The organism is Actinorugispora endophytica (genome assembly GCF_004363075.1).
Taxonomy (GTDB): domain Bacteria; phylum Actinomycetota; class Actinomycetes; order Streptosporangiales; family Streptosporangiaceae; genus Actinorugispora; species Actinorugispora endophytica.
Genome location: NZ_SNYN01000009.1, coordinates 1 through 56,911, shown reverse-complemented (window position 1 = coordinate 56,911; position 56,911 = coordinate 1). Strand labels below are relative to the sequence as shown.

47 protein-coding genes and 1 pseudogene are annotated in these 56,911 nt (G+C 72.6%); 24 read left to right on the top strand and 24 right to left on the bottom strand.

Annotated features, from left to right (window positions below):
- Positions 1–785, bottom strand: a pseudogene (locus EV190_RS23410) (hypothetical protein); the annotation flags it as partial.
- 225 nt (positions 786–1,010) lie between these two features.
- On the opposite strand from EV190_RS23410, the gene cofD reads away from it, so the two are divergent.
- From cofD to EV190_RS13275, 3 genes are all read left to right on the top strand, one after another.
- Positions 1,011–1,973, top strand: coding sequence for a 2-phospho-L-lactate transferase (cofD, locus tag EV190_RS13285; protein WP_133741864.1), 963 nt, complete (start codon positions 1,011–1,013; stop codon positions 1,971–1,973).
- 2 nt (positions 1,974–1,975) lie between these two features.
- Positions 1,976–3,247 (top strand): coenzyme F420-0:L-glutamate ligase, encoded by a 1,272-nt coding sequence (locus tag EV190_RS13280; RefSeq protein WP_133741863.1) that lies wholly within the window; start codon positions 1,976–1,978, stop codon positions 3,245–3,247.
- 901 nt (positions 3,248–4,148) lie between these two features.
- Complete coding sequence (locus EV190_RS13275; protein WP_133741931.1) at positions 4,149–5,339, top strand: glycosyl hydrolase family 18 protein; 1,191 nt, start codon at positions 4,149–4,151, stop codon at positions 5,337–5,339.
- Between the two features lie 139 nt (positions 5,340–5,478).
- Here EV190_RS13275 and EV190_RS13270 read toward each other — a convergent pair whose 3' ends face one another.
- Positions 5,479–8,097, bottom strand: coding sequence for a bifunctional FO biosynthesis protein CofGH (locus EV190_RS13270; RefSeq protein ID WP_133741862.1), 2,619 nt, complete (start codon positions 8,095–8,097; stop codon positions 5,479–5,481).
- Between the two features lie 96 nt (positions 8,098–8,193).
- On the opposite strand from EV190_RS13270, the gene EV190_RS13265 reads away from it, so the two are divergent.
- Positions 8,194–8,610 (top strand): TIGR03668 family PPOX class F420-dependent oxidoreductase, encoded by a 417-nt coding sequence (locus tag EV190_RS13265; protein ID WP_133741861.1) that lies wholly within the window; start codon positions 8,194–8,196, stop codon positions 8,608–8,610.
- 246 nt (positions 8,611–8,856) lie between these two features.
- A complete protein-coding gene (locus EV190_RS13260; protein ID WP_133741860.1) occupies positions 8,857–9,264 on the top strand; it encodes a winged helix-turn-helix transcriptional regulator in 408 nt (135 codons plus the stop codon).
- Between the two features lie 87 nt (positions 9,265–9,351).
- On the opposite strand, the gene EV190_RS13255 is transcribed toward EV190_RS13260, so the two are convergent.
- The gene (locus EV190_RS13255) at positions 9,352–10,056 is read right to left on the bottom strand and encodes a class I SAM-dependent methyltransferase (RefSeq protein WP_133741859.1); all 705 of its coding nucleotides are present in this window, start codon (positions 10,054–10,056) and stop codon (positions 9,352–9,354) included.
- 49 nt (positions 10,057–10,105) lie between these two features.
- Here EV190_RS13255 and EV190_RS13250 point away from each other — a divergent pair, with 49 nt between their 5' ends.
- Positions 10,106–11,047, top strand: coding sequence for a lysylphosphatidylglycerol synthase transmembrane domain-containing protein (locus EV190_RS13250; RefSeq protein ID WP_133741858.1), 942 nt, complete (start codon positions 10,106–10,108; stop codon positions 11,045–11,047).
- 11 nt (positions 11,048–11,058) lie between these two features.
- On the opposite strand, the gene EV190_RS13245 is transcribed toward EV190_RS13250, so the two are convergent.
- The 3 genes from EV190_RS13245 to EV190_RS13235 are packed head-to-tail and all read right to left on the bottom strand — an operon-like array spanning position 11,059 to position 15,171.
- Complete coding sequence (locus EV190_RS13245; RefSeq protein WP_133741857.1) at positions 11,059–12,150, bottom strand: glycosyltransferase family 4 protein; 1,092 nt, start codon at positions 12,148–12,150, stop codon at positions 11,059–11,061.
- Positions 12,151–12,175: 25 nt separating this feature from the next.
- Positions 12,176–13,096, bottom strand: coding sequence for a glycosyltransferase family 2 protein (locus tag EV190_RS13240; RefSeq protein ID WP_133741856.1), 921 nt, complete (start codon positions 13,094–13,096; stop codon positions 12,176–12,178).
- A 44-nt stretch (positions 13,097–13,140) separates the two neighbouring features.
- The gene (locus tag EV190_RS13235; protein ID WP_133741855.1) at positions 13,141–15,171 is read right to left on the bottom strand and encodes a hypothetical protein; all 2,031 of its coding nucleotides are present in this window, start codon (positions 15,169–15,171) and stop codon (positions 13,141–13,143) included.
- Positions 15,172–15,337: 166 nt separating this feature from the next.
- Here EV190_RS13235 and EV190_RS13230 point away from each other — a divergent pair, with 166 nt between their 5' ends.
- Together EV190_RS13230 and EV190_RS13225 are read left to right on the top strand one after the other, a co-directional pair.
- Complete coding sequence (locus EV190_RS13230; RefSeq protein ID WP_133741854.1) at positions 15,338–16,141, top strand: TIGR03089 family protein; 804 nt, start codon at positions 15,338–15,340, stop codon at positions 16,139–16,141.
- A 21-nt stretch (positions 16,142–16,162) separates the two neighbouring features.
- Positions 16,163–17,605, top strand: a complete 1,443-nt coding sequence (locus tag EV190_RS13225; RefSeq protein WP_133741853.1) for an LCP family protein — start codon at positions 16,163–16,165, stop codon at positions 17,603–17,605.
- Between the two features lie 96 nt (positions 17,606–17,701).
- On the opposite strand, the gene EV190_RS13220 is transcribed toward EV190_RS13225, so the two are convergent.
- A complete protein-coding gene (locus EV190_RS13220) occupies positions 17,702–19,861 on the bottom strand; it encodes a glycosyltransferase family 1 protein (protein WP_243742563.1) in 2,160 nt (719 codons plus the stop codon).
- Between the two features lie 259 nt (positions 19,862–20,120).
- Positions 20,121–21,833: a hypothetical protein gene (locus tag EV190_RS13215; protein WP_133741851.1), complete on the bottom strand. Its 1,713-nt coding sequence runs from the start codon at positions 21,831–21,833 to the stop codon at positions 20,121–20,123.
- Between the two features lie 609 nt (positions 21,834–22,442).
- On the opposite strand from EV190_RS13215, the gene EV190_RS13210 reads away from it, so the two are divergent.
- From EV190_RS13210 to EV190_RS13200, 3 genes are all read left to right on the top strand, one after another.
- Positions 22,443–23,765 (top strand): nucleotide sugar dehydrogenase, encoded by a 1,323-nt coding sequence (locus EV190_RS13210; protein ID WP_133741850.1) that lies wholly within the window; start codon positions 22,443–22,445, stop codon positions 23,763–23,765.
- 177 nt (positions 23,766–23,942) lie between these two features.
- Positions 23,943–25,151, top strand: coding sequence for a glycosyltransferase family 4 protein (locus EV190_RS13205; RefSeq protein ID WP_133741849.1), 1,209 nt, complete (start codon positions 23,943–23,945; stop codon positions 25,149–25,151).
- Between the two features lie 176 nt (positions 25,152–25,327).
- On the top strand, positions 25,328–25,939 hold the full coding sequence (locus EV190_RS13200; protein WP_133741848.1) for a malonic semialdehyde reductase: 612 nt from the start codon (positions 25,328–25,330) through the stop codon (positions 25,937–25,939).
- 64 nt (positions 25,940–26,003) lie between these two features.
- Here EV190_RS13200 and EV190_RS13195 read toward each other — a convergent pair whose 3' ends face one another.
- From EV190_RS13195 to EV190_RS13160, 8 genes are all read right to left on the bottom strand, one after another.
- Positions 26,004–26,834 carry a glycosyltransferase gene (locus tag EV190_RS13195; RefSeq protein ID WP_133741847.1) on the bottom strand — a complete coding sequence of 277 codons (831 nt, stop codon included), beginning with the start codon at positions 26,832–26,834 and terminating at the stop codon, positions 26,004–26,006.
- 294 nt (positions 26,835–27,128) lie between these two features.
- Positions 27,129–27,899, bottom strand: a complete 771-nt coding sequence (locus EV190_RS13190) for a CDP-alcohol phosphatidyltransferase family protein (protein WP_133741930.1) — start codon at positions 27,897–27,899, stop codon at positions 27,129–27,131.
- A complete protein-coding gene (locus EV190_RS13185; RefSeq protein WP_133741929.1) occupies positions 27,877–28,926 on the bottom strand; it encodes an iron-containing alcohol dehydrogenase family protein in 1,050 nt (349 codons plus the stop codon). Before EV190_RS13185 ends, EV190_RS13190 begins: the two co-directional genes overlap by 23 nt.
- A 5-nt stretch (positions 28,927–28,931) precedes the next feature.
- Positions 28,932–29,663 (bottom strand): phosphocholine cytidylyltransferase family protein, encoded by a 732-nt coding sequence (locus EV190_RS13180; protein WP_133741846.1) that lies wholly within the window; start codon positions 29,661–29,663, stop codon positions 28,932–28,934.
- A 16-nt stretch (positions 29,664–29,679) separates the two neighbouring features.
- Positions 29,680–30,342: a DUF5941 domain-containing protein gene (locus EV190_RS13175; RefSeq protein ID WP_133741845.1), complete on the bottom strand. Its 663-nt coding sequence runs from the start codon at positions 30,340–30,342 to the stop codon at positions 29,680–29,682.
- Positions 30,343–30,350: 8 nt separating this feature from the next.
- A complete protein-coding gene (locus EV190_RS13170) occupies positions 30,351–31,268 on the bottom strand; it encodes a hypothetical protein (RefSeq protein ID WP_133741844.1) in 918 nt (305 codons plus the stop codon).
- Between the two features lie 193 nt (positions 31,269–31,461).
- On the bottom strand, positions 31,462–32,250 hold the full coding sequence (locus tag EV190_RS13165) for an ABC transporter ATP-binding protein (RefSeq protein WP_133741843.1): 789 nt from the start codon (positions 32,248–32,250) through the stop codon (positions 31,462–31,464).
- A complete protein-coding gene (locus EV190_RS13160; RefSeq protein WP_133741842.1) occupies positions 32,250–33,080 on the bottom strand; it encodes an ABC transporter permease in 831 nt (276 codons plus the stop codon). The genes EV190_RS13165 and EV190_RS13160 overlap by 1 nt, the downstream gene beginning before the upstream one ends.
- Before the next feature lie 443 nt (positions 33,081–33,523).
- Between EV190_RS13160 and EV190_RS13155 the strand changes: the two genes are divergently transcribed.
- On the top strand, positions 33,524–34,276 hold the full coding sequence (locus EV190_RS13155; RefSeq protein WP_133741841.1) for an IspD/TarI family cytidylyltransferase: 753 nt from the start codon (positions 33,524–33,526) through the stop codon (positions 34,274–34,276).
- Positions 34,273–35,037: a glycerophosphodiester phosphodiesterase gene (locus EV190_RS13150; RefSeq protein WP_133741840.1), complete on the top strand. Its 765-nt coding sequence runs from the start codon at positions 34,273–34,275 to the stop codon at positions 35,035–35,037. The genes EV190_RS13155 and EV190_RS13150 overlap by 4 nt, the downstream gene beginning before the upstream one ends.
- Before the next feature lie 52 nt (positions 35,038–35,089).
- Here EV190_RS13150 and EV190_RS13145 read toward each other — a convergent pair whose 3' ends face one another.
- A complete protein-coding gene (locus tag EV190_RS13145; RefSeq protein ID WP_208113168.1) occupies positions 35,090–36,109 on the bottom strand; it encodes a glycosyltransferase family 2 protein in 1,020 nt (339 codons plus the stop codon).
- Between the two features lie 308 nt (positions 36,110–36,417).
- On the opposite strand from EV190_RS13145, the gene EV190_RS13140 reads away from it, so the two are divergent.
- The 5 genes from EV190_RS13140 to EV190_RS13120 all read left to right on the top strand — a co-directional run bounded on the left by EV190_RS13140 (position 36,418) and on the right by EV190_RS13120 (position 41,897).
- Entirely contained in the window at positions 36,418–37,974 is a 1,557-nt protein-coding gene (locus EV190_RS13140; protein ID WP_133741839.1) for an LCP family protein, read from the top strand.
- A gap of 119 nt (positions 37,975–38,093) precedes the next feature.
- Positions 38,094–38,705 carry a hypothetical protein gene (locus EV190_RS13135; protein ID WP_133741838.1) on the top strand — a complete coding sequence of 204 codons (612 nt, stop codon included), beginning with the start codon at positions 38,094–38,096 and terminating at the stop codon, positions 38,703–38,705.
- Between the two features lie 693 nt (positions 38,706–39,398).
- Positions 39,399–39,857, top strand: coding sequence for a hypothetical protein (locus EV190_RS13130; protein WP_133741837.1), 459 nt, complete (start codon positions 39,399–39,401; stop codon positions 39,855–39,857).
- A 326-nt stretch (positions 39,858–40,183) separates the two neighbouring features.
- Positions 40,184–41,443: a UDP-glucose dehydrogenase family protein gene (locus EV190_RS13125; RefSeq protein ID WP_394345528.1), complete on the top strand. Its 1,260-nt coding sequence runs from the start codon at positions 40,184–40,186 to the stop codon at positions 41,441–41,443.
- Positions 41,444–41,480: 37 nt separating this feature from the next.
- Complete coding sequence (locus tag EV190_RS13120) at positions 41,481–41,897, top strand: CoA-binding protein (RefSeq protein ID WP_133741835.1); 417 nt, start codon at positions 41,481–41,483, stop codon at positions 41,895–41,897.
- 194 nt (positions 41,898–42,091) lie between these two features.
- Here EV190_RS13120 and purE read toward each other — a convergent pair whose 3' ends face one another.
- Positions 42,092–42,628, bottom strand: a complete 537-nt coding sequence (gene purE, locus EV190_RS13115; RefSeq protein WP_243742550.1) for a 5-(carboxyamino)imidazole ribonucleotide mutase — start codon at positions 42,626–42,628, stop codon at positions 42,092–42,094.
- Entirely contained in the window at positions 42,628–43,746 is a 1,119-nt protein-coding gene (locus EV190_RS13110) for a 5-(carboxyamino)imidazole ribonucleotide synthase (RefSeq protein ID WP_243742562.1), read from the bottom strand. The genes purE and EV190_RS13110 overlap by 1 nt, the downstream gene beginning before the upstream one ends.
- A gap of 211 nt (positions 43,747–43,957) precedes the next feature.
- On the opposite strand from EV190_RS13110, the gene EV190_RS13105 reads away from it, so the two are divergent.
- The 3 genes from EV190_RS13105 to EV190_RS13095 all read left to right on the top strand — a co-directional run bounded on the left by EV190_RS13105 (position 43,958) and on the right by EV190_RS13095 (position 46,618).
- Positions 43,958–44,467 carry a GtrA family protein gene (locus EV190_RS13105; RefSeq protein ID WP_133741833.1) on the top strand — a complete coding sequence of 170 codons (510 nt, stop codon included), beginning with the start codon at positions 43,958–43,960 and terminating at the stop codon, positions 44,465–44,467.
- Between the two features lie 175 nt (positions 44,468–44,642).
- On the top strand, positions 44,643–45,311 hold the full coding sequence (locus EV190_RS13100; RefSeq protein WP_133741832.1) for a response regulator transcription factor: 669 nt from the start codon (positions 44,643–44,645) through the stop codon (positions 45,309–45,311).
- A 26-nt stretch (positions 45,312–45,337) separates the two neighbouring features.
- Positions 45,338–46,618, top strand: a complete 1,281-nt coding sequence (locus EV190_RS13095) for a sensor histidine kinase (RefSeq protein ID WP_133741831.1) — start codon at positions 45,338–45,340, stop codon at positions 46,616–46,618.
- A 108-nt stretch (positions 46,619–46,726) separates the two neighbouring features.
- On the opposite strand, the gene EV190_RS13090 is transcribed toward EV190_RS13095, so the two are convergent.
- The 5 genes from EV190_RS13090 to EV190_RS13070 all read right to left on the bottom strand — a co-directional run bounded on the left by EV190_RS13090 (position 46,727) and on the right by EV190_RS13070 (position 53,302).
- Positions 46,727–47,377 carry an MBL fold metallo-hydrolase gene (locus EV190_RS13090; protein ID WP_133741830.1) on the bottom strand — a complete coding sequence of 217 codons (651 nt, stop codon included), beginning with the start codon at positions 47,375–47,377 and terminating at the stop codon, positions 46,727–46,729.
- The gene (locus EV190_RS13085; RefSeq protein ID WP_133741829.1) at positions 47,378–48,463 is read right to left on the bottom strand and encodes an S-(hydroxymethyl)mycothiol dehydrogenase; all 1,086 of its coding nucleotides are present in this window, start codon (positions 48,461–48,463) and stop codon (positions 47,378–47,380) included.
- A gap of 97 nt (positions 48,464–48,560) precedes the next feature.
- On the bottom strand, positions 48,561–49,571 hold the full coding sequence (locus EV190_RS13080) for an adenylate/guanylate cyclase domain-containing protein (RefSeq protein WP_133741828.1): 1,011 nt from the start codon (positions 49,569–49,571) through the stop codon (positions 48,561–48,563).
- A 208-nt stretch (positions 49,572–49,779) separates the two neighbouring features.
- Positions 49,780–50,616 (bottom strand): biotin--[acetyl-CoA-carboxylase] ligase, encoded by an 837-nt coding sequence (locus tag EV190_RS13075; RefSeq protein ID WP_133741827.1) that lies wholly within the window; start codon positions 50,614–50,616, stop codon positions 49,780–49,782.
- A gap of 85 nt (positions 50,617–50,701) precedes the next feature.
- The gene (locus EV190_RS13070; RefSeq protein WP_279536619.1) at positions 50,702–53,302 is read right to left on the bottom strand and encodes a phosphoenolpyruvate carboxylase; all 2,601 of its coding nucleotides are present in this window, start codon (positions 53,300–53,302) and stop codon (positions 50,702–50,704) included.
- Between the two features lie 346 nt (positions 53,303–53,648).
- Between EV190_RS13070 and EV190_RS13065 the strand changes: the two genes are divergently transcribed.
- The 3 genes from EV190_RS13065 to EV190_RS13055 form a co-directional block, all read left to right on the top strand.
- Positions 53,649–55,253 carry an acyl-CoA carboxylase subunit beta gene (locus EV190_RS13065; protein ID WP_133741826.1) on the top strand — a complete coding sequence of 535 codons (1,605 nt, stop codon included), beginning with the start codon at positions 53,649–53,651 and terminating at the stop codon, positions 55,251–55,253.
- A complete protein-coding gene (locus EV190_RS13060) occupies positions 55,253–55,498 on the top strand; it encodes an acyl-CoA carboxylase subunit epsilon (RefSeq protein ID WP_133741825.1) in 246 nt (81 codons plus the stop codon). The genes EV190_RS13065 and EV190_RS13060 overlap by 1 nt, the downstream gene beginning before the upstream one ends.
- Before the next feature lie 135 nt (positions 55,499–55,633).
- Positions 55,634–56,911 (top strand): acetyl-CoA carboxylase biotin carboxylase subunit (locus EV190_RS13055; RefSeq protein ID WP_133741824.1); only part of this gene is annotated, 1,278 nt, incomplete at its 3' end.

Below are 56,911 nucleotides of genomic sequence, written 5' to 3'. Positions count from 1 at the left end.
CCCTGCTGGTCCGGCTGGGCATAACCCTGCTGGTACTGGGCGCCGGTCTGGGTGTACCCGGCCTGCTGCTGCCACTCCTGGCCGTACGCCTGCTGGGCTCCGGTCGGGTTGTAGCCCTGCTGGGCCTGGTAGCCCTGCTGCTCGTACCCCGCGGGCTGCGCCTCGGCCTGCTGGGCAGCGCCGGGTTGGGCGTAGGCGTCACCCTGCTGCGGCCAGCCGGTCCCGGTCTGCGTCGCGGGCTGCCCCCCGGTCGGGGCGTACCCCTGCGTCTGCGGGGCGAACGACTGCTGCGCCCCGGTCGCCGGGTATGCCTGCTGCTTCGCTCCGGGGTAGCCGGGGGCTCCGCGCGGCACCAGGGCGGGATCGCCGAAGACCCTGATCAGGAAGAGCCCCGCGAAGGCGAGGATCGCGAGGCAGGCCACGGTCGAGAAGAAGTGGCTGAACCCCCCCGCGACGCTCTCGCCGTAGTTGGAGCTGACCACGAACCCCATGATGAGCGAGAGGACGCCGAACAGGGCGCCCACGCCGAGTTCGATCATCGCGGTCAGCACGATCCCGAAGGTGCGCGGCGACTTGTCCTTCGCCGTCAGCACGAGGACCACCGCGCCCAGGACCAGACCGACCGTCACCGGACCCGCGAAGACGTCACGGGCGTTCCGCAGCCCCCATGGGACGTCCCCGCCGCCGAATACGGAGATCAGCTGGGCGAGCATGGTCACCGCAACCGCACCGAGCAGTACCCAGGCGGCGGGCTCGCGCAACCGCTGAATGGCTTCGTTGTTCAAGAGAGGTTCCCCTCCGCATGCTGCTTCTCTGTCGCGTCGGTGGAAGCTTTGCATATCGTTGGTTTGTCGAAGGAATCAGACGGGAACAGGCCGCACAAGGCCACGAATCAGACGAATCGATCGGTTCCGGTGTCGCGCGCCGTCCGGCCCGTCATGGCCGCGCGGGTCTGCAACACGGACCGGGGCGCGACGCACATACCCCCCCAGCCTGCCAGACTTGAACCCATGCGGATAGTCGTATTGGCTGGCGGTATCGGCGGCGCGCGGTTCCTGCGCGGGCTCAAGGACGCGCTCGGGAACCGGGCCGACCCCGCCGGAGAAGAGACCGAGATCACGGTGGTCGGCAACACCGGGGACGACATCACCCTTTTCGGCCTGCGGGTCTGTCCGGATCTGGACACGGTGATGTACACCCTGGGCGGCGGCGTCAACGAGGACCAGGGGTGGGGGCGCGCCGACGAGACCTTCTCGGTGCGCGAGGAGCTCGCGGCCTACGGAATGGAGCCGCAGTGGTTCGGGCTCGGCGACCGCGACGTGGCCACCCACGTCGTCCGTTCGCAGATGCTGGCCGCCGGCTACCCCCTCTCGGCGATCACCGAGGCCCTGTGCGACCGCTGGCGGCCGGGAGTCCGGCTGCTGCCGATGAGCGACGACCAGGTGGAGACGCACGTCCTGGTCGACGACGGCTCCGGCCGGCGCGCCATCCACTTCCAGGAGTGGTGGGTGCGGCACCGCGCCCGGATCCCGGCGGAGTCGATCGTGAGCGTGGGCGCGGACGGCGCCAAGCCCGCCCCGGGGGTGCTGGCGGCCCTCCGGCAGGCCGACCTCGTCCTCCTGCCCCCCTCGAACCCGGTGGTCAGCGTGGGTTCCATCCTGGGCGTCCCGGGGATCCGGGAGGCGGTGTCCGCCAAGACCGTCGTGGGCGTGTCCCCCATCATCGGCGGCGCTCCGGTGCGCGGCATGGCCGACGCCTGCCTGTCCGCGATCGGTGTGGAGACCAGCGCGCGGGCCGTGGCCGAGCACTACGGGCCCGAGCTCCTGGACGGCTGGCTCGTGGACGAGGCCGACGCGGACACCGAGGTGGCCGGTGTCGCGGTGCGCGCCATGCCCCTGTACATGAGCGATCCCGAACGCACCGAGGCCATCGCGCGCGCGGCGTTGGACCTGGCCGTCGAACTGAAGGGGTGACCATGATCACGATCGAGGGCGTCAGTGGCCTGCCCGAGGTGCGGCCGGGCGACAACCTGGCCGCGCTGATCGCGGCGGCCGGTCCGCTCTTCGACGGCGACGTCCTCGTCGTCACCTCGAAGATCGTCAGCAAGGCCGAGGGCCGGATCCGGAAGACGGACCGCGAGGCGGCCGTCGACGCCGAGACCGTGCGCGTGGTGGCCCGCCGCGGCCCGACCCGCATCGTGCAGACCCGCCACGGGTTCGTCATGGCCGCGGCGGGGGTGGACTCCTCCAACGTGGAGCCCGGGCACGTGCTGCTGCTGCCCGAGGATCCCGACGACTCGGCCCGGCGGCTGCGCGCGGGCCTGCGGGAACGGCTCGGCGTCCGGGTCGCGGTCGTCGTCTCCGACACCTTCGGCCGCCCGTGGCGGACGGGGCAGACCGACGTCGCGATCGGCGCCGCCGGGATCTCCGTACTGGAGGACCTGCGCGGACGGAGGGACACGCACGGCAACGTCCTGGAGGTGACGCTGAACGCCGTCGGGGACGAGATCGCCGCCGCGGGCGAGCTCGCCAAGGGCAAGACGGACGGGGTCCCGGTGGCGGTCGTGCGCGGCCTTGCGCACCTGGTCACCGACGAGGACGGCGAGGGCGCGCGCGCCCTCGTCCGCACCGCCGACGAGGACATGTTCCGGTACGGCTCGCGGGACGTCCCGCACGCGCGCCGCACGGTCCGCACGTTCACCGGCGCCCCGGTGGACCCGGACGCGGTGCGCCGCGCGGTGGCCGCCGCGGTCACCGCCCCGGCCCCGCACCACACGACGCCGTGGCGGTTCGTGCTGGTGGAGTCCGCTGCCGAGCGCGTGCGCCTGCTGGACGCGATGCTGGACGCCTGGACGGCGGACCTGCGCCGGGACGGCTTCACCGAGGAGTCGATCGCCCGGCGGACGCGCCGCGGCGACGTGCTGCGCGAGGCCCCCTACCTGGTCGTCCCGTGTCTGGTCTCCCACGGGGCGCACCCTTACCCGGACGAGCGCCGGGCCTCGGCGGAGCGGTCGATGTTCCTGGTCGCGATGGGCGCGGGGGTGCAGAACCTGCTGATCGGCCTGACCATGGAGGGCCTGGGCTCGGCCTGGGTGTCGTCCACGATGTTCTGCCCCGACGTCGTCCGCCGGGTCCTGGACCTGCCGGAGGACTGGCAGCCGATGGGCGCGGTCGCGGTCGGCCACGCCGCGGCCCCCCCGAAGGACCGTGCCCCCCGCGACCCGGAGGCCTTCATCGAGGTCCGCTGAACGGGGCCGCCCCGGCTGCTCCGGGCCGGGAGCGGCGGGGCGGCCGGGTGTACCAGGCCGTGTCGGCCGGGCCGGGGCGCGGGTGCCCCGCCCCGGCCGGGGGCTGCGTGGACGCTTCCGAACCCGGCCTCCGGAGACCCGGGGTTCTGGAGGTTCCGGCGCGGGGGCAGTTCGGCGTGCGGGTGCTCGGGGTGGGTTGTTCGGCCTCGCGCCGCGCGGATCGCGAGGTGACGGCAGGCGGCGACGGCGGGTGCGGGTCGGGGCCGCGCCCACGACGTCCGTTTCGCGTGGTTTCCGTTGGTGATCTTGCTGTTTCCCCCCGAGAACCTTGACCTCGGGGGAAACAGCAAGATCACCGGACATTCGAGGGCCGGTTCCGCCCCCACCCGGAATGATCATGGGCTTTCCGCCCTTCCCGGCCCCGAAACAGGCAGAAAGCCCAAGACCGTCAACGACACCCTCACGCAACGGACATCATGGGCGCGGCCCCGACCCGCACCCGCCGTCGCCGCCCCCGTCACCGCGCCGCGCACGAGGACACCCCGACGATCCGGTCGGCGGATTCCCGACGCCGAATCACCCCCGCGCCGGAGACTCCTTCGCTACCGGACCAGCTGATATCCCCGGGGAGAACCCGCCGGACGGACGCGCGGCCTTCGCGGGATTTATTGAAAACTCTCCTTCTAGTGGCATTGACCACACTCCAGGGTTCTCTTAGGTTTGTTTCCAATTCGCCACTGGCCGGATCCGGTCAGCAGGCGAGGACAACCCGGTCCGCACCGCCCTCCGAACGCCGCTGCGGCCGCGGCGGAGGGGTGGGGCCCGGCCGGGCGCCGTATCACGTCGCACCCGCTCGACGGATGAGGAGCACCCCTTGACAGTCAAGCGACTACGCTCGGCGATGGCGCTGATCGCCTCCGCGTTCATCGCGTTCGCCGGGTCCGCCATCGCCACGGCCCCCGCCCACGCCGCAGGCGCTCCCGCCGCGGCCCCCCAGGCCCCCGCCGCGGCCTCGGGGCAGTGGCTGACCGGCTACTGGCACAACTTCGACAACGGCTCGACCGTCATGCCGCTCAGCGAGGTCCCGAGCGCCTACAACCTGGTGGCGGTCGCGTTCGCCGACAACATGCCGGGCACGCCCGGCGGCATCACCTTCAACCTGGCCAGCGGCGAGCTCGACGGCTACTCCGCCCAGGCGTTCAAGGACGACATCGCCGCGCTCCAGGCCCAGGGCCGCAAGGTGGTCATCTCGGTGGGCGGCGAGCGCGGCCACGTCAGCGTCTCCAACGCCGCAGAGGCCGCCAACTTCGCCGACACCACGTACGCCCTGATGAACGAGTACGGCTTCGACGGCGTCGACATCGACCTCGAACACGGCATCAACGCCCAGTACATGACGGAGGCGCTGCGCTCCCTCTCGGCCCGGGCGGGCTCCGACCTGATCATCACGATGGCCCCGCAGACCATCGACTACCAGGCCACGACCATGGGCTACTACCAGTTGACGAACAACATCAAGGACATCCTGACCATCGTCAACATGCAGTACTACAACTCCGGTTCGATGCTCGGCTGCGACCAGCGGGTCTACTCCCAGGGAACCGTGGACTTCCTGACCGCGCTGGCCTGCATCCAGCTGGAGATGGGCCTGCGCCCCGACCAGGTCGGCCTCGGCCTGCCCGCGGTCCCCTCCGCCGCGGGCGGCGGTTACCAGTCCACCGGCAACGTGATCCGCGCCGTGGACTGCCTGGAGACCCGCGCCAACTGCGGCTCCTTCACCCCCTCGCGGGCCTACGGCGAGATCGGCGGCGTCATGACGTGGTCGATCAACTGGGACGCGACCAACGGCTACGCCTTCGCCGACGCCATCGGCCAGCGGCTGGGCACGGGCGAGGGCGGCCCCGGACCCGACCCGGACCCGGACCCCGATCCCGGCGACTGCGCCGCCCCCGCCTGGAGCGCGGGCTCCGTCTACGTCCGCGGCGACCGGGTCACCCACAACGGGCGCACCTGGGAAGCCCAGTGGTGGACCCTGAACGAGACCCCCGCGCCCGTCGAGTGGGGGGTGTGGAAGGACCTCGGCCCCTGCTGACGCCGCCCCTTCCCCCGAACCGGACGACCCCGCCCCCGGCGGCGCGCAGGCCCCGCTCCTCCGCGCCGACCCGACCGGGGCGGGGCCGTCCCACGGCGGGCCCCGGCTCCTCCCCGGAGGGGCCGGGGCCCGCCCTCGGCTACACCACCGGCAGGCGCGGCCTCCGGATGCTCTCCGCGACGCCGTCGTTGGCCTCGGCGACGGCCCTGCGCTCGGCGGGGACCTCGCGGTAGAGGGTGTCGCGCTGGCGCAACGGGCGGCCGGTCGGCGCGACCAGGGCCCGGATGTCGCTGATGGTCTTGAACGAGCCGTTGCCCGAGCCCGCCATGCGGCTGATCGTCTCCTCCATCAGCGTGCCGCCGACGTCGTTGACCCCTCCGTCGAGGAGCAGGTGGCAGTGCTCGTCGGCGAGCTTGACCCACGAGCACTGGATGTTGTCGATGTGGCCGTGCAGCAGCAGTCGGGCCAGCGCGTGCACCGCCCGGTTCTCCCGCACGGTGGGGCCGGTGCGGGCCAGCCCCGCGAGGTAGATGGGCGCGTTGGTGTGCACGAACGGCAGCGGCACGAACTCGGTGAAGCCGCGCCGCCCGTTGCGCTCCACCGACCGCTCCTGGAGCGAGCGGATCAGCTTGATGTGCGCCACCCAGTGCTCGGGGGTGTCCACGTGCCCGTACATCATGGTCGAGGTGGTGGGGATGCCCAGGTCGTGCGCCGTGGTGACGACGTCGACCCACTCGGCGGCGGGCAGCTTGCCCTTGGTGAGCACCCAGCGCACGTCGTCGTCGAGGATCTCGGCCGCCGTGCCGGGGATCGAGTCGAGCCCGGCCTCGCGCGCCCGGGTCAGCCACTCGCGCACCGGCAGGTTCGTGCGGGCCGCGCCGTTCATGACCTCCATCGGGCTGAAGGCGTGGACGTGCATGCCGGGGACCCGCTCCTTCACCGCCCGGGCGATGTCGAAGTACGCCGTGCCCGGCAGGTCCGGGTGGATGCCTCCCTGCATGCACACCTCGGTGGCGCCCGCGTCCCACGCCTCGGCGGCCCGGTCGGCGACCTGGTCGAGCGACAGCGTGTAGGCGTCGGCGTCGGTGCGCCGCTGGGCGAAGGCGCAGAAGCGGCAGCCGGTGTAGCAGACGTTGGTGAAGTTGATGTTCCGGGTGACGACGAAGGTCACGTCGTCGCCGACGGTGTCCCTGCGCACCCGGTCCGCCAGTGCCGCCAGCTCCTCCAGCTCGGGCCCGTGGGCGTACAGCAGCGCCAGCGCCTCGGTGTCGGTGAGCCCGGCGGGGTCGCTCTCGGCGTGCCGCAGCGCGGCGCGGATCTCGGGGTCGAAGCGGCGCGGCGCGCCCACCCCGAGGGCGGGGCGTCCGACGCGCTCGCGCAGCCGGGACCAGTCGCCGTAGACGGCGTCGAAGTCGCCGCGCCGGTCCCCTGTGCGGCCCTCGGTGTCCACCCCCACGTGCAGGTCGGTTCGCCCCGCCGACGCCATGCCCGCCTCGGGCTCCTGCCACGGGCGGCCCTTCACCACCGCGTCCTCGCGGGCCAGCCCGGTGGCGGGGTCGGCGAGCGCGTGGACGTGCGCGAGGATCCGGGGGTCCAGCCACGGCTCGCCCTGGCGCACGTACTCGGGGTAGACGGTGAGTCGCTCGCGCAGCGCGAACCCGGCCTCCGCGGTGCGCTCGGCGAGCGCGTCGATCTGCGGCCAGGGCCGTTCGGGGTTGACGTGGTCGGGGGTGAGCGGGGAGACGCCGCCCCAGTCGTCGATCCCGGCGCGCAGCATCAGCCCGTACTCCCCGCCGATGAGGTTCGGCGGGGCCTGGATCCGGGCCCGGGGGCCCATGACGAGCCGGGTGACGGCGATGGTCGCGGCGAGCTCGGCGAGCTCGGCGTCGGGCCGGTGCATCATCGCGGTGTCCGGCTTGGCCCGGAAGTTCTGCACGATGACCTCCTGGATCGCGCCGTACTCGCGGGCCGTCCCGCGCATGGCGAAGACGGACTCGGCGCGCTCGGCCACGGTCTCGCCGATGCCGATCAGGATCCCCGTGGTGAAGGGCACGTTGGAGCGTCCGGCGTCGTCCAGGACCCGCAGCCGCACCGCGGGGTCCTTGTCGGGGCTGCCGTAGTGGGCCTGGCCGCGCTCGGTGAACAGCCGGGTGGAGGTGGTCTCCAGCATCATGCCCATGGACGGCGCGACGGGCTTGAGCCGCTGGAAGTCGCCCCAGCTGAGCACGCCCGGGTTGAGGTGCGGCAGGAGGCCGGTCTCCTCCAGGACCATGACGGCCATGGCGCGCACGTAGGAGAGCGTGTCGTCGTACCCCTGCTCGTCCAGCCACTGGCGGGCCTGCTTCCAGCGGTCCTCGGGACGGTCGCCGAGGGTGAACAGGGCCTCCTTGCAGCCCATGGCGGCGCCCTCGCGGGCGATCGCGAGGACCTCGTCGGGTGAGAGGTAGGGGGCGGGGAGCTTGCCGGGGACGGTCGCGAACGTGCAGTAGTGGCAGCGGTCCCGGCACAGCCGGGTCAGGGGGATGAAGACCTTGCGGCTGTAGGTGATGACGCCCGGCCGCCCCGCCGCCTCCAGTCCGGCGTCGCGGACCCGGGCCGCGTGTTCGAGCAGTGCCTCCAGGTCGTCGCCGCGCGCGTGCAACAGGACCTCGGCCTCGGTCCGGTCCAGAGTCTTGCCGTCCCTGACCCGGGCCAGCGCGCGCCGCATGGCCGAGGGGGAGGGGGAGCCGTCGATGTTCCCGTTTCCAGAACCACTCATAGCCGCACGATACGCGCAGGACGCTCCAAGCCGGACGCCCGGCCGGCGCGGTCGCGGCGGAGGATCCGGGCCGGAAGGAGTCCTTAGGGTGACGGCATGACCTTGGACCCCGGCAACGCCCGAGCCCGGTTCGCCTGTGCCCGCGTGGCCCGCCTCGCCACCGCGTCCCCCGACGGCCAGCCCCACTTGGTGCCGGTCACCTTCGCCTCCTACGGCGACACCGTGGCCATCGCGATCGACCACAAACCCAAGACCACGACCTCCCTGAAACGGCTCGCCAACATAGCGGCCAATCCACTGGTGTCCCTGCTCACCGACGAGTACAGCGACGACTGGGAGCGGCTGTGGTGGGTGCGCGCCGACGGCACCGCCCGTACGGAACACCGCGGCGGCGAGCGCGCGGACGCCCTCGCCCGCCTGGCGGAGCGCTACCCGCAGTACCGGGAGCGCCCTCCTGACGGCCCCGTCATCCTGGTCCGTGTGGCCCGGTGGAGGGGCTGGTCGTTCGGGTAGGTCCGCGTCATGCCGCCTGAAGCCATCCGCAGACCACAGACAGATCGCCGACGCCGTACGCGCCCGCATCCTGTCCGGCGGTCTCGGCCTCACACCCCCTCTCTTTGACCGACCCCCGCGAAGCGACGCGGGGACCGCATCGGCTGCGGACTGAGGCCGCGCCCGGTTCCACACGTTCCAGCAGGACGCTAACCGAACGAAAGCGCAATCCTAGAGCGAGTACGCCTCTCGGGTATGGTGTCGGACATGAGCGCCCCAGCCACTCCCGCGGCGCCGAGCGGGGACGACTACGACCGGCTGGTCCCCGACGTCTTCGCCCGCGACTGCCTGTCCCGGCACGTCCTGGCGGACGTCTCGGGAAAGTGGGGGACGCTCGCGCTGCTGGCCCTGCACGAGGGGGCCTACCGGTTCAACGCGCTGCGGCGGCGCATCGACGGCGTCAGCGAGAAGATGCTCGCCCAGACGCTCCAGGCCCTCGAACGCGACGGCCTGGTCAACCGCGACGCGCAGGCCGCCATCCCGCCCAGGGTCGAGTACAGCCTCACCCCGCTGGGCGTCCGGATCGCCGGGCGGCTGGCGGCCTTCGTCGAACTGCTCGAAGAGGCCGTCCCGGAGATCACGGAGGCGCGGCGGTCCTACGACGCGCGCCGCTGACGATCCGCCTGCTTCTCTCGCTGATCTTGACCTTTTCGGTCTCTCAACCGCTTCTGAGACCCCGAAAAGGTCAAGATCAGCGGGGGACTAGCGCTTGCGGGCGCGCAGCAGGACGATGCTGCCCCGGGTGTTGGGCTCGCGGCTGTCGCTCAGCGACACCAGGGGGATCAGCGGGGCCGCGGCGTTGAAGCCGACCCTGCCGCCGCGCGCGGACAGGCCGAGATAGGTGCGCTCGGCCGCCCTGCCGCGGAACTGGTAGCTGTGCTCGGCGACGTCGAGGCCGCACTCGGCGAGCAGCGCGCCCAGCGTCTCGTGGGTATAGGTGCGCTGCACGTGGTAGCGGCGCCGGTGCGCCTCGAACAGCTCCGGCCAGTCCGCGCGCCGGGACAGGCAGTCGGCGGACATGACGAGCTCGCCGCCGGGTTTGAGCACCCTGGCCATCTCGCGCAGCGCGGCGGGCCCGTCGTCGAAGTGCTCGATCGCGCAGATCGACATGACCTTGTCGACGGTGCCGTCGAGCATCGGCAGCCGCAGCGCGTCGCCCTCGATGAGCGCCGGGGCGTGGCTGAGCCGCCTCCCCCGCAGCATCTTGTTCCGGGCCAGGTCGACGGAGACGGCCCGCGCGCCGCGCCTGCGCGCCTGCGCCGCCCAGTAGCCGTCCCCTCCGGCGACGTCCAGGACCACCTGGCCGGTCAGGTCCCGGCCGAGCCAGCGCAGCAGGGTTCCGGCCTCGCGGTAGCGGCAGACGTGGATCTGGTGGCCGGCGAAGGCGACGACATCAGGCAGGAGCACGGGTCTCACCCTAGCGCCGCCCCGATCCGGCGGGGACTACCCTGGCCGGGTGCTGAGCCGTCTCCGCGCCGACCCCCGGGTGCGCGCCGCCGTCGTCCTGCTCGTCCTCGGATGCGCGGGCCTCGCGCTGTACACGCGCTGGGACGAGGCGGGCGACGCGCTGGCCTCCCTCTCCCCCTGGCTGGTCGCCGGCTCGCTGGCGGCCGCGCTGGCCTCGCTCGGCGCGCAGATGATGGCGTGGCGGGCGCTGCTGGCCGATCTGGGCTCGCCGCTCGATGTCCCGGTCGCGGCGCGGATCATGTTCGTCGGCCAGCTCGGCAAGTACCTGCCGGGATCGGTGTGGGCCTTCGTGGCCCAGGTGGAGCTGGCCAGGGACCTCCAGGTCCCGCGCCGACGCGGGATCACCGCGACGGTGCTGGCGGTCGCGGTGACGCTGACGGTGAACCTGCTGGTGGCGGCGGTGACCCTGCCGCTGTCCTCGGCGGAGGCCGCGCAGCGCTGGTGGTGGGTGCTGGCGTGCGCTCCGCTGCTGGCCGCGGCGCTGCACCCGCGGGTGGTGACCTGGCTGCTGCATCTGGCCCTGCGCCTGACCGGGCGCTCGCGCGACGTGCCCGACGAGGAGCTGGAGCGGATCAGCGGCCGCGGCATGGCCGCCTCGGTGGGCTGGACACTGGCCGCCTGGGTGCCGATGGGCCTGCACGTGTGGTCCCTGGCCGCGGGCGTCGGCGGCGGGCCGGGCTCCCTGCCGATCGCGATGGGCGCCTACGCCCTGGCCTGGACGCTGGGGGTCGTGGTGGTCCTCGCCCCGGCCGGCCTGGGGGTGCGCGAGGTGGTCCTGGTGGCGGCGCTGGCCCCCGTCCTGGACCCCGGTTCCGCGCTGGTGGTCGCCGCCCTGTCCCGCCTGGTGATGACCGCGGCCGACGTCCTGTGGGCGCTGCTCGCCCTGGGCCGGGTCCGGGTGGGCGACCGCTCCCGCCCCGACGGGGTGTAGCCCGGACCGGGTCAACCGGTCAGGGTCTCCAGGTACCGCTTCCAGTGGTCCTCGGGGTCCACCGGGCGGACGCCCGCGCGCAGCCGCCGGAGGCGGCCGGGGGCGTAGCAGTCGGCGATGGCGCGCGCCAGGCCGGCCGGGTCGTCGGGGTCGCAGAGCAGGCCGTCCACCCCGTCGGCCACGTGGTCCGGCAGGGTGCCGACGCGGGTGGCGATCACCGGCAGGCCGTACTCGTGCGCCAGCCACACGTTCTGGGTGGCGGTGGCCGAGCGGTAGGGCAGCACCACCGCGTCGCAGGCTGCGAACAGGGCGGGGAGCCCGGCCGCCGGGACGTAGCCCTCGCGCCACTCGACCCGGTCCGCCACTCCCAGCTCGTCCGCCAGGGCCCGCAGCGCGTCCGAGCCGCCCCAGAACTCGCCCGCGACGGTCAGCCCGATGCCCGGCGGTCCGGCGGCGAGCGCGCGCAGAAGGACGTCCACCCCCTTGTAGGGGCGGACGAACCCGAAGAAGAGCAGCCGCCCGCGCACCCCGTCGGGCGCGGCGGCCGGGCGGACGGCCTCGGGCAGGTGCGGGGGCATCTCGGCCATCCGCACGTCCGGGCGGCCCCGGGTCCGCAGCCGCGCGGCCAGGGCCTTCTGCTCGGGGGAGTGGGTCAGCACGGTGTCCACCCGGTTGAGCAGCAGCCGCGTCAGGGCGGCGTCCGCTCCCGCCCGGCCCCGCTCGTGCGGCAGCACGTTGTGGCACAGCGCGACCGTGCGCGCGGCGCGCCCGATCCCGGCGAGCATCCCCAGGTAGGGCGGCACCTGGACGGGCGAGAACACGGTGAGGACCACCAGGTCCGCCTCGCGGCCCAGGCGGCGTCCGGTCCGGTACCAGCCGTCGGGCCGGTACCAGGCGAGGTCGCGCCTGGTGCGCGGGTAGAGCGCGCCCTCGGGCTCGCCGATGGTCTGGCTGCCCGGGTACAGCGCGGCCGGGTACTGCGCGCGCCACGACTCCACGACGACGTCGTGCCCCTCGGCGGCCAGCCGGTGCGCGAGCTCGGTGGTGTGCCGGGCTCCCCCGCCCTTGTACGGGTGGACGGGTCCGACCAGCGCGATCCGCATCCGTCCCTCCTCTCGCCCCGGCCGGTCAGGAGCCGTCGCGCGAACGCACGATCAGGTCGGCCAGCAGGGCCATCGAGGCGATCATGAACCCCGCCATGAGCAGCATGATCGTGTTGTTGCGGATGTACACCGGGTCGGTGACCACGTCGTAGACGACCTTGCCCGCGCCGATCCCGACCAGCCACAGCGCGGGCGGCATCAGCACCTTGAGCGGGTTGAAGTACATGACCATGCGCAGCACCTGGAGGATGTACCGGTAGGCGTCGCGCACGAAGTGGAACTTGGAGCGCCCGGCCCGCTTGGAGTACACGACCGGCTCGTAGTGGATGGCGTGCTGGTTGGACAGGAAGGCCAGGGTGATCGTGGTGACGCAGGAGAACCCCGGCGGGAGCAGCCGCAGGTAGGGCAGCGACACCTCGCGCCGGAAGGCGCGCAGCCCCGAGTTCAGGTCGGGGATCCTGGTGTTGGTCAGCCACTCGGCGATCTTGCGGATCAGCCACTTGGTGGGGACCCGCAGGAACTTGTGGCTGCCCATCTCCTGGTCGCGTGCGCCCACCACCTGGTCGACGGTGTCGTCCTTGGCCAGGATCGCCACGAGTTCGGGGATGCGCTCGTTCGGGTACGACATGTCCGCGTCGGTCCACACCACGATCTCGCCGCGCGCCCGCTGGGTGCCGATCCGGCGCACCGTGCCCGTCCCGCCGTTGTTGGGGAAGGCGATGATCCGCAGGTTCGGGAAGCGCGGCGCCGCGGCGCGCAGCCGGGCCAGGGTCTCGTCGGTGGAGGCGTCGTCGACGGCCAGCAGCTCGTAGGAGTACTCGCTGCCGTCCATCGCCGCGCAGATCCGCTCGACCTCGGCGATCACGTGGTCCTGCTCGTTGTAGCAGGGCAGCACGATCGTGGCGTAGGGGGCTGCGGTCTCGGGGGCGGGGATGGTCTCACTCACGGTGGCCCCAGGATAGCGACTCCGGGGCCTTGGGGCGGGCGCCGTCACCTCGGCAGGACCGCGATCCAGACGTCCCCGTTGAACCGCCACGCGCCGGACGGCGGCTCCATCAGGGTGCTGGGGTCCTGATCGGTGTGCACGTCGAACGGGTGGAGGGGGGCGACACCGGGCGGCATGAACGGCCTCAGCTGCTCGGCGCTCGCCGTGGCCAGGACCGCGTCCCGGTCGCGCTCGTGGATCTCGCCGACGATCCGCCGCACGGAGTCGGGGTCGGGCTGGTTCAGGTGCGCCGTGGGCACTCCGCACATGCCGCGGATGAGCTGCATGAACTTGCTGGCGGTCGAGGGGTCCAGGATAACGACGCTGGCGTCGTCGGGGATCTCCGCGCAGGTCCGGTGGGTGGCCTCGACCGAGCCGACGTCCGTCCGGTAGCCCATGATCCCGCCCGCGGTGACGGCCGTGGGCACCAGCAGCGCCGCCGCGCCGACCGCCGCGAGGACGGAGCGCGCCCACGCCGGCGGCACCGCCGGGTGGTCGCGCAGGTACCGGGACGCCCAGGCCAGGAACCAGACGGCGAACAGGACGAACGCCGGGATCACCAGCACGATGAGGCGGCGGCTCGCCCACGGGTGGTCGGGGGTGATGGCGGGCCGGACCAGTGTGGTGCAGACCGTCCAGACCAGCACCATGAGCGGCAGCGCCCACTGGGGGTCCCGGCGCAGCGCCACCCGGCGCAGCAGCAGCGCGACCCCGAAGGCGGCCAGGAGCACCGCGGCCAGGCCCACGTACCAGCCGACCCAGTACAGGCTCATCTCCTCGTACGTGCGGTCCGGGTCCACGGGCAGGCCCTCGATCTCCTGCACATGGCCGATGTACAGGCCGGTCGCGTCGTCGCCGTGGCCGCGCTGGACGAAGAACAGCGGGCGCAGCGCGAACCCCGCCATGACCACCAGGACGGCGACCGCGAGGGCGTTGGGCAGCCACGCCGGGCGGTCCAGGCGGGGCGCCCCGCGCCGCCACAGCACGAGCACGGCCACGGCCGTGGCGGCGACGACGGCGCCGCTCAGGAGCAGGAGGGGGCCGAGCGAGTCCGACAGGTACTCGAGGTACGGCCTGGACAGCACGAACCCGGCGACGAGCCCGTAGCCGACGCCGACGGACAGGCCTACGGCCATCGGCAGCGCCTGGCCCCGGCGCGCGAGCAGGAGCAGCCCCAGGAAGCCGACGACCGGGAGGAGGTCGCGCATCGCGTCGATGCGCACGAGGAGCCCCAGGCCGAAGGCCAGCCCCGCGGCCAGGGCGAGCACGTGCGGAGCCCCCCAGCGGCCGAGCGGGCGCGCGCGGCGGGCGAGCGCGTCGTAGGCCAGGACGAGCGCGCCGAGCAGCAGGACCTGGGCGACGGGCTCGCTGTAGGTGGAGCGGCTGATCCACTGCTGGGGATGGCACACCGCCAGGGTCAGGGCCGCCAGCGGCGCCCAGCGGGCGCCCACGAGCCGGGCGGTCAGCCCCGCGAAGGTCAGGACGCCGAGCGCGCCGACGAGGGGCGGGACCACGACCATCCCGCCGAGGCCCGCCGCCCAGAAGCCGAGCGAGTACACCAGCGGCGCGCCGGCCAGGAACTGCGGCCAGACGACGTCGTCCACCTGGTAGTAGGCGAGGCTGTTGTAGCTCAGCGCGAAGTCGTCGCCCGCGATGAGCTCGCGCTGCTGCGGGACGGGCAGGTAGCCGTTCTGCGCGATCCACGCCGTGTACTGGGCGTACGAGGCCGCGTCCCGCCTGATGACGAACTGCTCGGAGTGGTAGGCGACCTGGACCGCGGCGAAGACCACGACGACCAGGACGACCAGGACGAGCGGCCACCAGGGGACGTCGTCGGGCTCCCCGCCGACCGCGGGCGCCAGTCTCGGCACGAGGGCGAGCGCCGCCAGGACCGTCGGCAGGCCCACGACGAGGCCCGTCAGCGGGGTGAGGAGACCGAGGAGGAGCAGCGGGAACGCCACCAGCAGCCACGCCGTGAAGGCGACGACCGGGACGAGGGTGGTCCGCGCGAGCAGGGAGCCGGGGGTCAGGCGCATAAGGGCAACGATGCCAGCTGTCGGCCGTCCCGGGGACCCCGACGGTCCTCCCCGCGGACATCGGCCTCCGGCACCCGGACCGGACCCGTCCCGATCACCGCGACGGGCCCGGTCACCGCATGGGTAGCATGTGCGCGATCCGCAGTGCAGACGAGGAGATGCCGCCGTGTCCGTGCGAACACCCGTGCAGTTGTGGCAGGAGGCCAGGGCCGTGGACGCCGCGCGCCCCTTCGTCACCGCCTACGACGAGGCGACCGGCGGCCGGGTGGAGCTGTCGTTCGCCACCTTCGACAACTGGGTCTCCAAGACCGCCAACATGCTCGTGGACGGGCTCGGGGCCGAACCCGGGGAGCGCGTCGTCCTCGCGCTCCCGGTGCACTGGCAGAGCCTGGTGTGGGCGATCGCCTGCTGGTCCGCCGGGCTGACCGCCGTCCTGGCCGGCCCGGGGGACCTGCCCGAGGGGGACATCGCGGTCGCCGACGCCGCCCGCCTGGAGGCCGCCCTCGACTCGGGCGCCCGCGAGGCCGTCGGCACCTCCCTCCACCCGCTGGGCCTGCCCCTGGCGGACCGCCCGCCCGCCGCTCTGGACTACTCGGTGGAGGTGCGCGGGTACGGCGACCACTTCCGACCCGACCCGGTCGACCCGGCGGCGGCCGCCCTGGTGAACGGAGACGACTCCTTCACCGGGGCCGAACTCGCGGCGGCGGGCGCGCGGACCGCGCGGACCTGGAAGCTGACAGCCTCCGACCGAGTGGCTATCATCACTTCCGAGTCAGCCCCACTTGCGCTGCTTGGGCGTGACCTGTCCCGATTCTTGGGTGTGCTGAGCAGCTCCGCCGCGATGGTGCTGGTCCCAGGTCTCGATTCGGTTACCCTGCAATCGCGACTCGGCATGGAGCGCGTCACCGCCATCACCGGCGCTCCTTCTGACTCCCTCTCCTCGGAGACCCCGCTGAAGTCGCTCCCCTGACGCCTACCCCTTTGGTGCCCGATGCCGAAAAGATCCTCTTCTCGCAGATCAGCCGGGTCGCGCGCCGTACGGCGCGGGCTGACCGCCGGCGGCTGGGTCGCCGTCGGAACGACCGCGCTCGTCATCGGCAGCAGCCTCACCGCGTACGGCGCCTACTACGACATCTACAGCAACATCAACCAGGAGACCATCGACACCGACGCCTGGGACCGGCCGACCAAGGTCGAGGGCGCGCTCAACATCATGATCATCGGCTCGGACGTGCGCAGCGGCGACAACGCCGAGTACGGCGGCGAGATCGAGGGCGAGCGTCCCGACTCGCTCCTCATCGCGCACATCTCCCCCAGCTACGACGGCGCGACGCTGATCAACCTGCCCCGCGACTCCATGGTGAACATGCCCGCCTGCGAGGCCAGCGGCGACAAGCCCGGCATGGCCGCGCACTACGGGATGATCAACTCCGCGATGGACCAGGGCGGGGTGCAGTGCCAGTGGCAGGTCGTCGAACAGCTCACCGGCATCCACATCGACCACTTCGTCAGCGTCGACTTCACCGGTTTCAAGGACATGGTGGACGCCGTCGGCGGCGTGGACATGTGCATCCCCGCCCCCGTCGACGACCCCAAGGCCGACCTGACCCTCGACGCCGGCGAGCAGACCCTGAACGGCGAGCAGGCGCTGGGCTACATGCGCTCGCGCTACGGACAGGGCGACGGCAGCGACCTGAGCCGGATCGACCGGCAGCAGGACTTCCTGGCCGCCATGCTGCGCAAGGTCATGAGCGGCGAGATCATGTCCAGCCCCACCAGCATCTACTCCTTCCTCGGCTCGGTCACCGACTCCATCACCGTGGACGACGAGCTCACCGTCGACAGGATGACCGACATCGCCATCCAGATGCGCCAGGTCGACATGGGCAACATCCAGTTCGTCACCGTGCCCAACGGGCAGGCCCCCGAGGACGCGAACCGGGTCGCCTGGACCCAGCCGGACGCCGACAACCTGTTCGCGGCCATCGCCAACGACACCGCGATCGCCGAGGAGGAGGAAGAGGAGGCCCCCGAGGAGGAGCCGCAGGAGGAAGAAGAGGAGACCCCCCCGGTCGCCCCCTCCGACGTCTCCGTGGAGGTCCTCAACGGCACCGACGTCAACGGCCTGGGCAGCGAGGTGGGCAGCCACCTCGGCGCGCAGGGCTTCGTGGTCGCCGGCAGCCGCAACCCCGACGGCGAGATCCCGGCGGAGACCACCGTCTACTACGGCACCGGCTTCGAGGGGCACGCCAAGGCCGTCGCCGCCGAGCTCGAGTCCGCCACCACCGCGGAGAACCCGCTCCTGGGCGGGACCGTCCAGCTGGTCATCGCGGGCGAGTGGGGCGGCTTCAAGGGGGAGCCGACCAGCGGCGGCGGCACCGACCTGCCCGTGGACGGCAAGACCGCCGAGGCCCAGGAGAGCTCCTGCGGCTGATCCCCGTCGGGGCGGTCGCCGGCGCCGGGAACGCCGGCGGCCGCCCCGGGGCCTACCGCCGCGCGGCCTTCGACCGCCGCCGGTGGACGGGGAGGATCACCCGGCCGGCCCTCCGCTCTCGGGGCGGACCGGTTCGGGGCGGTCTCCGGTGACGATCAGCCGCGTCCACGCGTCGAGGACCCGGGGCATCGAGTAGTTCTCCGCGATCTCGGCCCGGGCCTCGGCGCGGACCGCGTCGAAGCGCCCCCCGGTGACGACGGCGTGCACGGCGTCGGCCATGGCGCCGGGGCTCTCGTGCACCCAACGGCGCGAGTAGACGGTGTCCGCGCCGGGCCAGTCCAGAACGGCGGGCACGCTCCCCGACGCGGCGCCCTCGGCGGGCCCCAGGTGGAAGCTCTCGTCGTCGCTGGTGGACAGGACGAAGCCGACCCTGCGCAGCCACACCGCGACATCGGGGCCGTACGGGTCGAACACCACCCCGTCGGCGAGCGTCTCCGAGCGCTGGATGCGCCGGTAGGCGCGCTCGTAGTAGTCGCGCTCCTCCGGCCGGTTCCACACCCACCAGTAGTCCCACGGCTGCCTGGTCTTGACGGCCAGGGTGTAGCGGGGGTCGCGCCGCCTCAGGTCGGCGAGCACGTCCAGGGCGCGGTCGACCCGCTTGCGCGAGGGGGCGACGCCGATCATCCCGAGCGTGTACCGCGCGCCCGGCAGCTTCGGCCGGGAGAGCTGCGCCACGTCGACCCCGCTGGGCAGCGACACCACCTTGTCGGCGGGCCAGCTGGCGCGCTCGCGGGCGAGAGCGGCGTAGTGGGGGCTGACGCAGACGACGGCGTCCACCTTCTCGATGTCGAGGCGGCGCGGCCACTCGGTGGACAGCTCGAACCGGTGCAGCCGGACCAGGAGCCGCTGCCCGTCCCGCTTGTGCCGGGCGTAGAACAGCGCGTTGGGGCCGCACCACTCGCAGACGACCACGTCGGCCCAGGCCGCGAGCTCCCGGCTGCGGTACTGGTCGTGCGTGCGCAGCCCCTCCCACTCGTCGACGCGCACCTCGATTCCGGGCAGCGCGTCCAGGTGCTCGACGAGCCGGGTGAGGTACTTGAGCTCGTGCCCGGCGACCACCACCTTGAGCGGGAGCCGGGGGTTGGTCCCCCTGGGCGCGGACGGGAAGGCCAGGCTCAGGTAGGAGCGCAGCAGCGCCACCGCCTGGTCCAGGGTGAACGGCGCCGACACCGCGGCGCTGCGCTGCGCCGCCGCGCGGTGCGTCCCGGGGTCGGCGGCGCGCGCCAGGGCGTCGACGACGGAGTCCAGGCCGGGCCCCGAGTAGAGGGGGTAGTCGGCGCCGAACAGCTCCTCGTGCGCGGGGGTGTGGTTCAGGACCACGGGGAGGCCCAGCGCGCCCGGTTCCAGCGTCTTCAGGGACGGCTCCAGGGCCGCGTCGAGGTCGGGGTGCCTCCAGGCCAGGGCGACGTCGCACCGGGCCGCCAGCTCCAGCGTCTCGGCGCGGGAGCGGCCGCCGTGCCACACCACGTCGGGGGTGTCCTCCAGCGCCTTCACCATGCGCCTTCCCCAGTCGGAGGGCCCCCGGTCCGCCACGTCGCCGACCATGTGCAGTTCGGCGGGCACGCCCCTCGCCGCGAGCGCGGCGGGCAGCCCGGTCATCTCCAGGGTGTTGCGGCGGGGGGAGAACGTGCCCGCGTAGACGAGCTGGAGGGGGACGCGCGGCCGGCTCACGGCGTCGGGTGCGCCGGGCGTGGTGACGACCGGGGGCAGGAGCACGCTGCGGCCGCAGGCCGCCGGCACCGCCGATTCGAGGAAGCCGCGCAGCTCCTCGCTGGGGCAGAGCAGGAACCGGGAGGCCAGGGCGATGTCGGTGAGTTCGGCGACGGTGCTCGATGTCAGGTCCGCGACACCGCTCGGGATGTCGGCGAGGCAGGTCCAGAGCCTCCCGGCGAGCGTCTCGGAGTGCGAGGCGACCGCGGCCACCCGCCGCCCGCGCAGGACGACGACGTCGAAGCGCCGCTCGCCGTCGAGTCGGGTGATCAGCTCGACCGCCTGCTCGGGGGTGAGCCCGTGCGGTCCCCGGTCGGGCACGAGCGACTCCTCGTAGGGGCGCCGCACCACGACCCCGGCCACTCCGGCCAGCGGCTCCACCAGCCGGTCCGTGGTCGACCGCGCCTTGAGCAGCAGCGTGGTCTCGCATCCGGCGGCCGCCAGTGCCCGGGTCGTGGACTGCGCCCAGACGGCCCCCGCGTCCATGACGTCGGGGTCGGCGTCGCCATAGACCAGTGCGCGGATGCTCAACGTGGTTCCCTTCCGGAGTCCGGGCCTTACCGTTCCCAGTGTGCCGCCGCGGAGCCCCCGGTCGGGCCCCGGACGCGGGACGCCGGTGGGCCGGCCCGAGGCGTTCGCCGGGTCGGCCGGACGCCCTCCCGGGCCGCAGCGGACCGTGAGAGGTCACCGCCGGTCGAGGAGGTTTCCCCGCCCCCCGGCCCGGCGGACGTCCGCGGTCGCCGCGCTAGCCGGCGTGGGCGTGGTCCGGGGCGGTGTCGTGGCCGGTCGGGCGCAGGTCGCCCAGGGCGAGGAGGCGGGCGCCGTGGCGGCTCCACACCCCCGGGTGCAGGCCCTTGCGGACGAGGTCCCGGCGGGCCAGGACCGGGCGGACCTCACTGACGAACACGTACTCCTGCCCCGCTGCGGCCCAGCCGAGGTCGTCAGCGCCGGAGCGGCCCCCGGTGCCACCGCCCGCGGTGACGGCGGGGCCCACCGCGTCGGCGCCGGAACACTCCGCGGCGCACAGCGCGTCGGCGAGGAGGGACTCCCCCCCGGGGCTCTCCCACAGTGCCGTCCAGGGCGTGGTGGCCGCCGCCGCGAGCCGGGCCCACTCGCCGTACGGGGACGCCCCCCGCTCGGGGTCGGGCACGGCGCGCACCGCGAAGCCGCGCGCCCGCAGCCGCTCCACCCCGGCGAACCGGACACGCGAGGCGGGGACGACGATCTCGGCGGGCGGGTGCCGCTGCCGGAAGACGTCGTCGGCCAGGGCCAGCGACTCGGTGTCGTCGAGCGGTCGGGCCAGGACCGCGACGGCGCGGCCGGCCAGCGGCAGCGCCGGCGACCCGCTGCCCGGGGCCAGGCTCACCCGTTCCAGGAGTTCGGCCAGTCGCACCGGGGTGGCCCTGGCCAGGAAGATCGAGCGCAGCGCCAGGCGCAGCTCGCCCGGGGTGAGCGGCCCCGCCGCGGCCACCCGGGCGAGGTCCTCGGCTCCGGCCCCGGTACGCGCGACCGACTGGGGCAGGTCCGGTTCGGGCCGGGCGCCGACGAGCAGCGCGCGGGCGCCGCAGGCCGCGGCCCGGTCCGCCAGGGCCGCGGTGTCCACGACGGCGGACGCGGCCGCGCGCAGGGTGTCCGGGAGGCCGTCCCAGGCCGGTTCGGCGCGGACGATCCGGTCCGGGCCCTGTCCGGCGAGCGCGGGCGGCAGCGCCGGGGCGGCGGCCGCGCCGCTCACGTGCACGGGGACCGCTCCGCGTTCGGGCTCGGCGGCGATGGGGTTGAAGCGGTGCAGGGGGACGCCGAGGTCGCCGTCGTGGACGTGCTCGAAGCCGAGTCCGGCGAGGGCGGGCGGAGCCGGGACGTCCTTGACGAGGATCGAGGGGACGCCGCGCGCGGCCGCCGACTCGAGCACCCAGCGCAGCGCCCGGGTGCGGTCGACCGCGGCCGGGGATCCCACGTGCGCCCACAGGTTTCCGGGGCGCGCGGCCGAGGCCGAGACCAGCACCAGGTCCACGTCCACGGAGTCGAAGACCACCTGGACGTCGTGCGGGCGCAGCGGGATGATCCGCGCGCAGTGCTCGAGGGCGGCGCGTGCCTCCGCCGAGAGTATCCCGGCGATGACGATCCGGTCGTCGCGGGCGGTGGCCTGCCCCGCGAGCAGCCGGGCCTCCTGGCGTTCGGCGTCGTAGGAGCGCACCGGCTCGGTGGCGCCGCGTACGCGGCCTCCCGTCGCGTGGCCCCCGGCCCCGCTGCTGCCCCGCCACAGCCGGTAGAGCTCGCGCGGCAGCCGCACGAGTCCCCGTCCGGGCTTCTTGGCCGCCCCGGTGAGCGCCCGGCCGACCTGGAGCGAGGTGGACCCCTCCAGCGCGGCCAGGCGCGCCTGCGCCTCCTGGAGTCGGGCCTCCCGTTCGGCGAGCGCCTTGCGCAGTTGTTCGGTCTGGCTCTGGTCACGCCGTTTCATAACGTTCTCGGCGCGTTCGCACCGGCCAACGGCCGGGCCGCCGACGCCGACCCCCCTTCCACTCGTCCGTCGTCCACGATGACGAACGCGGATGAACGGGCGATGAACTCGGCTCCACTTCCGACGGTCGCCGCGACGATCCGCGCGGCCGACCGGCCCCGGAAGCGCGCCGCCGACATGCGGCCATCGTAGTGCCGATCGGCGCGCGTTCCCGGGCCGGACCGGAAAACCCCTGCCGCTGCGACTCCTGGATTACGGGTTGTGAACAGTGACCCAGGGGAGTGAGGAGAAATCATTAAAGTTGTTGATGACGAGGGGCGCATTATTGGAGACTTCTTGATCGATTCTTCCGACTCTCACCTTCTGAGACTTTTCACCCACCAAGAGCATGACATTTAACCTGCAAAAACGCTACGATCGACCGCGTGCCAGAGGTATCCCGCAGTCGTATACCTCGCCATCGGGGGCCACACTATGTCAGGAAGAAAATTGACCTGATCAGGCCATTACCGATACCGGAAGGCAACGCGGAACTAATCTCGGGCGTCTAGCCACCGAGAAATTCTTTAACGTCTCTGCGAACACGTTTTCATACAAGGGGGAACTGCTGTGGGTGTCTCGACTTCCACATCCGACCTGGTGGTCATCGGACTGGGCTACGTAGGGCTGCCACTCGCCCAGGAGGCCGTCCGGACGGGTCTCAGAGTCACCGGCCTCGACGTGAACCGGCGCGTGGTCGACGGCCTGAACGCGGGGCTGTCCCATATCGACGACCTCTCCGAGGCCGACATCGCCGAAATGCGCCTGTCCGGGTTCGAGGCCACCGTCGACCCGAGCGCCCTCAAAGGCGCCCAGACCATCGTGATCTGCGTTCCCACCCCCTTGTCCCCCGACGGCGGCCCGGACCTGGGCCCCGTCACCTCCGCCGCCGAGGCGGTCGCCGAGCACCTGACCCGGGACAGCCTGGTCATCCTGGAGTCGACCACCTACCCGGGGACCACCGACGAGGTCGTGCGCCCGATCCTGGAGAAGTCGGGCCTGAACGCCGGCGAGGACTTCCACCTGGCGTTCTCCCCCGAGCGCATCGACCCGGGCAACCCCCTCTTCGGCGTGGCCAACACCCCCAAGGTCGTGGGCGGGCACACTGATCTCTGCGGGGAGATGGCGGCGGCCTTCTACGGCAAGTTCGTGCGGACCGTGGTCCGCGCCCGGGGGACCCGCGAGGCCGAGATGGCCAAACTGCTGGAGAACACCTACCGGCACGTCAACATCGCCCTGGTCAACGAGATGGCGGTCTTCTGCCGGGAACTCGGGGTGGACCTGTGGGACTCCATCGCGTGCGCCGCCACCAAGCCGTTCGGCTTCCAGGCGTTCTACCCGGGGCCGGGCGTGGGCGGACACTGCATCCCGATCGACCCGAACTACCTGTCGTACAAGGTCAAGACGCTGGGGTACCCGTTCCGCTTCGTCGAGCTCGCCCAGGAGATCAACGCCCGGATGCCCGGGTACGTGCTCCAGCGGGCCCAGGAGATGCTCAACGAGAGCGGGCTGGCGCTGTCGCGCTCCAGGATCCTGCTGCTCGGCGCCACCTACAAGGCCGACATCGCCGACCGGCGCGAGTCCCCGTCCGAGCCCGTGGCCGCCAAGCTCGCGGGCAAGGGCGCGACGCTGTCCTACCACGACCCCTACGTCTCGGACTGGCGCGTGAACGGCGAGCCGGTGCCCCGCGCCGAGAACCTCGGGCAGGCGCTGGCCGAGGCGGACCTGACGATCCTGCTCACCGACCACCGGGAGTACACTCGGGAGCTGCTCACCGAGCGGGCCCGGCTGCTGCTGGACACCCGGGGTGTGCTGCGCCGCCCGAACCCGAACGACCCGCAGGGCTCACGGACCACCACGCCCGTCGTCCGCGACGGCCTGCAGGTGCTTTGACCGCCCGCCGGGCGGGCTCCGGGAGGCGCCCGCCCGATGACGCCCCTTGGGGTTCATCCGCTCCACGCCCGCGCGTCACCCGGCTTTTCACCGGCCGTCCAACTCGCCTTCTAGCCTGAACCGATAGGCGTTCGACCCTGTCCGGGCGGGCAGCGAGAGGTTCAGGTGAAGCCGGACATGCACGTACTCGTGGCCACGGTGGTCCACCATCCGCAGGACGCGCGCATTCTGCACCGGCAGATCCGCTCGCTGCTGGACGCGGGGCACACCGTCACCTACGCCGCGCCGTTCCGAGCCCGGGGCGTGACCCCGTGGCCCGAGGTCATCGCGGTCGACCTGCCCCGCGCCCGGGGCCGCCGGCGGCTCGCCGCGCTGCGGGCGGCCCGGTCGGTGCTCGCCGAGCACGCCGCCGAGGCCGACCTCCTGCTCGTGCACGACCCCGAACTCCTGATGGCCCTGCCGGGGCGGCGCCCCGTCACCGTGTGGGACGTGCACGACGACCTCGCGGCCGCGCTGCCCGCCAAGGAGTGGGTGCCCCTGCCGCTGCGCCGCCCGCTGGGGCCGCTGGTCCGGGTGCTGGAGCGCGCGGCCGAGCGCCGGGTGCGGCTGCTGCTCGCCGAGGAGGGCTACCGCGACCGGTTCGCGGGCGACCACCCGGTCGTACCCAACACCACCGTCGTGCCGGAGGCCCCCGCCCGTCCGCCGGGAACCGACCGGGTGGTGTACCTCGGCCGGCTCTCGACGGAGCGGGGCGCCGCCGAACTGGTCGCGACGGGCCGGCTCCTGCGGGCGCGCGGGGTGTCGCTGGAGGTGGTCGGCCCGGCCGATCCGCCGGTCCGCGCGCTGCTGCGCCAGGCCCAGCGGGAGGACTCGATCCGCTGGTACGGCTTCCTTCCCAACGACCAGGCACTGCGTCTGATCAGCGGAGCCACCGCCGGGCTGTGCCTGCCGCCCGACTCGGGGCTGCGCCGGCACGAGCCGCCGACCCGGGTGGTGGAGTACATGGCGCACGGGATCCCCGTGGTGACCACCCCTGATCCGGCGACGCGGGCGCTGGTGTCCGACCAGCCGCAGGGGCCCTGCGGAACCGTCGTGCCGTTCGGCGACCCGGAGGCGGCCGCGGCCGCGGTCCTCCGGCTGCGCGGCGACGGGCGGCTGCGTTCGGCGTACGCGCGCGCCGGGCACGCGATCGCGCGCGCCCGCTTCCACTGGCCGTCCCAGGCGGAGGTGTTCGTACGCACTCTGGAGGAGTGGGCGCGGAGTCCCCGGCCGCAGCAGTCGCCGACCTTCGTCCGGCGCGAGCGCGGGGAGTCCGGCGGGGCGGTCCGCCCCGAGCTGCCCCGGCAGGCCGGACCGCGCTCCCGGTCCTCCCTCCCCCGGGGGTGACGATCCCGACGCCGGTGCTCCCGCCGCGCCCGGTCGGGGAGGCCGACACCAAGGCCACCGCCTCTGATCTGGGCCTATGTGAGACCAACCATATTTAGCAAGTGGAATAGTTTCCCTGGAAGAGAAGTTTTGGACGGGTGACCGTCCCACGACCTCTCACCCACAGGGAAAGAAACATGTCCTCCACCCCAGAGCCGCTGGAACTCGCCAAGGACGCCCAGGACCTCCTGTTCCGCCACGCCCGGAGCGCGAACAGCTTCAGCGCGGAACCGGTGACCGACGAGCAGGTCCGCGCGATCCACGACCTGGTGAAGTACGCCCCGACCGCCATGAACACCCAGCCGCTGCGGATCACGCTGCTGCGCACCCGCGAGAGCCGCGAGCGCCTCGTGCGACACATGGCGGAGGGCAACAGGGCCAAGACCCTGTCCGCGCCGCTCACCGCGATCCTGTCGGCCGACTCCGACTTCCACGAGCTCGCGGGCCGCTTCTTCCCCGTCCGGGAGCAGATGGTCAAGGACGCGTTCGCGGGCGACGCCGACAACCGCTACTCCACCGCGCGGCTCAACGCCTCGCTCCAGGTCGGCTACTTCATCCTGGGCGTGCGCGCCGCCGGACTGGCCGCCGGCCCCATGACCGGTTTCGACGCCGCCGCGGTCGACGCCGAGTTCTTCCCCGAGGGCCGGTACCGGTCCCTGGTCGTGGTCAACATCGGCAGGCCCGGCGAGAACCCCTGGTTCGACCGCCTGCCCCGCCTGGACTACGAGGACGTCGTGACCCAGCTGTAGGACGCCCCCGCGCGAAGGGGCCCGGACCGCCTGATGCGGTCCTGGCCCCTTCCCCGTGTCCGGGTCAGATGACGGGCGGGCGGCCGTCCCTGGTCATCCGCCACGCGGTGGACCACTTGATCGGGGCGCGCTCCCCCGCGTCCTGGCGCCACCCCTCGCCGAAGCCCGCGAACCAGGCGCGCAGGGCGGCCCCCGAGCGCTCGCGCAGCACCGTCATCCCCACCCAGGTGCCCAGGTAGGCCAGTGCCAGCGGCCAGGGCAGGTTGCGCCGGGCCAGCCAGACCCGGTTGCGGGCGTTGAGCCGGTAGAAGTCCGCGTGCCGGGTCGGGGCGACGGCCGGGTGGTACATGACCGCCTCGGCGTCGTACTCGATGTGGAAGCCCGCGTCCAGGATGCGCCAGGCCAGGTCGGTCTCCTCGTGCGCGTAGAAGAACGCTCCGGGAAGGCCGCCGCCCTGGTCGAAGGCGGTCCGCCGGACCGCCGAGGCGCCGCCCAGGAAGGTGGTCACCCTGCTGGACCGCCGGGGGTCGCCCACCCGCAGCCGCGGCACGTGCCGCCGCTGGTCGGGGCCGCCGTCGGGGTCGGCGATCCGGAACGACAGCGCGCCCAGCCCCGGATCCGCGGCGAAGCGGTCGTGCACGTGCCGGGCCAGGTCCCGCGAGCGGTACCAGCCGTCGTCGTCGAGGAACAGGACGATCTCGCCGCTGCTGATCCTGACGCCCTCGTTGCGCCCCGCCGGGATGCCGACGTTCTCGGGCAGCCGCAGCGTGGTCACCCGGTCGCCCAGCTCCGGCAGGTCCGAGCCGTTCCCGACGACGATCACCTCGATGTCGACGCCCTCCTGGTCGAACACGCTGTCGATGGCCCTGCGCAGTTCGGCCGGGCGGTTGCCCATCGTCAACAGGACACAGGAGATCTTCAACCGCTGCGCACCCCCGCGCCGTTCACCGGACTCGTGCCGTTCACCTTCCGCCGACAGCGGTCCCCCGTGCGGCGGCGCGTCCTGGGGGGACACGACTGACTGGGCGGGCGCCGCGCTCTGCCGCGACGCGTGTGGGGAGACCGAACTGCTCATCGACAACCGTTCGTCGAGATGGATAACCGACCAATAGAGTCCAACGATCGCATGAACCCGGTAACGACCGCATCAACCGGGGTTGGAAACCGGCGGAACCGGGAACAGCCGCCCCTACTGGAGGCGGCGCGAGGCCAGAATGCTGACCAGGTGCAGCACCGTCTGCAGGGCCGCGACCGCGACGCACACCGCGACCAGCACCTGGGTGGCGAGCAGGTCCCCTCGGACGGCGTCCACGACGGCGACCGCGACCACCAGCAGGGACAGCTCGACCGCCTGGATGATCCGGTGGAAGCGCAGCGCCGAGGCCAGTCTGCGGGCCAGGCTCAGCCCCGCCGAACGCGGCCGCATGGCCGCCTCCGACACGTGCTCGCCCAGCCCCGCCTTCGCCCTGGCCACCACCACGTTGTCCGTCTCGACCTTGATCAGCGCGGCGCCGATCGCCGCCGCCATCCCCGCTATCACCCAGCCGCCCGCCTCGAACTCCCCCTGGGCGCGGATGCCGAGCCCGATGAGCAGGGCGATCTCGGACAGGTAGTGGCCGATGCGGTCCAGGTAGATCCCCGCGACGCTGGTGCGGCCGGTGAACCGGGCGACCTCACCATCGGAGCAGTCCAGCAGCAGGTAGACCTGGATGAGGACGGCCGCCGCCAGCGCCGACCACAGCCCGCCGAAGGCCAGCGTGACCCCGGCGAGCACCCCGAACGCCATCATCAGGTAGGTGATCGGGTTCGGCGGCACGCCCAGGCGGACGAAGAACGTGCTCAGGTAGGGCGAGATGTCGCGCATGTAGAGGCGACCGGCCCAGTGCTCCTCGTTGACCCGCTCCTTGATGCCCTCCGGCTGTCCGCCGGCCCGGACCTCAGTGACCGAGGGTTTGGACATAGTCACGGACACTCCGCCTGATCTCGTCATCGTTTAGGTTCAGGTGTTCCAGGATCGTGTAGCGCCCCGGACGGGTGGAGGGCGCGAGCGCCACGGCGCGCGCGAACCGCTCCTCGTCCAGCCCGATCTCCTCGGGCCGGGTCGGCAGCTCGTGGCGGAGCAGGCAGGCGCGGACGTCGTCGAACCGCTCCTGCCCCCGCCCCAGGTGGCGCACGCGCAGGAAGTAGGCGTAGAGCGCGCCGATCCCGGCCAGCTCCCCGTGGTTGCTGGTCCCCGGGTAGAGCTGGTCGACGGCGTGCAGGATCTCGTGGCAGGCGCCGCTGGCGGGCCTGCTGGACCCGGCCACCGACATCGCCATGCCCGACAGCACCAGCGCCTCGGCCAGCGCGGTCAGGAACTCCTGGGAGTCGATGGAGTCGGGGCGGTGCAGGAGCGCCTCGGCGGCGACCCGGGCGAAGGTGACGGCCATCCCGTCCACCGGCTCGCCCATCTCCTGGCCGGCCAGCTCCCAGTCGGCGATCGCGGACAGGTTGCTGATGGCGTCGCCGATCCCGGAGCGGACCAGGCGCTCGGGCCCCGAGCGCACGTAGTCCACGTCCACGACGACCGCGATCGGCATGGTGACGCCGTAGGAGCCCTTGCCGCTCTCGTGCTCGAGCGAGCTCACCGGGGACGCGATTCCGTCGTGGGAGAGGTTGGTGGCGACCGCCACCATCGGGATCCCGGCCATGGTCGCGGCGAACTTGGTGACGTCGATGGTCCTGCCGCCGCCGATCCCGGCGACGGCCTCGTACGCCCCGGCGCGCAGCTTCTTGCCGAGCTCGGTCGCGGCGTCCACGCTCCCGTTCTCGACCCGGAACACCTCGCAGTTGGGCAGGTCGAGGTCGGCCGCGATCTGCGCGCCCTGCCCCGGACCGACCGCCACCGCGATCCGCCCCTCGTTCGCGATGCGCCGGTCGGCGAGCAGAACGCCGAGGTCGGCGATCGCTCCCCGGCGCACGTCGATCGCGAGGGGGGAGGCGAGCATCCGGGCTAGTAGCGGCATGCGATCTCCCGCGCGCGGGCGAGGTCGTCGTGGTTGTCGACCTCGACCCATTCGACCTCGCCGATCGGCGCCACGGCGATCTTGCCGCCCCGGTCGACGAGCTCCTGGTAGCCGTCCTCGTAGTACAGGTCGGGGTCGCGCTCCCAGGTGGCCTTGAGCGCGTCGGCCAGCCGGCCGGCGATGCCGCCCTCGATGAGGGTGGCGCCGATGTACTCGCCCGCGGCCGTGGCGGGGTCCATCAGCTTGGTGATCCGCCTGAGGTGCCCCGAGTCGTCCAGGGTCACCTTCATCTCCTCGTCCGCCAGTGTTTTCACGTTGTCCACCGCGAGGAGGAGTTCTGGTCCGCGTGCGGCGAATAGCGTTTCCTCGACGCCGACCGGGTGGACGGTGTCACCGTTGACGAGAAGGACGCCCTCGGCGAAGTGGTCGCGGGCGGTCCACAGCGAGTAGGCGTTGTTCCACACCTCGGCCTTGTCGTTGAAGACCGTGGTGATCTTCACGCCGTGGCGGCGCTCCAGCGCCTCCTTGCGCTCCTCGACGGCCTCGGCGCGGTAGCCCACGACGACGACCACGTCGGTGAGGCCGGCGGCGGCCAGGTTACGCAGCGAGATGTCCATGATGGTCGTCTCGCCGTCGACCGGCACCAGGGCCTTGGGCAGGGTGTCGGTGTACGGGCGCAGGCGACGGCCCGCTCCCGCGGCCAGAACCATACCGAGCATGTAGGCGCCTTCCTCTTCAGACTGCGGAGGCGTCCACGCCTCCTGATTCGTTGTCCGGTCCGTCCGCCGCCGCCGTGACGGGGGTCGCGAGCCAGCTCGTGGCGGACTCCCATACGAGCACCACCGCCAGATAGCCCGCGAGCAGGCCGTAGGCGAACGGGAACCATCCCATTACACCCCCGGCCGCGACCACGAGCATCCGGCCGTCCCAGCCCAGCATCGCCCGCATGGCCCATTCGGATGGCGGGACGCCGCAGCGGGCCCGGCGCACTGCGGAGGCGTGGTGGAGGACGACCACCGCGATGAGCGCGAACACCATGGGACCCGGTACGCCTGCACCGTATCCGAGCGCGAGCAGGTAAAGGTACTCCGCTCCGCGCAGCAGCGGCGGCACTATCCAATCAAACCGCCCGTCGTGCGGGTGCCCCGAGGCCACCCCCGAGAGCAGGAGCGCCGCCGCGGGGGCGAACAGGGTGATCCCGGTCAGGTCGCCGAGGCCGGTGGCCAGGAGCACCCCCATCACCAGGATTCCCGCGAGCGCCGGCAGGAACGGCGGCAGCGCCCCCTGGACGAGGGTGCCGATCCCCGCGCTCAGATGACCGTCGTCGCGCAGGAACCGCAGGTCGGGAAGGGTGGTGACCTGTCCGGAAGCGGGCGTCGGTCGCGGGTTCGGAGTCATGGTCGGCCTCAGGGAGCGTGTCGGAGGGAGTCCGTCGCCGCGCCGACCGCCAACGCGATGACGGACCCGACGACCAGTGCGATGAAGGTCACCGATGCATCCCAAATCGTTACCGTGACGGCAACCACAAGGAAGCGTTCGGACGAGGCGAAGGCCGTGAGCGCCCGCATGAGGCCGTGTCCGGCCTTCGGGGTCCGGATACGGATTGGGACCCGGCCCGTCGTGTTCCGGTCCTTTCTCGACGATCCCGCGCCCGCGGAGACGCTCCTGAGCGGCGTCAGCCCACCGCCCCTGGGCGGCGGGGTCGTGCGGATGCGGATGGGAGCGTCCCGGCGGCCGTTGTCCACGGGCTCCGGTTCGGCGTCGCCCAGCAGCTCGGCGGTGAACGACGGGTCCGCCGGGGCGCGGCCGCTCCGGCTGGGGTCCACCACGTCGATCGGGGAGAGGCGCCCGGCCTCGGACGCGGCGGAGTCCCGGGGCGCGGCACCCGCTCCGGCCGCCCGTGCCGCCCGCGCCGACAGCGCGGACCCGTGCAGCGCCCGCGCGATCAGCGCCCCGGCCGCCCAGACCCAGGCGTCGGCGGCCCCGGCCGCGACCGCCCCGGCCGCCAGGCCGACGTAGAGGACGCATTCGCGCAGGTGCGTCAGGACCGTCGTGCTCCACGCGGTGAGGGCGTCGCGCGGCCCCGACTCCGACCACAACCGGTCCCCGGCGGCGTCCGCGAACAGGACCAGGGCGAGGAACCCCGAGCCGATCAGGGAGTCGCGCGGTGTTCCGGAGCTGAACCAGACGGCCGCGACGGCGGTGAGGACGAGTCCGGCCCGGCCCGTGGCGGCCGCGGTCGTCCCCCTGCGCTCCGCCCAGCGTGCGAAGGGTCCGGCCAGCGGCCTGAACCCGCGGGCTGTGAGTACCCCGGTCTCCGTCACTCGCGGTGCCCTTTCCACCTGCCTGGTGCAACCGTTCCCCATACGGAGGCCCTTGGCAAGCGGCCACGCGGGGGCCTTCGCACATTGGCACGGATGGGGCGGATCCGGCAACAGTGGCGGCCGACGCGCGCGGGCGCGGACGGGGAGCGCTCCCCGTCCGCGCCCGCGCGGACGATCCGGTGGAGCTGAGGGGTCAGGCCGCCTTGCCGTCCTTCTTCTTGCGCTTGTCGATCTCGGCCTTGGTGTCGGCGTTGTAGGCCTCCAGGGCCGCCTTGATGTCGGTGTCCAGCACCAGTTCGCCCTGCCTGACGTACAGGCCGCGGTTGCAGAAGCGCCTGAGGTCGCCCTCGCTGTGGGAGACCAGTACCATGGTGCGCTCGTTCGCCAGCATCCGGTCGATGGCGTCGTAGCACTTGTTGCGGAAGGACTTGTCACCGACCGCGAGGACCTCGTCCACGAGCATGACGGGGTGCTCCAGCTGGGAGATCAGCGCGAAGCCGAGCCGCACCTTCATACCGCTGGAGTAGTGCCGCACGGGCGTGTCGATGAATCCGGGCTTGATCTCGGCGAAGTCGACGATCTCGTCGAACTTCTCCTCCAGCGTCTTGGGGCTCATCCCGTGCAGGGAGCCCACCAGGTTGACGTTCTCCCGGCCGGTGAGCTGGTCGTTGAAGCCCGCGCGCAGCTCCAGCAGCGGGGCCACCTTGCCCCGGACCGTGACGGTCCCCTCGTCGGGGATGAGCACTCCGGCGATCATCTTGAGCAGAGTGGACTTGCCGGTGCCGTTCTTCCCGACGATGCCCACGCACTCGCCCTTGGCGACGTCGAAGGAGACGTTGCGCAGCGCCCAGAAGTCGGTCTCGCCCTTGTTGGGGTCCCGCTTGGTCCCGTGGATGAACATCTCACGCATGCTGCGCTTGCGTCGGCGGTTCATCGCGAACTTGACGCCGAGCCCCTTCGCCTCGATGACCGGCTCCGCCATTACAACTCCTTCAGGACGGCGCTCTCGAGCCGCCGGAACGTGAAATACCCGATTACCAGCACAAGAATGGCCCCTCCGATGGTGGCGGACAAGGTGATCGCGTCCGGCGCCTCGCTCGGGTACCACACCGCGTGGTGCAGCTGGAAGATCCCGACCAGCGGGTTCAGTTCGTAAACCGTCTTGAACCAGTCCGGGATTCCGCCGACCTCCATCACCTTGCTGATCGGGTAGATGATCGGGGTGGCGTAGAACAGCACCCGGTTCAGGATACGGACGATCCGCTCCACGTCCCGCAGCAGCACGTTGATCGAGGACAGCAGCAGCGTGACACCGAGGGTGAAGGCGAACTGGATCAGGACGGCCAGCGGAAGCCACAGGACGTTCCAGCCGGTCTGTCCACCGAGGGAGAAGACGAATATCAGCAGGATCGGCCAGGTGAGCAGGTACTCCACGAACTTGGTCTGCACGATGGCCAGCGGGAAGATCTCCCGCGGCACCTTCATCGTGGTGATGAGCTTGGCGTGCGTGATGAGCGCCTTGGGCGCGTCGCTCAGCGCCGTGCTGAACCACATCCACGGCAGCAGGCCGGACAGCAGGAACAGCGCGTAGCCGCCGGGGGCGTCGGGCCCGCCGGGGGCGCTGCGAGCGCCGCCGGTCGCCGCGAACAGCACGCCGAAGACGAAGTAGTAGACGCAGGCCATGGCCAGCGGCTCCAACATCGACCAGGCGTAGCCGAGGATCGAGTTCTGGTACTTGACCTTCAGGTCACGGCGAACCAGGAGTCCAACGACTTTCCGGTTCTGCCAGACGGACAGCGCCCTCGACGCCACCGCCACCTCCTCGGGGGTGCAGTCGTATGTGATCGGCCGCGCGGCGCAGACCGCCGTGAGACCAGGATTCAGCGGATGCCTTCGACGTCCGGGGCGTCCGTTGAGGACCGCCGCGCGCCGAAATGGCGTGCCGGCCCGCCGCCGGGGAAGCATACGTCGGCGGCAGAGGTGCTCAGGGAGTTCGGTGCGGTCGCACCGGGACCGGCCTGGCCATGGCCACCGCTGTACGTACGGAGGCGGGAACACGGGGTTCGACGCCTGATCCTCGCACAGTTCACGGAACGGCCACCGTGGTTCCAGGCGTCCCCAGGGTACCGGCACACCGGAGCGAGTGCCCCATTCGGGATGAACTGTTCCTTCGTTGTTGGTTTCCGGGCGCGGTGGCGGCGCCCGGCCGTGGACTACTCTCTAGCTTTCGTCCGTCCAGGAAAGAGGGAGTGCCCATGCCGGTCGACCGATCCCGCCCCGAGCGGCCCCGGGTGACGGCCGCCGTGCTCGCCGGCGGAGTGGGCGCCCGCATGGGCGGCCCGCGGCCCAAGCAGCTGATGCGGCTGGCCGGGCGGACCATCCTGGAGCACTCCGTCGCGACCTTCTGCGCCTCCCCCGACGTGGACGAGGTGATCGTGCTCATGGTCGCCGACCACCTCGCCGAGGCGGAGAAGATCGTCGCCGAGGGCGGCCACTCCAAGGTGTCCCTGGTCGCCGCCGGGGGCGCGAGCCGGACCGAGACCTCCTGGGCGGCGCTGCGCGCGCTGGCGGACCGCGACGGCGGCGACCTCGTGCTGCTGCACGACGCGGTGCGCCCGCTGGTGGGCCGGCGGACCATCGCGGCCTGCGTGGCGGCGCTCCGCGAGAGCGGGGCGGTGGGCGCGGCCGTCCCGTCGAGCGACACGGTGGTGCTCGCCGGGCCCGGCCGGGACGGCTCCGAGGCCATCCAGTCCGTACCGGGGCGCGCCTCGCTGCGCCGGATGCAGACCCCGCAGGGGTTCCGGCTCGACGTGATCCGACGCGCCTACGAGCGCGCGCTCGCCGACCCGGGCCTGGTGGCCACCGACGACTGCGGCGTGGTGCTGCGCTACCTCCCCGAAGAGGAGGTCCGGCTCGTCCCGGGCGAGGAGGACAACATCAAGGTGACGCACCCCGGCGACATCGCGGTGGCCGAGGCCCTGCTGCGCGTCCGGGAGGAGGCGCGGTGATCTTCACCCCGACCGAGGTCATCGGGCACCGCGGCGCCGGGCGCGGCACCGTCGGCGGCGTGCTGGAGAACACCCCCGCCTCGTTCGCCGCGGCCGCGGCCGCCGGGGCGTCCTGGGTGGAGGTCGACGTGCGGCGCAGCGCCGACGACGTGCTGCTGGTCCACCACGACGCCGCCCTGCCCGACGGGCGCCCCGTCGTGGACCTCCCCGCCGCCGAGTCGAGGGCGGCGGGCCTGGCCACCCTGGACGAGGCGATCGAGGCCGTCCCCCCGCACATCGGCCTGGACGTGGACGTCAAGACGGTGATGGAGGACGCCGTGGACGCGCCCGCGCGGCGCACCATGGCGCTGCTGCTGCCGCACCTGAGGCGGCACGCGCGGTCCCGGCCGCTCTTCGTGTGCTCCTTCGACCCCGCCGCGCTGCTGGCGGTGCGCCGGGAGGCTCCCGAGGTCGCCACCGCGTGGATGCCGTTCGTGCGCAACCCGCTGGACCAGGCCGTGGCCGGCGCGGCCGGGCTGGGCTGTCAGGCGGTCGCGATCGACGCCCGCTCCTTCGGCCTGGCCGGGGACGCCCCTCGCCCCGGCCGCCGCTCGGTCGGGTACACGGTGGACCTGGCGCACCGGGCCGGCCTCCAGGTGCTGTCCTGGTGCCCCTCCCCGGTGGACTCGGCGCGCTTCGCCGACGCCGGGATGGACGCGCTCGTGGTGGACGACGTCCCCGGCGTGGTCGCCGCACTGAGAGAACGCCCCTTTTCCCGCTGATCTTGACCTTTTCGGGGTCTCAACCGCTTCTGAGACCCCGAAAAGGTCAAGATCAGCGGGGAAAGGGGGGCGCGGGGCGCTGGGCCCTCGCGGTGCGCGAGTCAGCGCCCAGGCCGGGCGGGCTCGTGATGAAACCGGCGCCCCAGGCCATGTGCATGGTGGCCAGCGCGACCGGGATGGCGGCCTTCGCCCCGAGGGGCAGGCCGGAGCCGAGCGGGACCGAGGCGGCCACGATCGCGGCGGCGTACGCGGCGGGCACCAGCCAGGCCGGCCAGAAGAGGAAGCCGCCGACGAGTCCCAGGACGATCCCGGTGAGCGCGGCCGGGGCCGCGAGGTAGCGCAGGTTGATGGTCCCCTTGTGCTGGCGGGCGACCACCCTGCGCCAGCGGCCGTAGTGGAAGTACTGTTTGGCCAGCGTCCTGACGCTGGGCCGGGGCCGGTAGGAGACCCGCATGCGCGGCTGGAACCACACCACGCCGCCGGTCTCGCGGATCCGGTGGTTCATCTCCCAGTCCTGGGCCCTCAGGAACGCCTCGTCGTAGCCCTGGACCCGCTCCAGCGCCGAGCGCCGGAACACGCCCAGGTAGACGGTGTCGGCCGGACCCCCCTCGCCGCCGGTGTGGAAGCGCGCGTTTCCCACCCCGACCCTGGAGGTCATGGCGGCGGCCACCGCCCGCTCCCACGGGGTCTCGCCCTCGGCGGCCATGATGCCGCCCACGTTGTCGGCGCCGGTCTCCTCCAGCGTCTCCACGGCGATGCGCAGGTAGTCGGCGGGCATCATGGCGTGGCCGTCGATGCGCGCGACGATGCCGTGCGAGGACGCGGCGATCGCGGCGTTGAGCCCCGCCGGAGTGCGGCCGGTCGGGTTGGCCACGACCTTGACCCGGGGGTCCTCCGCCGCGAGCCGGTCCGCGACCTCCTGGGTGCGGTCCTTGGACGGGCCCACCGCGAGCACCACCTCCAGCTCACCGGGGTAGTCCTGGCTCAGGACGTGGCGCACGGCGGAGGCGAGGTGGCGTTCCTCGTTCAGGATGGGTGTTACTACCGATACGGCCGGCCAGATCACGGGCATATCCAAAGAGTCCGAATGATTCGAGGGAAAGCGGGAATCCGCTGACGCAACGGTACTGCACACGGGGCGAGCACCGGGACCGGCGCGAAGCCGCCGCCCGTCGCCCCGCGGCGGTCCGCCGGAACCGTTGAAAGGTTCCTGTCAGCGTTGCCGGGGAACCTGTCCACGGTGTGGCGCATCGGATCCACGGGCAACACGCCGACGGCCGCGCTCCCCCGGTCCACTCGTGGGATTCCTGTCACTCTGGGGGGGCGACGGCACGAAATGCGCCTTCTGTGGTGGTGGGCCGAGGGTCGGGAGGTCGACTGGTGAGCGGTGACGGGGACGAGGCGGTTCGAGGCCCGGGGGACACTCCAGAGTTCCGCCGGGTCCGTTCCGGGCCCACCCCGCCGGAGAGCGGCACGGGCTCGGGACCGCGGCGCCGGACCGGCAGCGGGCGGGCGCCCGCGTGGCTGCCGAGCGCCGCGGCGCGGCGACGGCGGCTGACGCTCACGCTGGCGGGGGCCCTGTCGATCGCGGTGCTTCTGGCGTCGGGGACGGCGTGGGCCATCACCGGGTGGGCGTCGGGGCAGCTGAACCGGTACGACGTGTTCGCGGGCCTGCTGGAGGAGAACCGGCCCGAGGCCGGCCCCCAGGGCACGCTCAACTTCCTGGTGATCGGCTCGGACCGCCGCGAGGGCATGGGCAGCGAGGAGCAGGACGCGCTCGGCGTGGGCGACACCGACGGGCAGCGCTCGGACACGATGATGCTGGTCCACCTGAACAACGAACGGGACCAGGTCACCGTGGTCGGCATTCCCCGGGACTCCTGGGTCCGGATCCCCGGGTACGGCGAGGACAAGATCAACGCCGCCTACGCCTACGGGGGGCCGCAGCTGGCCATCCAGACGGTGGAGTCCGCGACGGGCGTGCGCGTCGACCACTACGTCGAGGTCGACTTCGGCGGCTTCGTCGACGTGGTGGACGCGCTCGAGGGAATCACCGTGTGCCTCCCCGAGGCCATCCACGACGACAAGGCCCGACTGCACATGGAGGCCGGAACGCACCAGGTCGACGGGGTCGAGGCGCTGGCCTTCGCGCGCACCCGCAAGAGCAGCGACGGCGACCTGGACCGGATCGACCGCCAGCAGCAGGTTCTGTCGGCCCTGCTGGACAAGGCGCTGAGCTCGGAGACCCTGACCGACCCGGCCAGGTTCGGCCTCTTCCTGGACACCGCGCTCGGCTCCGTCACGGTCGACGAAGGGCTGGACACCGCCTCCATCAACCAGCTCGGCAACCAGATGCGCTCCGTCAGGCTGGACGACGTGACGTTCACCCAGGTGCCGATCGGCCAGATGGACTTCTGGACACCGCACGGGGACGTGGCCGTCAAATGGCAGGAGGAGGCGGCCCGGGAGCTGTTCGGCAGGATCGCGCGCGACGAGCCGCTCACCGGCGGGCCCGGCGACGCGGCGGACCAGGGCGCGGAGGCCGCACCGGTGGTCGCGCCGGGCGACATCGAGGTGGAGGTCTACAACGGCATCGGGGCGCCCGGGCTGGGCGCGCAGGTCCGCGCGGACCTGGCCGCCGCCGGTTTCCTGACCACCGCCGAGGCGCGGGACTGGACGAGCCGCGACGTGCCCGAGACGCTGGTCCGGTACGCGCCGGGCCGGGAGGACGCCGCCCGGCTGGTCCAGGACAGCCTCCCCGGGGCCGGACTCCAGCGGGACGCGGCGCTGGGCGACCGGATCCAGGTGGTCATCGGCTTCAACCACACGAGGGTGACCGCCCCCGGGACCACGGCCTCCCCCGCCTCGGACACCGAGGGCGAGGGCGGCCGCGACACACTGAACACCAGCACCGCGGCGGACAACGTCTGCGGCTAGGGAACGGCCCGCCCCCGGAGCGACGGTGGGGGCCGAGAACGGGAAGCCGGCGTGGAGGCGGGGGCGGCCCCGCCGCCGCGGCGGTACGTGAAAGGGCACATCGGCACAGGGAGGCTCTCGTGTTGCGCCATATGGTCGGCCTGCTGGTCGGGCTCGTCGTCGCGCCGCTGCTGTGGGTCGGAGCCGCGTGGTCCGCCGCCGAGATCACCGGGCACCTCCAGGCCCAGCGGTTCAGCGACCCGATGCTGCTGACCGCGTGCGCGGTCATGATGGGGGTCGGGGTGGCCTGCGGGGTGTTGGCCGGGACGCGGGTCTCGCCGCTGGCCGCGTTCGTCGCGGGCGGCCTCGTACTGGGCGCGTCCCTGTGGCCGCTGCTGAGCTACGACACGATGGCCGCGGCCGTCCCGGACTGGCTCGCCGAGCCGGGGACGCTGTTCCACCCGATGGGGCCGGGCCTGCCGCTGCACCTCGCGCTGGGGACGCTGCTGTTCATCTCCTCCCTGCCCTTCTCCCGCTGGCGCCCGCCCCTGCGCCGGGAGGACGCCCTCCCGGCCTACCCGCCCGCGCCGGCACCCGCGCCGGCTCCTCCGAGCGTCGACCCCTACGACGCGGGCCGGACCGGCGACGACCCCGGCCGCACCACCACCCCGTTCCGCCGGGACGGCGAGGGCTTCCAACCACTCGCCCCGGACGGCACCGACCACACCCGGACGTTCCGCGACGACGGCTAGGGAGACTCCGCCGCGGGGGTGGTTCGGCGTGCCGGTGCTTCGGGTGGGTCGTTCGGCCTCACGCCCGCGAACCGCGAGGTCACGGCGGGCGGCGACGGCGGGTGAGGGTCGGGGCCGCGCCCACGATGTCCGTCGCGTGAGGGGTCCGTTGACGGTCTTGGGCTTTCTGCCTGTTTCGGGGCCGGGAAGGGCGGAAAGCCCATGATCATTCCGGGTGGGGGCGGAACCGGCCCTCGAATGTCCGGTGATCTTGCTGTTTCCCCCGAGATCAAGGTTCTCGGGGGGAAACAGCAAGATCACCAACGGAAACCACGCGAAACGGACGTCGTGGGCGCGGCCCCGACCCGCACCCGCCGTCGCCGCCTGCCGTCACCTCGCGATCCGCGCGGCGTAAGGCCCCCGAAACACCGATACCCGAATCACCCCCGCGCCCGAGCCTCCCTAGGGGGTTTCCGCCGCGGGGGTGGTTCGGCGTCGGGATCATCGGTAGACCCCTCTTCCGGACGCCGAAACACCCCCGTAGCGGAAACCCCCTGGCGCTCCGTGGCGCCTTCCCCCGGCCTTGACGTCCCCGGGGTCTCGGAGACGGTCCGGGCCCGGAGAGATCGAGTCCAGCGGGGAGGACGGGCGCCGGGCACTAGGGTGTGGCGGCGGCCGCTCGGGTCGTCACCGACGATGGCCGGGGAGGCAGCCGTGCCGAACGCGAGGCGGCACGCGATCGGTGGCGCCGTCGGCGTCCTCTCCGTCCCGGTCATCGTCCTCGGGCTGGACGCCGGCGTGTACGCCTTGGAGAGCGGGCTGTGGTCGCCGGAGAACCCCTCTCCGGGGCCGGGCTCCCTGGACTACTCCCGGGTGGTCCCGGGCATCGTCGGCGCGCTCCTGGGCGCGCTCACCGGCTCCCGGCTGGCCTCGCTCGTCCCCGGCGCCGCGCTGCTCGTGTGGGAGGCCCTCTCCTACGACGAGGACGTCGTGTACGCGGTCGACGTGGCGCTCTCCGCGTACTACAACCTCACCACCGTAACCGCCTTCTATCCCTGGCTGCTGGGCCTCATGCTGGTCGCCGCGTCGGTCCCGCCGTCGCGCCGGCGCGGGACCCGTCGCCGTTTCCCGGGGCCCGGGTCGGCTCGGGGGACGACCCCTGGCAACGTGTGAGGCGACAGAAGCCGCGCACCACCACGAAACCTCTGGGGATTACCCCCGGTTCGGCCAAGAATCCGGCTTAATGTCGCGTTGATGTTGTGTTGGACGCGAGTTCGGCAATGTCTCAAAGAAGAGCGGTGGTGCCATCTCCGCCGCTTACGCACGATGGGAGACGGATGTCGGCACTTGTGGCCGAACGTCCCCAACGGCATCGAGGCGACTCGCCGGTAGCATGCCTAGGCCGGTTGTGAGGAAGGACGAGTCCATTGGTCGAGAAGCAGCGCCTCAAGATCGCGGTCATCGGTACCGGGTATCTGGGGGCCACGCACGCCGCCTGTATGGCGGAGCTGGGGTTCGACGTGCTCGGTCTGGATCTGGACCAGGCCAAGGTCGACAGCCTCTCGGCCGGTCGGCTCCCGTTCTACGAGCCGGGCCTGGAGGAGGTGCTGGCGCGCAACCTGGCCACCGGGCGGCTCCACTTCACCACCGACTACGCCGAGGCGGCCGCGTTCGCCGACGTGCACTTCATCTGTGTGGGCACCCCGCAGCAGGCCACGTCCAACGCGGCCGACCTGCGCTACGTGGACTCTGCGGTCGAGTCGCTCGCCCCGTACCTGACCCGGCCCACCGTCGTGATCGGGAAGTCCACCGTCCCGGTGGGCACCGCGGCCCGGATCACCGCCCAGCTGCACGCCACCGCCCCCGCCGGACAGGGCGTGGAGGTCGGCTGGAGCCCGGAGTTCCTGCGGGAGGGCTTCGGCGTGGAGGACACGCTCAACCCGAACCGGATCGTGCTGGGCACGGACTCGGCGCGGGTGGAGGAGGTGATGCGGGAGGTGTCCGCGAGCCAGCTCGCGCAGGGCATCCCGTTCCTGGTCACCGACCTGCAGACCGCCGAGCTGGTCAAGGTCTCCGCCAACGCGTTCCTCGCCACCAAGATCTCCTTCATCAACGCGATGGCGGAGGTGTGCGAGGCCTCCGGCGCGGACGTGATCAAGCTCGCCGAGTCGCTGTCCTACGACGACCGCATCGGCGGCAAGTTCCTCGGCCCGGGGCTGGGGTTCGGCGGCGGCTGCCTGCCCAAGGACATCCGCGCGTTCATGGCCCGCGCCGACGAGCTGGGCGTGGAGCCCGCGCTCTCGTTCCTGCGCGAGGTCGACGCCATCAATCAGCGCCGCCGCGCGCGCACCATCGACATCGCGCGCGGGCTCATCGGCGGCAGCTTCGCCGGGCGCACCGTGGGCGTGCTGGGCGCGGCGTTCAAACCCAACTCCGACGACATCCGCGACTCCCCCGCCCTGGACGTGGCGACCACGATCAGCTCGCTGGGAGCGCACGTCACGGTCTACGACCCCGAGGCGCTGGAGAACGCCAGGCGCGAGCACCCGCACCTGAACTTCGCGCACACCATGCTGGAGGCGGTGCGCGACGCCGAGGTGGTGCTGCTGCTCACCGAGTGGACCGAGTTCCGCGACGCCGACCCCGAGGAGCTCGCCAAGGTGGTGGCCGAGACCAGGATCGTGGACGGCCGCAACGCGCTGAACCCGGAGCACTGGCGCGAGCACGGCTGGACCTACCGCGCGCTGGGCCGCCCCTGACCGCGCCCGCCGGACTGGCGTCCCCGAGAATGAACCCATGGAACGACTCAACGACCCCGCCGTGGTCCGTCGGATCCTGGAGGAGACGGAGGTGTGGGCGGTCGTGGGCCTGGGCGACAACCCGGCCCGCCCCGCCTACGGGGTGGCGCGTTTCCTCCGGTCCAAGGGCAAACGGATCGTCCCGGTCCACCCGAGCGCGGCGACGGTGCACGGCGAGCGCGGCTACGCCTCCCTCGCCGACATCCCCTTCGACGTGGACGTGGTGGACGTGTTCCGCCGCTCCGGGAGCGCGGGCGCCGTGGCGGACGAGGCCCTGGCCCGCCCGGAGGTGAGCGGCGTCTGGTTCCAGCTCGGCGTGGTCGACGACGCGGCGGCCCGACGCGTCCTCGCGTCGGGCCGCGCCATGGTGATGGACCGCTGCCCGGCGATCGAGTGGCCGCGGCTCCCGGGGTGACGGCGGTCGCGCGTCCCGGGAGCCGGAGCCGGTCGGGGCCGCACCCGGGGTTCCCGGCTTCCGGGAGGCTCACCGATGGTCCCGGCGCCGGCGTTCCGCGATGTCCGTGTCAGGGAATCCGGGCGCCGGGATCATCGCGGGTCCGCGGCGGGCCGGGGCGCGCCGCCCGTTGCCGCGGCCCTTCCTCCCGCGCCCTAGCGTCCGCCGAAGCCGAACGAGGACGGGCCCTCGGCGACCTGGCGGCGCAGGCGTTCGCCCTTGGCGTGCGCCTGCTCCTTGAGTTCGGCCTGGAACTCGGTCATCCGCTCGCGCAGGTCGGCGTCGTGGGCGGCGAGCACGCGCACCGCGAGCAGGCCCGCGTTGCGGGCCGCGCCCACCGCGACCGTGGCCACCGGAACACCGGCGGGCATCTGCACGATGGACAGCAGCGAGTCCATGCCGTCCAGGTACTTCAGCGGCACCGGCACCCCGATGACCGGCAGCGGGGTCACCGACGCGAGCATTCCCGGCAGGTGCGCGGCGCCGCCCGCCCCGGCGATGATGACCTTGAGGCCGCGCTCGGCCGCCTCCGAGCCGTAGGCGATCATCTCGTGCGGCATCCGGTGCGCCGAGACCACGTCCGCCTCGAAGGCCACGTCGAACTCCTGCAGCGCCGTGGCGGCGTCCTGCATGAACGGCCAGTCGGAGTCGCTTCCCATCACGATGCCGACGGTCGGGGCGGTCTGGCTCACTACGCTTCTCCCTTGAGGTATGCGGCGGCGTGCCTGGCACGCTCCAGCAGGTCCACGTGGTCGTCGCCGACGACGGTGACGTGTCCGATCTTGCGGCCCGGACGGACCTCCTTGCCGTAGAGGTGCACCTTCAGCTCGGGGTCCCTGGCCATGACATGAATGTATCGGCCGAACACGTCCGGATCCCCGCCCCCGAGCAGGTTGGCCATCACCGTGTACCGGCCGACGGTGCGCGGCGAGCCCAGTGGCAGGTCCAGAACGGCCCGCAGGTGCTGCTCGAACTGCGAGGTGCGTGCCCCCTCGATCGTCCAGTGGCCGGAGTTGTGCGGCCGCATCGCCAGCTCGTTGACGACGACGCCCCTCTCTGTCTCGAACAGCTCGACGGCGAGCATGCCCACGACGCCCAGGGCGTGCGCGAGCTCGATCGCGAGCTCCTGCGCGTGGGTGGCCTTCTCCTCGTCCAGACCGGGCGCCGGGGCGATCACCTCGTGGCATATCCCGTCGCGCTGCACCGTCTCCACCACCGGGTAGACCGCGACCTGGCCGTAGGGCGACCGGGCGACCTGCACCGCGAGCTCGCGCGAGAAGGCGACCTTCTCCTCGACCAGGAGCGGGACCCCGGCCCCCGTCGCGCGCTCCACGACGACGGCCGCCCCGGCTTCGTCGTCCACCACCCAGACGCCCTTGCCGTCGTAGCCGCCGCGGGCGGCCTTGAGCACCACCGGCCACCCGGTCCCGGCGGCGAAGTCGGCGACGTGCTCCACGGTGGTGACCGCGCGCCAGCGCGGGCAGGGCGCGCCCAGCTCCTCCGCGCGGACGCGCATCAGGAGCTTGTCCTGCGCGTAGCGCAGCGCGTCGCGCCCCGGGCGCAGCACCGCGCCCGCCCTCTCCAGTTCGCGCAGGACCGGCTCGGGCACGTGCTCGTGGTCGAACGTGAGCACGTCGCAGGACTTGGCGAAGGTGAGCAGGTCGGGGAGTGCCCTGTCGTCGCCGAGCTGCACGTCCGCGCAGACCAGCGCCGCGCTGTCGGTCGGGGTGTTCGCCAGCACCCGGAAGCCCACGCCCAGCGGGATCGCCGCCTGGTGTGTCATTCGGGCGAGCTGACCGCCTCCCACCATTCCGACGGAGGGGACGGGCCGGTTGGTCTCGCTCACGGTGCCTCACATCTTGGTTCACGTGCGGAGTCGCGGCCACCGCGCGAGCGACGCGGGACCCATGGAATTCTAGGGTGTGTTCTGGAAGCGCCTTCAGGGCCGGTGCGCGCACGGACCCCGAGGCCCCCCGGACACGGTCCGGACTTCCCCGCCCCGTCCCCGATCGGAACGGCTCTTGCGACTCCTCTCGGCGCTGTACCGGCGCTTCTCCCGGCTCATCCACGAAGTGGCCAAGTTCGGCACCGTGGGGGCCTTCGCGTACGTGGTGCAGCTCGCGGCGACGAACCTGTTCTGGTACGGCCTGGGAACGGCCGAGCTGGCCGGCCAGGTGCTGGGGACCACCTGCGCCACCGTCGTGGCCTTCCTCGGCAACCGGTTCTGGACGTTCAGGGACCGCTCGCACAGCGGGCTCGTCCGCGCGTACGCGCTCTTCTTCGGCCTGAACGCGGTCGGCCTGCTGATCCAGCTCGTCTGCCTGTGGTTCACCGTCTCGGTGCTGGGCCTGGACGGCCCGCTGGCGCGCAACATCGCAGGCAACGTGGTCGGCGTGGGTCTGGGCTCGCTGTTCCGCTTCTGGAGCTACCGGAAGTGGGTGTTCCGCGCGCCGTCGGCCGGGGCCGGCCCCCCGGGCACGGGACCGGACACCGTGGAGGGCGGACCGTCCGGGACGGTGCGGAGCAGCTGACCGCTCACCGCGCCGGTCCGTCCCGGGCCGGGGCCCGCCCCGGGCGGGGGCGCCTCGGAGGCCCGGGCCTCTCCGGGGAACCGTGTCCGGCCGGGGGATGCGCGTTTTTGGTCACCCCCTGGTCAATCGGCGCGCATAACCGGGAAATCGTCGCAGTCGTCTTACGATCGGCTGCATGACCTGCGTTTTGCTGGCCGAAGACGACACTTCGATCTCCGAGCCGCTGGCCCGCGCGCTCCGCCGGGAGGGCTACTCGGTCGACGTCACCGTCGACGGCGTGGACACTCTCGAACGCGCCCGGGCGGGCGACGTGGACCTGCTCGTCCTGGATCTGGGGCTGCCGGAGATGGACGGACTCGAAGTAGCCCGGCGGCTGCGCTCGGAGGGGCACGGAACCCCGATCCTGATCCTCACCGCCCGGGCCGACGAGGTCGACACCGTCGTCGGCCTGGACGCGGGGGCCGACGACTACGTCACCAAGCCCTTCCGGCTGGCCGAGCTCCTGGCCAGGGTCCGGGCCCTGCTGCGGCGCGGCGGCGGAGAGGTTCCCGTCGTGCACGGGGTGCGCATCGACAACGACTCGCGCCGCGCCTGGCTGGGCGAACGCGAACTCCAGCTCACCACCAAGGAGTTCGACCTGCTGCGCGTCCTCGTGCGCGACGCCGGCAAGGTCGTCACCCGCGAGCAGATCATGCGCGAGGTGTGGGACACGAACTGGTGGGGGTCGACCAAGACCCTCGACATGCACATCTCCTGGCTGCGGCGCAAGCTCGGGGACGACGCGAACCAGCCCTCCTACATCACGACCGTGCGCGGCGTCGGCTTCCGCTTCGAACGGGAATAACGCCCGGGGTGCGATGATGGGGTGCTATGCGGAGGCGGATGCTCTTCTCCACCCTCGTGGTGGCCATCATCGCGGTGATGCTGCTCGGGCTGCCGCTCGGAGCACTGACCTACCAGCAGGTGAACAGCGACAACTCCGCGCGGCTGCTGCGTGAGGCCGAACTGATCGCGACCGAGGCCGACGCCCAGCTGGAGATCGACGGGCGGGTCGACGTCGACTACTTCTCCGCCGTCTATCCGCAGCGCTACATCGAGATCTCCCCCCCGGGCGCGGCCACCGTGTCCACCGGCGGCTGGGAGTACGACCCGCGCGACCCCGACACCGCCGCCTCGCTGAGCGCCTCGGCCACCTCCGCGCGCGGCTCCGTGGTCGTCGTGTGGCGCGATACCAACGGCGTGCGCGAGGACATCATCAGCGCGTGGCTGGGGATCACGTCGCTGTCCCTGCTGGCCATCGGCGTCGCGGTGGGCCTGGCCATGCTCCAGGCGAGGCGACTCACCCTGCCCCTGGTCGACCTCGCCGCGACCGCCGAACGGCTGGGCTCGGGGGTGGCCACCCCGTGGGGGCACCGCTACGGCATTCCCGAGGCGGACGCGGTGGCCGAGGTGCTGGACCGCAGCGCCGAGCGCATCGCCAGCCTGATCTCGACCGAGCGGCACTTCGCCACCGACGCCTCCCACCAGCTGCGCACCCCGCTGACCGCGCTGTCGATGCGGCTCGAGGAGATCCTCGCCGAGGCCGACAAGCCCGAGGTCGTGCGCGAGGAGGGCGAGGCCGCGCTCGCCCAGACCGAACGGCTCGTGGAGATCGTGGAGAGCCTGTTGGGGCGGGCCCGCCGGACCCAGAACCCCGAACTGGAGCCGGTCGACATCGACGAGGTGATCGAGCAGTTCGTCGAGGAGTGGCGCCCGGTCTTCACCCAGGCCGGACGCAAACTCCAACTGGGCGGGAAGGAGGGGTTGACCGCCATGACGGTGCCCACCGACCTCTCCCAGATCCTGGCGACCCTGGTGGAGAACGCCTTCAAGCACGGCGCCGGAACGGTGACCGTGAGCCGCCTGGAGACCGGGCAGTCGGTGCGGATCGAGGTGAGCGACGAGGGCGAGGGCATCCCCCAGGAGCTGTCCCCGCGCATCTTCGAGCGCGAGGTGACCAGTGGCAACGGCACCGGGCTCGGGTTGTCCCTGGCCCGGCACATCGCCGAGTCCGAAGGCGCGCGGGTGGAGTTCGTGCAGTCCAAGCCCACGACCTTCGCCCTGTTCCTCCCCACCGGAACCAGCCCCGCCCGGGCGACCGGCCCGGTGTGACACCGGAAGCGGACGACCCGACCGCGGTCCTCCCACCGATCGTGGCCTTTCCGGGGGCCTCGACCGCCTCCGAGGCCCCGGCGGGGCCACGATCAGCGAGAAGACTTCCTAGTGCCCCCTGCGCACCCACTCCTCCAGGTGCGGTGCCTCGTCGCCGATCGTGGTGGACTCGCCGTGACCGGTGTGCACGACGGTCTCGGGCGGCAGGGCGAGCAGCCGCTCGCCGATCGAGGAGATGATCGTCGGGAAGTCGGAGTAGGAGCGCCCGGTGGCGCCGGGGCCGCCCTTGAACAGGGTGTCCCCGGTGAACACCACCCCCAGTTCGGGCGCGTGCAGGCAGACGGCGCCCGGGGCGTGGCCGGGCGTGTGCAGCACCTCCAGTTCGACGCCCCCGGCCCGCAGCCGCTCGCCCTGCAGCAGCGGGGCGTCGGGCTCGCGCTCGGGGTACAGCATGCTCCACAGCACCGCGTCGTCGGGGTGCAGCAGGATCGGCGCGTCGGTGAGGTCGGCCAGGGCCGCCGCCGCGTTGATGTGGTCGTTGTGGGCGTGCGTGCACACGATCGCCATCAGTTCCCGGTCGCCCAGCGCCCGGGCGATCGCGGCGTGGTCGTGGGCCGCGTCGATCACGACGGCGGTGTGCTCGTCACCGACGATCCAGACGTTGTTGTCGACCTCCCACTCCCCGCCGTCGAGCCGGAAGACCCCGGAGGTGACCAGCTTTCCGATCGGGATCGAGGATGTCCCGGTGTCCTCGGCCATCTACAGGATCACCACCGATCGCAGAACCTCGCCGCGGTGCATCTTGTCGAACGCCTCCTCAACGTCGTCCAGGGCGATCTCCTCGGACACGAACCGTCCGAGGTCGAGTCGGCCCTGCGTGTACAGGTCGATGAGCATGGGGAAGTCGCGGGACGGCAGGCAGTCGCCGTACCAGGAGGACTTGAGCGCCCCGCCGCGGCCGAACACGTCCGGCAGCGGCAGGTCGAGGCGCATGCCCGGGGTGGGCACGCCCACCAGCACCACCGTTCCGGCCAGGTCGCGCGCGTAGAACGCCTGCTCGTAGGTCTCGGGGCGGCCGACCGCGTCGATGACGACGTCGGCCCCGTGGCCGCCGGTGAGCTCGCGGATCGCCTCGACCGGGTCGTTCTCGCGGGAGTTGACCGTGTGCGTGGCCCCGAAGTCGCGCGCCCACTCGAGCTTGCGCTCCTCCACGTCCACCGCGATGATCCGCGCCGCGCCCGCCAGCCGCGCACCCGCGATCGCGGCGTCGCCCACCCCACCGCAGCCGAACACCGCCACGGAGTCGCCCCGGGTGACGCCGCCGGTGTTGACGGCCGCGCCGATGCCCGCCATCACCCCGCACCCCAGCAGGCCCGCGACCGCCGGACTCGCCTCGGGGTCCACCTTCGTGCACTGCCCCGCCGCCACCAGCGTCCTCTCGGCGAACGCGCCGATGCCCAACGCCGGTGTGAGCTCGGTTCCGTCGGCCAGCGTCATCCTCTGGGACGCGTTGTGCGTGTCGAAGCAGTACCAGGGGCGTCCACGGCGGCACGCCCGGCACACCCCGCACACCGCGCGCCAGTTGAGGACGACGAAGTCGCCGGGCGCGACCTCGGTGACGCCCGGGCCCACCGCCTCCACCACCCCGGCGGCCTCGTGCCCGAGCAGGAAGGGGTAGTCGTCGTTGATCCCGCCCTCGCGGTAGTGCAGGTCGGTGTGGCACACCCCGCACGCCTGGACCCTCACCACCGCCTCGTTCGGCCCCGGATCGGGGACGATGATCGTCTCGATCGTGACGGGCGCCTTCTTCGTCCGAGAGATGACCGCCCTGGCCTCGTACGGCATGCCGTCCTCCTTCACGTTCGGCCGGAACACCGGCCCTACCAACATGCCCGACCGGCCCCGGAAACGAGAAGTCCTCCGCCGGGCCTGTGGACAACCATTACCCCCTCTGCGGCGCCGACGCCTCGAAGCTCCGCCGCAGCGCGTACGGCTGGAGCTGTCCGAGGCCGTGGGCGTGGCGGGCGCGCACCGCCACCACCTGGTAGGCGGACTCGTCCTTGAGCAGGGCCGCCAGCGCGTCGTCGACCAGGACGGTGCCGGGCCGGGCGAAGGAGGTGAGGCGGCTGGCCCGGTTCACGGTCGTGCCGAACACGTCGCCGAGCACGGCCAGCACCGGGCCGTACGCGATTCCGACCCGCACGTCGGGAACCTCGACATGGGTCTTGACGCCGTCGGCGAGCTGGAGGGCGATCTCGGCGGCCTGGCCCGGGGTGTCCGTGACGTAGAGGATCTCGTCGCCCAGCGTCTTGACCACCCGCCCCCCGCTGGAGGCGACGATGTCCGCCGACGTGGCCTCGAACCCCTCCACCACGTCGGCGAGGCCCACCTCGTCCAGTTCCCGGCTGAGGGTGGTGAAGGAGACCAGGTCGGCGAAGCCCACCACGAGCGGGAAGTAGTTGGGCGAGACGTCCTCCTTCTGCCCCAGGACCGCCAGGCTTCGCGAGGCCGACGCGGCGAGCTGGCGCCGCCATATGTGCACGAGCAGCTTCTCGACGTCGGGCAGCAGCTTTCCGGCCAGGCCCACCAGCGACCCGAGGTCCTTCTCGTCGGGCTCCTCCTCGGGGGCGTAGGAGAGGGTGCTGAGGATGCTGGTCTGCCATTCGGCGAGCCTGGTCATCGTCTGGCCCATGGCCCGGGCCAGCCGGACCGCGGCGTCGTCGTCGAGCAGGCCGCTGCTGAGCAGCCCCGCCGTGATGCGCAGGGCCTCCACGTCGCTGTCGGTGAAGGCGGGCGCCTCGTCGCCGCGCGCGGCGAAGCCCAGTGCCCGCCAGACGCGGGCGGCGAACTCCGGGGACGCCCCCGAGAGCCGGACCGCCTCGTCACGGGTGTACCGCGCCTCGCCTCCCAACAGGACGGCTTCGATCTCCTTGGGGTCGGGACGCGACGGCATCTGTTCTCTCGTGTTCGGGTTCGGGGCGGCGGGAGGGTGCCCGCCGGGCGTGGGTCAGCGTGCGCGTCCCGAAACCGGTTCCGGATGCGCATGACTGCCGGTTTAGCCTCTCCGGGGCACCCCCGTCAAGGAAAACCCGTCCGCCGCGCCCGCGCGGGAGGGCCCGTCCCGGCCGTTCGAAGCGGCGCGGGCGGCGGAGCGGCGGTGTTCAGCCGCCCGGACGGACGTGGACGACGTCGCCCGCGCTCAGGTGCGTCCCGGTCCCGTCGGCGGCGCGGACGGTGAGGCGGCCGTCGGCGTCGACCCCGGTGGCGGCGCCCTCCAGCAGGCGGCCTCCCGGCAGATGCGCCCGCACGGCCCGGCCGATGGTGGCGCAGCAGTCGCGGTACTCCTCCGCCAGGCCGGCGGCCTCGGCGTCGCCGCCGTGCCCGGTCCAGGCGGCGTACCGCTCGGCGAAGGCCCGCAGGACCGCCCGCAGCAGCGGGTCGCGATCCACGCAGGGCGCGTCGGCCACGGTGAGCGAGGTCGCGGTGGGAACCGGGAGCTCGTCCTCGGTCTGGGAGACGTTGATCCCCGTGCCGACCACGACCGCGGCGCCCTCCGGACCGGTCACGGCCTCGGAGAGGATCCCGGCGAGTTTGCGGTCGCCCAGCAGCACGTCGTTGGGCCACTTGAGCGAGGCCCCGACTCCGGCGACCCGCTCCAGGCCGCGCACCGCCGCGACCCCCGTGATCAGCGGAAGCCAGCCGTACCGGTGGGGCGGGACCCCGGGACGCAGCAGCACGGAGAAGGTCAGCGCCGCCCGCGCCGGCGTCTCGAAGGTCCGGTCCAGCCGCCCCCGCCCGGCGGTCTGGTGCTCGGTGACCAGAACGGTTCCCTCAGCGGCGCCGCCCCGCGCCCGCGCGGCCAGCTCGGTGTTGGTGGACCCCGTCGACGCGGTGACGTCGATCCCGGTCCACAGCGCGCCGGGCCGCACCAGCGCCCGTTCCAGCGCCGCCTGGTCCAACGGCGGCCGGTCGAGGTCGGAGTACGGCGAGGAAGGCATGCCCCCATTCAACCGTCCCGGCGGGGGTGTCCCCGCCCGGCTCCCCGTTCTCGGGAGCCGGGCGGGGCGCGTTCGCGGCGACGGGTCAGCCCGTGTTCTGCAGACCGGCCGCCACCCCGTTGACCGACAGCAGGAGCAGGCGCTCCAGGTGGCTGCGGTCCTCGGCGGAGAGCCGCTCGGCCTCGTCGGTGCGCAGGGCCTCCAGCGCGCGCAGCTGGAGGTGCGACAGCGCGTCCACGTACGGGTTGCGCAGGTCCACCGCGCGGGACAGGACCCGGCGGTTCTCCAGCAGGCGGGTGTGCCGGGTGACCTTGAGGACCAGGTCCCGGGTGCGGTCGTACTCGGCGAGCACCCGCTCGGTGAGCTCGGACCGGGAGCCCAGGGTGAGGTAGCGCTCGGCGATCACCCGGTCGGTCTTGGCCAGGCTCATCTCGGCGTTGTCCAGCAGCGATGCGAACAGCGGCCACTCGGTGTAGGCCGCGTTCAGCTGGTCGAGGTCCTCGACGGCGGCGAGACCGCTGCCCAGGCCGTACCAGCCGGGCAGGTTGACGCGGGTCTGGGTCCAGGCGAACACCCACGGGATGGCGCGCAGGTCGTCCAGGCCGGTGGCAGCCGAGCGGCGGGCCGGGCGCGAGCCCAGGCGCAGCTCGCCCAGCTCCTCCAGCGGGCTCACCCTGGAGAACCACTCGGCGAAGCCCTCGGTGTCGACCAGGTCGCGGTACGCGGTGTGCGCGGCCTCGGCCACCCGGTCGGCGACGTCGCGGAACCTCGCGGCGGCCTCGGTCGCGCGCTCCTGCACGGTGTCGGTGGAGGCCATCAGCACCGCGTGCCCGACCTGCTCGATGTGCCGGTGGGCGATCGCGGCCTGGCCGTAGCGGGCGAAGATGACCTCCCCCTGCTCGGTGACCTTGAAGCGGCCGTCCACCGACCCCGGGGCCTGGGCCAGCACGGCCCGGTTGGCGGGACCGCCGCCGCGGCCCAGCGCGCCGCCGCGGCCGTGGAACAGGGTGAGCTTGACGTCGTTCTCCCGCGCCCACTCGGCGAGCTGGGCCTGCGCGTCGTACAGCCGCAGGGTGGCGCTGACCGGGCCGACGTCCTTGGCCGAGTCGCTGTAGCCGAGCATGACCTCCAGGCGGCGGTCGGTCTCCTCCAGGCGGCGGCCGACGCCCGGCAGCTGGAGCATGCCGTCGAGCACGCGCGGGGACGCCTCCAGGTCCGCGCCGGTCTCGAACAGCGGGATCACGTCCAGGACCGGGGCCTTGCCGGCGGGCAGGGCGTACTCGGCGAGCTCGTAGACGGCGGCGACGTCCTCGGCGGACCGGGTGAAGCTGACGATGTAGCGGCGGCACGCCTCCACGCCGAAGCGCTCCTGGATCCAGGCGATGACCCGCAGGGTGGCCAGGACCTCCTGGGTCGTCTCCGAGGGCGTGTCGCCCGCGCGCAGCTCCGCCAGCGCGGCGGCGTGCACGGCGCTGTGCTGGCGCACCTCCAGCTCGGCCAGGTGGAAGCCGAAGGTCTCGGCCTGCCAGATGAGGTGCTGGAGCTCGCCGTAGGCCTGCCGGACGGCGCCGGCGGCGGCCAGCGACTCCTGCACCACGCGCAGGTCGGCCAGGAACTCCTCTGGACCCGTGTAGGCGAGGTCGGCGTCGCGTTCGCGGGTGGCGCGCAGCCGCTCGGCGGCCAGCAGCAGGAGCTGGCGGTGCGGCTCGTTGGGCGAGCGCTTCGCGATCTCGTGCATCAGGCGCGGGTACCCCGCCTTCGCGGTGGCGAGGGTGTCGCGCAGGTCTCCGCTGGCCGGAGTGAGGTTGCCGTACTCGGTGTGGGTGCGCCCGATGCGGGCGCAGGCGGTCTCCAGCCCGCGCAGCACGTGCTCGGACTGGATGGTGATCGCCTCGCGGGTCACCTCGTGGGTGACGAACGGGTTCCCGTCGCGGTCGCCGCCGATCCAGCTCCCGTAGCGCACGAACGCCTTGGCCAAGGGGGGCCGCTGCCCGCTGCGGACCGGGTCCAGGGCGCTGTCCAGGGTCCGGTAGACCTCGGGGATGATCCGGAAGATGGTCTCGTCGAAGGCGGCCAGCGCGGTGCGCACCTCGTCCAGCGGGTCCATCTTGGTGTAGCGCAGTTGAGAGGTTCGCCACAGCAGGTCGATCTCCTCGATCAGCCTGCGGTGCGCGTCGGCCTCGACGCTGCTGCCGGGGTGGGCCCCCCGGAGCCGTTCCAGCTGCTCACTGACGCGCAGGATGGACGTGGAGACGGCGCGGCGGCGCGCCTCGGTCGGGTGCGCGGTCATGACCGGGTGGAACTCCATGCCGTCCACGAGCCCGCGCAGGCGGTCCTCCCCCGCGTCCTCCCGGATGGAGCGCACGGCGGCGGCCAGCGACTCGCGCGGCGGGTTGTCGGCGTCGTCCCGCTCGCGCAGGGAGCGGATGCGGTTGTGCTCCTCGGCGAGGTTGACGAGGTGGAAGTAGACGGTGAAAGCCCGTGCCACCTGCTTGGCGCGCTCCAGTGGCCACGAGGCCACGAGGTCGGTGATCTCCTTGCCGTCGACAGAGCCGTCGCGCGCGCCGATGACGGCGCGCCGCAGGCGTTCGACGTCGTCGAGAAGGTCGTCGCCGCCGCTTTCGGCGAGCACGGAGCCGAGCATCTCGCCGAGAAGGCGGACGTCACCGCGCAACTGGTCGGGCATCTCCTGGCGGGCACTGTCACGTGTCATGGCGAAAACGATACCCAGATTGGTCTAGCCCATTTGGGACCCGGGGTCCGGTTGGGGACTTTCTCCGGGTCGCGGCCCGGATCGGCCCGGCAGCCGGGCCGCAGAGGCGACGGCGGACGGGGGCCGGGGCGGACGCCCGGCCTCCCGGGGCGGCCTCCCGAGAGGCGGCGGGTGGGGCGGGCGGAGCGGGCAGACCGAATGCGAACCGAACGCAACTCGGTCAAGAACACTTCTCTGACCTGCGAATACTTGCACTTACCCATAAGTAACACGGATTTCCTCACCTGGCCGTACACCGGCAGGACTACCCTGATGTCCTATGGCGACCCAAGCCCCTGAACCACTGCCCGCGGCACAGATCGACATCCGCACGACCGCGGGCAAACTCGCGGACCTGCAGCGCCGCCGCTACGAGGCGGTCCACGCGGGATCCGAGCGAGCCATCGAGAAGCAGCACGCCAAAGGCAAGATGACCGCCCGCGAGCGGATCGACGCCCTCCTGGACCCGGGCTCCTTCGTGGAGTTCGACGCTCTCGCCCGCCACCGTTCGACCAGCTTCGGCCTGGAGAGGAACCGCCCCTACGGCGACGGGGTGGTCACCGGCCACGGCACGGTCGACGGCCGCCCCGTCGCGGTGTTCAGCCAGGACGTCACGGTCTTCGGAGGCTCCCTCGGCGAGGTCTACGGCGAGAAGATCGTCAAGGTCCTGGACCACGCCCTCAAGACCGGCTGCCCCGTGGTCGGCATCAACGAGGGCGGCGGGGCGCGCATCCAGGAGGGCGTGGTGGCCCTCGGCCTCTACGCCGAGATCTTCAAGCGCAACACGCACGCCTCCGGCGTCATCCCGCAGATCTCCCTGGTCATGGGCGCGGCCGCGGGCGGACACGTCTACTCCCCCGCCCTCACCGACTTCACCGTGATGGTCGACCAGACCTCCCAGATGTTCATCACCGGCCCCGACGTCATCAAGACCGTCACCGGCGAGGACGTCTCCATGGAGGAGCTGGGCGGCGCGCACACCCACAACTCCAGGTCCGGGGTCGCCCACTACATGGGCGCCGACGAGGCCGACGCCCTGGAGTACGTCAGGACGCTGCTGTCCTACCTGCCCTCCAACAACCTGGAGGACCCGCCGGTCGAGGACGCCCCGGCGGACCTGGAGGTGACCGGGACCGACCTGGAACTGGACTCCTTCATCCCCGACTCGGCCAACCAGCCCTACGACATGCACCGGGTCATCGAGCACGTCGTCGACGACGGCGACTTCCTGGAGGTCCAGGGGCTGTTCGCGCGGAACATCGTCGTGGGCTACGGGCGGGTGGAGGGCCACCCGATCGGCATCGTGGCCAACCAGCCGATGAGCCTCGCCGGGTGCCTGGACATCGACGCCTCGGAGAAGGCCGCGCGCTTCGTGCGCACCTGCGACGCCTTCAACGTCCCGGTGCTGACCCTGGTGGACGTGCCCGGCTTCCTGCCCGGCACCGACCAGGAGTTCAACGGCATCATCCGGCGCGGCGCCAAGCTGCTCTACGCCTACGCCGAGGCCACCGTCCCGCTGATCACGGTCATCACCCGCAAGGCGTTCGGCGGCGCCTACGACGTCATGGGGTCCAAGCACCTGGGCGCCGACGTCAACCTGGCATGGCCGACCGCGCAGATCGCGGTGATGGGCGCCCAGGGCGCGGTGAACATCCTGCACCGGCGCGCCCTGGCCGCGAGCGACGGCGTCGAGGACACCCGCGCCCGGCTCGTCTCCGAGTACGAGGACACGCTCCTCAACCCCTACAGCGCCGCCGAACGCGGTTACGTGGACGGCGTCATCATGCCCTCGGAGACCAGGACCTCGGTCGTCAAGGCGCTGCGCGCCCTGCGCGGCAAACGCAAGCAGCTGCCGCCCAAGAAGCACGGGAACATCCCCCTCTGATGGCCGCCGACGAGACCCGGCCGCGCCCCGCCCCCTTCCTGCGGGTGGTGCGGGGCGACCTCAGCCCCGAGGAGACCGCGGCGCTCGTCGCGGTCCTGACCGCGCGCGCCCAGGCCAAGCGGGCCGCCCGCGACGCGGCCGCGCCGCCCGCCCCCCGCTCGGCCTGGCGCGACCGCTCCCGCCTGGTCCGGCCGGAGCTGCGACCGGGGCCCGGCGCGTGGCGGAGCAGCTTCCGCCCGGGATGACACCCCCGTTCCCGATCCGACCACCAGTCCGCCCGCGGTCCGGCGCCCTCAGCGGCACCGGGCCCGCCGTCCCCAGACTTCCCGCATACATCGGTGCCGAGCCGGCCGATCCCGCTCCAGGAGGAATGTCCGACCGTGCGTAAAGTTCTCATCGCCAACCGGGGCGAGATCGCGGTGCGAATCGCCCGCGCCTGCCGCGACGCCGGCCTGACCAGCGTCGCCGTCTACGCCGACCCCGACCGCGACGCCCTACACACCACCACCGCCGACGAAGCCCACGCCCTGCACGGCACCACCCCCGCCGACACCTACCTCAACACCGACAAAATCCTCGCCATCGCCACCCGCACCGGCGCCGACGCCATCCACCCCGGCTACGGCTTCCTCGCCGAGAACGCCGACTTCGCCCACGCCGTCACCACCACCGGCCTCACCTGGATCGGCCCACCCCCCACCGCCATCACCACCCTGGGCGACAAGATCCAGGCCCGCCACATCGCCCACAAGGTCGGCGCCCCCCTCACCCCCGGCACCCCCGACCCCGTCACCGACCCCGACCAGGCCCTGGCCTTCGCCCGCCACCACGGCCTGCCCATCGCCATCAAAGCCGCCCACGGCGGCGGCGGCCGCGGCCTCAAAGTCGCCCGCACCCTCGAGGAGATCCCCGCCCAGTTCGACTCCGCCGTCCGCGAGGCCACCGCCGCCTTCGGCCGCGGCGAATGCTTCGTCGAACGCTACCTGGACCGCCCCCGCCACGTCGAAACCCAATGCCTGGCCGACACCCACGGCACCGTCGTCGTCGTCTCCACCCGCGACTGCACCCTGCAACGCCGCCACCAGAAACTCGTCGAGGAAGCCCCCGCCCCCCACCTCACCCCCGCCCAGGACCGGCTCCTGCGCGACGCCTCCAAGGCCATCCTGCGCGAAGCCGGCTACACCGGCGCCGGCACCTGCGAATTCCTCATCGGCCAGGACGGCACCGTCTCCTTCCTCGAAGTCAACACCCGCCTCCAGGTCGAACACCCCGTCACCGAAGAGATCACCGGCATCGACCTGGTCACCGAAATGCTGCGCATCGCCGACGGCCACCCCCTGGGCTACGACGACCCCGCCCCCCGCGGCCACTCCATCGAGTTCCGGATCAACGCCGAAGACCCCGGCCGCGACTTCCTGCCCGCCCCCGGCACCATCACCACCCTCACCCTGCCCGGCGGCCCCGGCATCCGCGTGGACACCGGCTACCAGACCGGCGACACCGTCCCCCCCGCCTTCGACTCCCTCATCGCCAAACTCGTCGTCACCGGCGCCACCCGCACCCAGGCCCTGGCCCGCGCCCGCCGCGCCCTCACCGAACTCCACGTCGGCGGCATGCCCACCGCCACCCCCTTCCACCAAGCCGTCCTCACCGACCCC

Excerpts from the sequence above, each read along its gene's own strand:
- cofD (WP_133741864.1), top strand. The coding sequence starts at position 1,011 with ATGCGGATAGTCGTATTGGCTGGCGGTATCGGCGGCGCGCGGTTCCTG.
- EV190_RS13280 (WP_133741863.1), top strand. The coding sequence starts at position 1,976 with ATGATCACGATCGAGGGCGTCAGTGGCCTGCCCGAGGTGCGGCCGGGC.
- EV190_RS13275 (WP_133741931.1), top strand. The coding sequence starts at position 4,149 with ATGGCGCTGATCGCCTCCGCGTTCATCGCGTTCGCCGGGTCCGCCATC.
- EV190_RS13270 (WP_133741862.1), bottom strand. The coding sequence starts at position 8,097 with ATGAGTGGTTCTGGAAACGGGAACATCGACGGCTCCCCCTCCCCCTCG.
- EV190_RS13265 (WP_133741861.1), top strand. The coding sequence starts at position 8,194 with ATGACCTTGGACCCCGGCAACGCCCGAGCCCGGTTCGCCTGTGCCCGC.
- EV190_RS13260 (WP_133741860.1), top strand. The coding sequence starts at position 8,857 with ATGAGCGCCCCAGCCACTCCCGCGGCGCCGAGCGGGGACGACTACGAC.
- EV190_RS13245 (WP_133741857.1), bottom strand. The coding sequence starts at position 12,150 with ATGCGGATCGCGCTGGTCGGACCCGTCCACCCGTACAAGGGCGGGGGA.
- EV190_RS13235 (WP_133741855.1), bottom strand. The coding sequence starts at position 15,171 with ATGCGCCTGACCCCCGGCTCCCTGCTCGCGCGGACCACCCTCGTCCCG.
- EV190_RS13225 (WP_133741853.1), top strand. The coding sequence starts at position 16,163 with ATGCCGAAAAGATCCTCTTCTCGCAGATCAGCCGGGTCGCGCGCCGTA.
- EV190_RS13220 (WP_243742563.1), bottom strand. The coding sequence starts at position 19,861 with ATGGACGCGGGGGCCGTCTGGGCGCAGTCCACGACCCGGGCACTGGCG.
- EV190_RS13215 (WP_133741851.1), bottom strand. The coding sequence starts at position 21,833 with ATGAAACGGCGTGACCAGAGCCAGACCGAACAACTGCGCAAGGCGCTC.
- EV190_RS13205 (WP_133741849.1), top strand. The coding sequence starts at position 23,943 with ATGCACGTACTCGTGGCCACGGTGGTCCACCATCCGCAGGACGCGCGC.
- EV190_RS13200 (WP_133741848.1), top strand. The coding sequence starts at position 25,328 with ATGTCCTCCACCCCAGAGCCGCTGGAACTCGCCAAGGACGCCCAGGAC.
- EV190_RS13195 (WP_133741847.1), bottom strand. The coding sequence starts at position 26,834 with ATGGGCAACCGCCCGGCCGAACTGCGCAGGGCCATCGACAGCGTGTTC.
- EV190_RS13190 (WP_133741930.1), bottom strand. The coding sequence starts at position 27,899 with ATGTCCAAACCCTCGGTCACTGAGGTCCGGGCCGGCGGACAGCCGGAG.
- EV190_RS13185 (WP_133741929.1), bottom strand. The coding sequence starts at position 28,926 with ATGCTCGCCTCCCCCCTCGCGATCGACGTGCGCCGGGGAGCGATCGCC.
- EV190_RS13180 (WP_133741846.1), bottom strand. The coding sequence starts at position 29,663 with ATGCTCGGTATGGTTCTGGCCGCGGGAGCGGGCCGTCGCCTGCGCCCG.
- EV190_RS13175 (WP_133741845.1), bottom strand. The coding sequence starts at position 30,342 with ATGACTCCGAACCCGCGACCGACGCCCGCTTCCGGACAGGTCACCACC.
- EV190_RS13165 (WP_133741843.1), bottom strand. The coding sequence starts at position 32,250 with ATGGCGGAGCCGGTCATCGAGGCGAAGGGGCTCGGCGTCAAGTTCGCG.
- EV190_RS13155 (WP_133741841.1), top strand. The coding sequence starts at position 33,524 with ATGCCGGTCGACCGATCCCGCCCCGAGCGGCCCCGGGTGACGGCCGCC.
- EV190_RS13145 (WP_208113168.1), bottom strand. The coding sequence starts at position 36,109 with ATGCCCGTGATCTGGCCGGCCGTATCGGTAGTAACACCCATCCTGAAC.
- EV190_RS13125 (WP_394345528.1), top strand. The coding sequence starts at position 40,184 with ATGGCGGAGCTGGGGTTCGACGTGCTCGGTCTGGATCTGGACCAGGCC.
- EV190_RS13120 (WP_133741835.1), top strand. The coding sequence starts at position 41,481 with ATGGAACGACTCAACGACCCCGCCGTGGTCCGTCGGATCCTGGAGGAG.
- EV190_RS13110 (WP_243742562.1), bottom strand. The coding sequence starts at position 43,746 with ATGGTGGGAGGCGGTCAGCTCGCCCGAATGACACACCAGGCGGCGATC.
- EV190_RS13100 (WP_133741832.1), top strand. The coding sequence starts at position 44,643 with ATGACCTGCGTTTTGCTGGCCGAAGACGACACTTCGATCTCCGAGCCG.
- EV190_RS13095 (WP_133741831.1), top strand. The coding sequence starts at position 45,338 with ATGCGGAGGCGGATGCTCTTCTCCACCCTCGTGGTGGCCATCATCGCG.
- EV190_RS13090 (WP_133741830.1), bottom strand. The coding sequence starts at position 47,377 with ATGGCCGAGGACACCGGGACATCCTCGATCCCGATCGGAAAGCTGGTC.
- EV190_RS13085 (WP_133741829.1), bottom strand. The coding sequence starts at position 48,463 with ATGCCGTACGAGGCCAGGGCGGTCATCTCTCGGACGAAGAAGGCGCCC.
- EV190_RS13080 (WP_133741828.1), bottom strand. The coding sequence starts at position 49,571 with ATGCCGTCGCGTCCCGACCCCAAGGAGATCGAAGCCGTCCTGTTGGGA.
- EV190_RS13075 (WP_133741827.1), bottom strand. The coding sequence starts at position 50,616 with ATGCCTTCCTCGCCGTACTCCGACCTCGACCGGCCGCCGTTGGACCAG.
- EV190_RS13070 (WP_279536619.1), bottom strand. The coding sequence starts at position 53,302 with ATGCCCGACCAGTTGCGCGGTGACGTCCGCCTTCTCGGCGAGATGCTC.
- EV190_RS13065 (WP_133741826.1), top strand. The coding sequence starts at position 53,649 with ATGGCGACCCAAGCCCCTGAACCACTGCCCGCGGCACAGATCGACATC.
- EV190_RS13060 (WP_133741825.1), top strand. The coding sequence starts at position 55,253 with ATGGCCGCCGACGAGACCCGGCCGCGCCCCGCCCCCTTCCTGCGGGTG.